The organism is Larkinella sp. VNQ87 (genome assembly GCF_049445795.1).
GTDB lineage: Bacteria > Bacteroidota > Bacteroidia > Cytophagales > Spirosomataceae > Larkinella.
In genome coordinates this window covers 113,362-169,331 of sequence record NZ_JBMSDT010000009.1, presented here as the reverse complement: position 1 = coordinate 169,331, position 55,970 = coordinate 113,362, and the positions used below count along the sequence as shown (strand labels likewise).

The window sequence follows — 55,970 nt, the reverse complement described above, 5'->3', positions numbered from 1 at the left end:
GTGAATAATCCGCTGCTTTGCGCGATGGTACCGGGTTTGGTTCGGTACGAGTATTAAAAAAATGCCCCGGATTTCGCTGACGTATAGGAAAGCCGGGGCATTTTTCCTCAAGGCTTAGGCGGCATGCAGCGTCCGGAGCGTTTTCAGGCTGCGCCAGAGCACATTGTAAAGTGATTGCGAGGAAATCTTCATGATCGTCCGAATCTCCTGGTGCGATTTGGCTTCAAAATAATGTAAGCGCAGGGCTTCCTGCTGCCGGGGACTTAGTTGCCCCATAATCTGATCGACATACGCGGTCCGGAGCCGGGCTTCTTCACCGTTCAGGTAATCTTCTTCCGACGATGGCGCACACAGGGCGTCTTCCTCCGGACCTTCCAGCACAGTTTGTTTCTTTGCCAGACGCCGAACGATCAGGTTCCGCAGCGAATTGGCCAGATAGTATCCCGCCGGGGCCGTAGCGTTCAGCGACTGCCGGGATTGCCAGACCGTCAGAAACAAGTCATGAATAGCGTCTTCGATCAATTCAGAATCCCCGGTCAGGCGCTGAGCATAGCGCTTCAGCGCGGGTTGAAAGCGAAGGTATAGGTGACCAAAAGCCTGTTGATTTCCGGACAGCGTCTGTTGCCAGAGGGCATTGTCGGTGGGAGACGCCTGTAATGAAAAGTTACGTTTCATAAATAATCGGGAAGGGATAGGCTGAATCGAAAACCGCCTTTACATTGGCAGAATCGGAACTCCAAGCACCATTCGGCCGCCACTGAGTCCTGATTCAATCCAATTGTTTAGCAAAAAGAGTCAAAAAAATGGGGCCTTTGTACGACCAGATTGCCCATTTTTTCCTATATTTTGGCAATTTTGCGCTTATCGTGGAAAAAATAACGGTAATATGTAGGCATGAAACCACAACTTCTGAACGTCCTTCGACAGCCTGAGTATTCGTTCAGCGTTCGGCGGGATGTCGTTCTTTATTTCTATAACCGCTGGCACTATCATCCTGATGTTGAGCTGGTTTACATTGAACAAGGCAGTGGGACGCAGTTCATCGGCGATCAGATTCAGCCGTTTTCAGAGGGGGACGTGCTGCTGATTGGCTCCAATTTGCCACATTACTGGCGGTGTCACAATGCCTACTTCGAGCCGGGCAGTACGCTGCGGGCCATTGCAACGGTAGCTCACTTTAACGAAGACTGTCTGGGAACGTCTTTCCTGCAATTACCGGAAAGCCGGGAGATTCGTAACCTGCTGAAAACCGCCCGGTTGGGCATGCGCCTACACGGAAAACTGCGGACGGTGGTGGCGCAGCGACTCCGCCAGATGCTGAATGCCAGCGGGATGGAGCGGATTATTTTGTTGCTCGACACGCTCAACCTGATTGCTAATTCCACTGAAAGTTCCTTTCTAAGTTCCGCTAATCCGTTTCGGACCGTTGATGAAGCCGATACCGACCGCATCAACCGGATATTACAATTTTCACTGGAGAATTACCACCGACCCATTACTCTCCAGGAAATTGCCGAGGTGGCGGCTATGAGCCCACATTCGTTTTGCCGCTATTTTAAAGCCCACAACCGCAAGACATTCAGTCAGTTCCTCACCGAGTTGCGGGTTGGGAAAGCCTGCAGCCTGTTGTTGGAAAGCAATCTGAGTGTGGCGCAGATTTGCTTTGAAAGCGGTTTCAATTCATTTTCCAATTTCAATAAGTATTTCAAATCAGTCATGGGCCTGAGTCCGCTGAAGTACCAGCAGCAGTATATGTCGAAGTAAGGCAGGCGAGTAAAGAACATTGGCATGTTCAGGTACCGATTCAGTCGGTTTGGGGTGTGTTTTTTCCGGTTGGCGCAGGTTGAAAAGGAGCTGACAGAAACGTTTTCTTGCTTTGTAGCGGAATTTCGATTCTTGTATGAAAAAGCTCTTTATCGCTTTCCTGGTAATGGTCAGTCCCGGCTTGTGGGCGCAAACTGTGGTTCGGACCGTACAGGAAGCCATTCAACGGGCCCGGCAACGAAATCCGGACCTGACAATTGCCCGCCAAAATCGGCTGACGCAGGAACAGCAACGGGCCGCTTCGCGGGCGGCTTTACTGCCAACGGCCCGGGCTTACACCAACCTGGATTACAACTACGCGCTGCCCACCCAGTTGATTCCGGCGGAGTTTCTGGGCGGTCCACCCGGCGAATTCAGCTCCATCCAGTTTGGGGTGCCATTCAACCTGACAGCGGGTGTGGAGGTGTCGATGCCGTTGCTGAACCGTCCGAGCCGCCTGGATCTGGGCTTGACGAATCAGAACCTGCGGATCATCGACGACCAGAACCTGGCCTTGCAGGACGAAGTCTCGACGCAGGTGGCCCGCGTCTACCACGCGACATTGCTGACCCGCTCGGCCATCGACATTGCCCGACGGAATGCCGCCAACGCCGATACCATTGCCACCATCGCCCGGCAACGGCTGGATAAAGGCCAGATCGAACCGCTCGAATACAACCGCCTGCAATCCGTTCGGCTGACGGCCGAGGATGTGCTACGACAGAACGAACTGAGCTACGTGCGGAACCTGAACCAGATGAAACTACTGCTCGGTTTGACAGTTAGGGATTCGCTGGTGCTGGAGCAGAATTTTGCAGCAACACGTAACCCCACGGATTGGGCAGTTCCGGGTACCGAAGCCGAACGTCCACAGGTGACGGTTCGGCGGTCGCAACTGGAATTGTACCGGCTGCAACTGAATCGGGAAAATGCCCTGCGCTGGCCGACGCTTTCCGTTTATGCCCGGTATTCGGAGCAGGCGCAACGGCAACGGTTTGACTTTCTGGACTTTAATCAGAAGTGGTTTCCCATCGGCGTGGCGGGTTTGCAATTGAATATTCCGATTTATTCGGGCGGTTTGCGAACGGCTAACCTGAACCGGGCCCGGCTCCGGATTCAGCAGGCCGAAGCGGAAGTGGCGTACGAACAAATCAAGGCCGAAAATGATAATCAGGACATCCGGAATGCGTACAACCAGGCCCTTAACTCGCTGACATTCAATCGACAGAACTACGAGTTGAACGAGCAAAACACGCAAATTGCTCTGATTAAATACCGCGCGGGAATTTTTGCCTACGATCAGTATCTGAATGTGTTCAACGAGTCACTGAACGCGCAGAACCGCTACCTGAATACGTTGTCGACGCTATTTATTAACCAGACGATTTTGCAGCTTAGAAATGGACAATAATTTGAATAGCCCGGTTTCCGGCGGTTTTAGAGCTCCGGGCCGGCTTCGCAACCCATACGCCATTCTTGCGGTTTTGGCCGGTCTATCGCTGGTCGCGGCAGCCTGCAACCGGGGCGACGAAGGCACAAAACCGGTCTACAAAGACCTGACCGAAGCCGTGTATGCTTCGGGGAGTATTTATCCCCGGTACGAATACAAAGTACTGGCCAATGCCGACGGAACCTTGCAACAGAAACTAGTCAGCGAGGGCGATACCGTTCGCAAAAATCAGGTGTTGTTTGTGCTGGAAGGCATCACCCAGGGAGCACGCGAACAGGCGGCTGCCAATATTTACCGGCAATCCCAGGCCAATCTGAGTGACAACTCGCCGGTTTTGGCTGAACTCGAAGCCCAGGTTCGAACGGCCCGGACTAAACTGGCCAACGACTCGGTTAACTATGAGCGCTACCGGGATCTGTACCGGCAGAATGCTACCTCGAAAGCCGAACTGGAACGCGTTCAACTGGCTTATCAGACCTCCCGAAACGACTACGTAGCCCGGCGGGCGGCTTTGCAGCGGACCCGCAACCAGTTGTATGTCGATTTGCAGAACTCCAGGAGCCAGTATGTAGCGACCGGGCAGGAGCAGGGCAACACCCGCGTCCGGAGCTTTGTAGACGGGAAAGTGTACGAAATTTCGAAAGAACCGGGTGAAGTTGTGCGTCGGAATGACTTACTGGCTTTGGTCGGAAGCGGGCGCGACGTGTACGTGCAGTTGGCGGTCGACGAGAGCGATTTTGGCAAACTGCGGACCGGGCAGGAGGTGCTGGTCAAAGCCGATGTATACCCCAACAAGGTGTTTAAGGCACGTGTTCGGAAGATTTATCCAAAGCTGAACAAAGTCGATCAGTCGTTCCGGGTCGATGCGGATTTTGTGGGCGAGCAGCCCGATGCGTATTACGGTCTGACGGTCGAAGCCAACATCGTTATCAGCCAGAACAACCGGGTGCTGACCATTCCGAAGTCGCTGGTGGTGGGGAACGACAGCGTATGGGTGAGTGAGAATGGCGACCGGAAGAAAATCCGGATTGTGAAAGGCGCTGAAAACTTCGACCTGGTGGAGGTGAAAAGCGGGTTGAACGAGCAGTCGGTTGTTGTTAATCCGGAATAAAATAGTTGTTACACAGAGTTAATTAGAGAAAAACCAGAGTTAATCAGGGTGTTTCTCTGATAACCTCTGATACTCTCTGATCAACCCTGTGTAACAACCCATAAACTATGAACCTCAGAATTACTTCCCAAATCGCCAAAACGCACCTGATGGCGAAGAAGCGGCAGACGCTGGTCGCCATGCTGGGCGTTACGTTCGGGATTGCCATGTTTATTACCATGATTTCGTTCATGCAGGGCGTCAACCAGTTTCTGGAGGATTCGGCGCTGGATGCCAGTCCGCATGTTCGAATGTACAACGAGGTGAACACCCAACGTCCCGCGCTGATTGAGCAACTGAACCGCAGGGATTCGGCCTTTACGGTGGTCTACCACCAGAAACCGAAAGAGCAATTGTCGAAACTAAAAAATGGGCTGTTGATCGCCCGGCGCATCGAACGGGACCCGGACGTTCTGGGCGTTTCCCCACAGCTCAGTACGCAGGTGTTCTACAACAATGGCCCGATTCAGATTTCGGGAACCATTGCCGGAGTCGACATCGATCGGGAGAATCGGCTGTATAATTTGAAATCCCGTCTGAAATCCGGATCGCTCAATGCGCTGCGGAGCAATCCGAACGGCCTCATCGTGGGGCATGTGCTGGCCCGCAAGCTAAACGTCCGGGAGGGGGATAAAGTCAGTGTAACAACGCCGACCGGCAACACGATGATTCTGCGGGTCGTCGGAACGTTCGCGTTCGGAATCGGGACGCTTGATAACACCAAAAGCTACGCCAACCTTTCGACGGTGCAGGAAATCTTGCAGAAAGACGGCAGCTACATCACCGATATTCACATTAAAATGCTTGACCCGTTGCAGGCACTGCCGTTTGGCCAAAAACTGCGGTCGACCTACGGCTATTACACGGAAGACTGGGCAACGGCCAACTCGGCGATTCTGGCGGGTGAAAAAATCCGGAACGTCATGACGTTCGTGGTGTCGATGACGTTGCTGGTCGTGGCTGGTTTTGGTATTTACAACATCATGAACATGAACGTCATCAACAAAATCAAAGACATTGCCATTCTGAAAGCGACGGGTTTTGAAGGCCGGGATATTGTGATGATTTTTTTGTTGCAGGCGGTTTTTATCGGTTTTCTGGGCGGCCTGATGGGATTAGGCATTGGTTTTGGCATCAGCTATCTGTTGTCGATTACGCCGTTCAATACCGGTGATTTTCTGAGCCTGAAGACGTTTCCCGTAATTTTTGATCCGAAGTACTATATCATGGGTATTCTGTTCGGACTGATTACGACGGTGTTGGCGGGGTATTTCCCTTCCCGCAAAGCATCCAAAGTTGACCCGGTTTCGATTTTGCGGGGGTAATGAAATGTCTTGAACCCGGATTACCCGGATTAAGGGATTGACTATGATCTAAAAGATTGCGGTAGCCATCCTGGTTAATCTTTTAATCCGGGTAATCCAGGTTTAGAAAAGAGTCTTAGTCTATGGAAAAGGTTTTAAGAGCATCTCATTTTAACAAATACTTCAACGAGCCGGACCGGTTTCAGGTGTTGAAAGACGTGACGTTCGAGGTCACGAAGGGCGAGTTTCTGGCGATTGTCGGGAAGTCAGGTTGCGGCAAATCGACTTTGCTGTACCTGCTCTCGACGATGGATACGGAGTATGAAGGCACGCTGGAGATTAACGGACAAACCCTGACCGGCCGAAGCCAGGATTATCTGTCAAAATTCCGAAACGAACACCTGGGTTTTGTGTTCCAGTTTCACTTTTTGTTGCCGGAATTTACGACCTTACAGAACGTCATGTTACCGGCGTTGAAACTGGGTAAATATTCGGAAAAAGAAGTGGAACACCGGGCCTACGAAAAGCTGAAGATGATTGGGATGGCCGAGCACGCCCTGAAACTGTCGAGCCGGTTGTCGGGTGGGCAGCAGCAGCGCGTGGCCATTGCCCGGGCACTGATCAACGATCCCACCATTGTGATGGGCGACGAACCCACCGGGAATCTTGACAAAACCAATACCGGCATCGTGTTCGATATTTTCCGTGAAATTGCCCGCGAAAACCACCAGACGATCATTGCCGTGACCCACGACCCCGACTTTGCCGCCGGGTGCGACCGGGTCATCGAAATGTCCGATGGGATGATCATTGCCAGTCATGAAAATAAAGTTCAATAAATACGTTGAGATCTTTTTCCTGGTGGTAGCGCTCTGGGGCGTTATTATCCGGCATTGGGTGTTGCCTCAGTTTACGTGGGTTACGCAATGGCTGTTGTTCGCACTTTCCTTTTTTTTGCTTAATGTCATCTGGATCTTCCATTATCTTTACAACGAGTGGCTGAACCGGCGCTTTCCGTTCGAGCGCAACATCCGGTTGCGGGTTGCAGTCCAGATTTTCGGGGGCTGGGGGGTTGTCAAGACCATCATTTTGGTGACGGGTTATCTGATTGTGACTTACCTCCTGCCTGCGGCCAACCAATCGATCGACCCGGAGCTGTTCCCCTGGATGAACGCTTCCGTGAAGTACATTTCCCCGCAAAACCTGACGCCGATCAATCGGTTTACGATTGCCATTGTTACATTCATTACCTTTTTGGCAAATACGGTTATTTGTCTGGGTTTTATCACCACTCATTTTTTGAAAAGGTGGCAGGAAAATGCCGTTCGGGCGGCTGAGTTGGAAAAAGAAAAAGTACAGGTGCAACTCGACAGCCTGAAAAACCAGATTAGCCCGCACTTTCTGTTCAACAGCTTGTCGTCGCTCGACGGTCTGATTCACGAAAACCCGGATCTGGCATCGCAGTTTCTGCACCAGTTGTCGAAGGTGTTCCGGTATGTGATTCAGCACAAAGACAAAGAATTGGTGAGCCTAACTACGGAAGTTGAGTTTATCAATAATTACATCTCACTTTTGAAAACCCGGTTTAACGGCTCGCTCGATATTCGTATTGCTATCCCGCCGGATGTGGCCGAAAAAGCCATTGTGCCGGTAACGTTGCAGATTTTGATCGAAAATGCCATCAAACACAACGTGGCCAATGCCGGACAGCCGCTCGTAATTCAGGTGATTGCCGATGACGCCTACGTAACCGTTGAAAATAACCTGCAAAAGAAACCGCGCGTCGAAACCTCTAATGGGCAGGGACTGACCAATTTAAATGCTTTATACCACTTTTTGAGTGAAAAAGAGGTGAAAGTGAAGGTGCTGGAGGGGCGGTTTCAAGTAAGCGTTCCACTGGTTGATGCAAAATAAACACGAGGAAGTAGTAAGAAATCCTGAATCGTCGTACATTGGTATCGTTCACCAATCACTCGAAAACTATGGCCCAAGCACATAATGCTGACCAATTACTGGACATCACGCTCCGGGAATTGACGACCGATCCGGTTCATTTGCAGCCCATGGCGGGGAGTTTTATCGATCAATGGGTGCGGGCGCTCGGGTCAGGCCATTTGGTCTGGGATGACATTTCTGACGAGCTGGAACAACTCAAAGCCGCTCTGGCAACCGGCAAACAACTCCAAATTGCGGAGTCGCTGCATTCGCTCGCCAAACTGACCCGAAAAAGTCTGGAGAGTGCCAATGACACGACAAAATCGAAGCTTCAGGAACTGGCCGATACGCTCGATGCGGTTTCGGCCGGATTGGGGCGGAAAGGGAAATAGAAAAGAGTGAGATAACGAATACTGAATAACGAATATCGAATAATGAGGTAATGAACAAACTTTCGATATTCAATATTCGCTATTCAGTATTCGTTATTCCATCCTTCTCTACTCGGTGACATCCCGCAACGTCACGATTTGGTCGCGGGTCTGGCGGAGTTCATCGAGTTGGGTATTGAGGGTCTGCCGGATGTATGACGGAATTTCTTCGTCGTCCAGCACTTCTTCATATTCTTCGACGGCGGCATTTTCGCCGAATACGCAGGATTCCAGCACCGAGTTGCGGTCTTTGCCCGTAAACGTCGACTTAATGTCGATCCAGGCGCGGTGAATTTTGCTACCGGTACTGGTTTCGTCGATACCCGGTACCACACCGCCCATCCGAACGATGTCGTCAGCCAGTTGGCTGCGGAATTTGCGGCTTTGCGATGTCAGATTTTTAAACAGGGAAGCCAGTTCCGGGTCTTCGATGTCCTCGGCGGCTTTCTCAAAACCATTGATGCGGTCGTTGTTGATCTTGACCAGTTCGTTGAGCGAATCAACAATTTCGTCGTTTGTCATGATTGGGGTGTGATGATTGATGTGTGTGTATTTAACTCGATCGGCCTGCGATTGTTTGCCAAAAACGCATCAGAATGCCGAAGATATGACAATTTTATTGATTGAAGATGAACCGCTGGTGGCTAAAACGCTGGCAAGGCTGGTCCGTCAACTGAGCCCGGACGCGCAGTTGCTGGGGCCCTTGGAAAGTGTGGAGTCGGCGCTGGCCTGGTTTCGTCAGCAGCAGGCGGCTCATGTGCCGGAGCCGGACCTGATTTTGTCGGATATTCAGCTTTCCGATGGGGTGAGCTTCGACATTTACCGCGAAGTGAACCCGCAATGTCCGATCATTTTTACCACAGCCTACGACGAATACGCCATTCGGGCGTTCAAGCTTAATAGCATCGATTACCTGCTGAAACCCGTCGAACCCGACGAACTGAAGGCGGCTTTTGACAAGTATCACCGCTGGCGGCAGGGGGGAGCCAGTGCCGGTTTTCCCGAGCAGCTTCGGAATCTGCTCACGGACCTCACCGGGCCTGCCCGAAAATACAAGCACCGGTTTATGGCCCATTACCTGCGCAACATTGTGCCGGTGAACGAAGACAACGTTGCGTACTTCTGCCGGGATGAGCTGATTTACCTTTACACAATGGATGGGCAGAAACTGGTCACCGATTACCATTCGCTGGACGAACTGGAGGAGCTAACCGACCCGGCGGTCTTCATCCGGGCCAATCGGCAGTGTCTGGTGCATCAGAACGCCATTGCCGGGTATCAATCGCATTACAGCGGCAAGCTGATCGTCTCGCTCATAAAACCGGCCGGACTCGATCTGACCATCAGCAAGGAAAAAGCCGCTTTCTTTCGCGAGTGGTTTGAGCAGGGGTAAGCCAGATCCGGTTGAAAAGATCTGAAAACGAAAACCGGAGTCAGTCGTCATCTTCCTCCCGGCGCCCCTTGCTGCCGGTTGCAACGGAAAACTTCACCAGATCAATCCGGGCTTCGTTCATCGAGAGAATGGTGAATGTAAAGGGCGGCATCTCAATGACATCGTTTACGTTTGGAATTTCACCATTGACCGATAAAATGAGCCCGCCGAGCGTATCGTAGTCCCCTTCCGGAATCGCCCAGCCGTATTTTTCGTTCAGGTTCTCGATTTCGTGCCGGGCGCTCAGCAGCCAGGTGTTGTCGTCGAGTTGTTTTTCGTCCCAGTCCTCGTTGGTGTCATACTCGTCCTGAATTTCGCCGAAAATTTGCTCCACCAAGTCTTCCACGCTCACCAGGCCCGAGGTTCCGCCGAACTCATCGACCACGAGCGCCAGACTTTTCCGTTCGGCCAGGAATTTTTCCAGCAGCAACCGGGCGGGCATACTGTCCGGAACGACGCGAATGGGGGTCAGGATGCTTTCAATCGTTTGCGGTTTCTGGAACAGTGACAACGCGTGACAATAGCCGATCACATCGTCGATGTTGTCGCGGTAGACCACAATTTTCGAGTGGCCGCTTTCCTGAAAGCACCGTTTCAACTCGTCAATCGGATCATCGACATCCACCGCCGTGATTTCCGTGCGGGGAATCATACAGTCGCGCACCGATACATTCCGGAAATCGATGGCATTATTCAGGATTTCGGTATCGATGTCAATTTCTTCCTCATCGTCACCGTCGATCGTCTGTTTCTGCTGGTTGACCTGCTGGAGGTACTGGTTCAAATCGATCAACCCGAAAACCGGCCGGATTTCGGAATACTGGCTCCCCGGGATGATTTTGACGATGCCTTTCGTGAGCCAGACCATCAGCCGGACAATGGGCGCAATGGCTTTGTAAATGACCCAGATCGGGATGGCTAGCCGTTCCATGAAGGCGTCGGGGTGGATCAGCGCCAGACTTTTCGGCACATAATCGCCAAACGGCATGAAGAAAAACGTTAGAATCAGCGTTTCCATCAGGATCAGCGTGACCGGGTGGGTGAAGCTTTCGGGCAAGTACGCCGACAGCAGCGGGTTCAGCACCGTGACTCCCAGGACGCCGTAGAGCACCAGAAACAGGGTATTCCCCGTCAGCGTCGTCCCGACAAAGAGAATAGGCTGTTTCAGAAAAGCCGACACCAGTTTTTCACCCAGCGGCCCCTGTTTGCTGTGCAGCTCAAAGTACAGCCGGTTGACCGACTGGTAGGCCATCTCGACCGCCGAGAAAAAACCGGCCAGCACCAGCGCGATAAACGCGCCGAGCAGAATGCTGTAGGATTCCATAAAATATCGTCCTGAACTGTCTGAACTGGGATTACGCGGATTCAAAGATTAACTGGGATGGCTACCGCAATCTTTTACATCCTAGTTAATCCTTCAATCTGTGTAAGCCGGGTTCAGATGACTCAGGACTTTTTTTTCTTTCGTTTGGTTGCCTTAACCGGCGTCGGCGGTTTTTGTTCCGGGCGGTTCAGGCGCTGGCCACGAACATACAGAAAAGCCAGCAAAAACGCCAGACACAGCATCAGCAGCCAATAATGCTCCCGGAACGTGCCCGTTCGGCGGAACTCCAGCACCCAAAGAATAAGGCACCCCAGTGACAGGGCGCCCAAAATGGTTTCTTTTATTTTCATGAATCGGTTACCGGGCAGTACTGACCAGCGACGGTTTTTTCTTATCGCGCATCTGGGTAAATTCCCGGTACCGTCGGACAGCCGCCATCGAGAAGCCAATCACCAGCACAAACGTACCGATCCAGAGCAGGTTGATCAGTGGCATTTCCTTCGCCTTCATCACGATGTAATCCCGCTGGGTGGTGTTGGCGGTAAAGGTAAACAGGCCGGTACGCGGGTCGATTTCGTTCAGTTGCAGCCGTAAGCCCAGTTCCTCGTTGGTTTCAGCTTTGCGGCCCACCATGCGGTCTTTGATGATAAAGGCCGGTTTCAGCACGTATTCGCGTTCTTTATCGAGCACCCGGATCACGGCTTTGACAGCGGCATCGTTGGGACCGAGGGGTGTTCCGTCGACTTCGCGGGTTTGCTCGATGTTGTCAAAAACCGCCACGTAATCGTTGACGAAGAACGTGTCGCGGGGCGCAATCCGGTACGTTTCGGTCGGGCTCCAGGTACCTTCACTATTCGGGTCCGGAACCGTCGCTACGTACGTATAAAGGTCTTTGCCGGGCATCCGCCGAATGTCGGGAGAAGGCAGAAAACCGCCTGTTCCCATCTGCTCGTTGATCTGACCACGCGGGAAGAGCGTAAAAACCTTGCCGCCCGGTTCGCGGTACTCGACTTCGTAGTAGGTGTTTTCAGGGTGCAGCGCAACCGTATCGCCTTTTTTGTGATACAGCTTCCCGTTCTGTTCAATATCCCGCAGCGCAATGCCGTGGTAGCTGAGTTCCGGTCCGGCGCCCTCGATCGGTTCGACCCAACTGCGGGGCACGTAATCCGGGACATCCCGGATCTCGATCCGTTGTCCACGATAGGTCAACAGGTAACCGCTCATTTTCTGCGGTTGATTCAGCCACAGAATGACGTTTTCCTTGTTTTCCTTGTTGTCGTTTTTCGTGAAATCCTCACTCTTCGAAATGAGCAAACCGGTGGTGTTCAGCGACACAATTTTGGAGTAACCGGCCGAAAACAGCACGCCGATCAGCATGAGGGCCATCCCAATATGGGCCACGGCCCCGCCCGAAAGCCGGTAATTGCCGCGAAAAACACCCCAAAGAATACTTGAGTTGGCAACAATGGCGAATACAGAGGTCGTCAGCAGCGCCATGAAAGCCGGTTTGGTGATGTTGCCGTAAGCAATCAATCCTCCACTGATAAACAGCGTAATCAAGGCCGGAGTAATGAGCGCGTTCAGGTTGTTTTTGCCCGTTTTACGCCACCAGACGTATTGCCCGATCCCGGTCAGGACGGCCACGGCCGAGAAAAACCAGACCTGGAATTTGTTGAAGTGAGCCACCTGATCGGCGGGCATGGCGATGTTGGGACTGAACCCAAAGGCTTCGCCGATTTTGTTGTAAACCGGAAACGAGGTGGTGTTCAGAATCTGAAAACCGGCCAGGCAGAGGACTACGGTTCCAATGAAAAGCCAGAATTCGCGCGAATAGACGGAGGTTTCTTCCTCGTCTTTCTCGATCCGGTTCCACTTCACGACCATCAGCGCCACCGCCAGCACGACAAACACCAGCATGTAAATCAGCAACTGGCCCGACAGCCCTAAATCGGTAAAAGAGTGAACTGAACCGTTCCCCAAAATACCGCTGCGGGTCAGGAAGGTCGAATACAGAATCAGCAAAAAGCAGGAAACCGACAGGATGATAGCGGTTTTCAAACCGGTCGAGCTTTTTTTGGCAATCAGCATCGCGTGAATGGCACCAATCAGCACCAGCCAGGGCACCAGCACCGAGTTTTCGACCGGGTCCCAGTTCCAGTAACCGCCGAAGTTCAGCGTTTCGTAGGCCCAGTAACCACCCATCAGAATTCCGACGCCCAGCACCATCGCCGAAAACAGGGCCCAGGGCAGGGCCGGGCGCATCCATTCTTTCAGTTCATTTTTCCACAAACCGGCAATGCAGAACGCAAACGGAATCAGCGTCATGGCATAACCCAGGAACAGCGTCGGCGGGTGGATGACCATCCAGTAATTTTGCAGCAGCGGGTTCATACCCTTGCCATCTTCCGGAATGTAACTCGGATTGCTCGTAAAAATGGGCGCATCCGGCATGGCTTCCCGCAGCAGCAGGAACGGCGAACTTCCAATTTTGAACGTGCCGCCAAAGACCACCCCCAGGATCATAGACGCCAGAAAGGCCTGAACCAGCGCAAAAACCGTCATCATCGGAGCTTCCCACTGGTGCGTCGTCTTTCGGCCCGGTCGGTCATCCCGGTTGGTGTAGATCAGTACCACGCCCAGAATGGCATTCCAAAACAGCCAGAGCAGAAAACTTCCTTCCTGACCGTGCCAGAAGCTGGAAAGGACGTACTCGGCAGGCAGCGCCCGCGAGGAATAGCTCCAGGCGTAGTGGTATTCGTAATAGTTGTTGAAGATGATGTAAAACAGGCTACCTACGATGCCCATAATGGCCACCGTGTGGACGTAGAAGGCACCCCGGGCCAGCCAGCGCCATTGGGTAAGCTCGGCCTTGTTCCGGAGCAGTTCGTTGTTCGCCAGGGCTATGCGCAGGTAGGCAAACGTCGATACCAGCGACGTTACAAAGGAAAGAATAACAAAAAAATGCCCGATTTCACCGGCAGTCGTATGAATCATGGTTGAATGGCTTAATGTTCTTGGATGACTCTTGTGCTGTTTCGCGGAGATGAGCGGAGCCTCGGTTTGACTCCGCTCATCTCCGCGAAATAACAGAAGCATCACTCGAACTTAAATACTCGCTTTTTGAGCTTCGTACTCCTTCGTTTCCAGCTTGTTTTCCTGGTATTTCGACGGACATTTCAGCAGGATCTTGTCGGCCCGGAAATGGTCGCCTTCCATGCTGCCGATGACTACCACCTGCTCCGACCGGTCGAAATCCTGGGGTTTGGGCGCGTTGTAGATCACCTTCTGGACCCGGTTTTCATTATCGATCAGCGTAAACTCGAAGTGGTTCGGATCAACCTGCGGCTGGTAGGTCATGTTCAGAATCTGACCCTTCGCGTCTTTGGTAAGTTTACCCACCACATGCACGCCGTCTTTTTCGCCACTTTCGGCCATTTCAGCCGCCTGGGTGAAGGTCACGTAGGAACTGGCGTCACCGGCCGTCGAAATGATGATGCCGATAGCCAGCGCAATAACAATGATGCCGAGAATATGGGTTGTTTTCATTTGTTTTAAGGATAAAGAGACAAGACGAGAGAGGAAAGAAAAAAACGGAAACGCTTTTGTTGCTCTCTGATCGATCGTCTCCTGTCTATTTCATAATTTCCTTTTCCAGCTTACTAATTTTGGTGTCCAGCCGAATGAGGTACAGAATAACCCCCGCGAAGGTGACCAGAAAAACCGCCACCACAACCCATATTTTACCATCGGCCCGAAGCCGGTCAGCCATCTCAATCTCCTGAGCCTGAGTGCTGAACGACAGCAGCAACAGCAAGCAAAGGACGAGGAATCTATGTATCATGTGTAAGAAAAGTATAAGTTAGTAACAAGTTTTCAAGCCTAATCATTCCGCCGTGGTGTGCGCTTTGGGCTGCACATCGTTGACGTTATCCAGCCGGTCGCGGAGTCGCCGGAGCCGCACCCGCAACTGCGTCATCCAGACGCCTATCAGCGTCATTCCGATGACACTGGGGTACAGCACCATCCGCATGCCATTGTCCATGTCATACTGACCGAAAGCCGGGTTGCCGCCGTTTCCGGGGTGTAGCGAGTCGGTCAGCCGGGGCAGCACGAAGATCAGCGGGACAAAAACCGCAAAGGCAAAAATGTTGTAAATCGCCGAAATCCGGGCCCGGCGCAGTTCATCGTCGAACGAATTACGCAGAATCAGGTAGGCAAAATACATCAGCATCCCCACGGCCACGCTGTTCAGTTTGGGGTCGTTCGGCCAGGGATCTCCCCAGGTCACACTGGCCCACAGCGAGCCCGTGGCACAACCCAGCAAACCGTACAGAATGGCGGCATTGGCAAACTCTACTGAGATATGGTCATCGTCCAGACGTCCTTTGCGCAGATACCGGATCGCAAAAATCATGGATGTCAGCATCAGAATCAGCATCGAAAACCAAAGCGGCACGTGAAAATAGACGTTCCGGATGCTCTCGTTCAGGATCGGCTGCCGGGGGACGGTACCGAGCAACCCGACCCAGATCACGTAGGTCATGATCACGACGGCCAGGGCTTTCCACCAGTGTTTTTTCATAGTCAGTTTAACTTCTCCACAAATAGGGAAATAACATTACCGAGAGCGCCAGGACGATGGCATCGATGGCCAGCAAAGTACCGATTTCGTCCAGACTTACGCTACGGTCTAATCCATCAAGTGCATTTTTTGATACCCGAATCAGCATAAGCAGCAGCGGAAGCACCACCGGAAAACTCAGCACCGCCATCAGCGTAGCGCTGTTTTCGGCTTTCGAGGCTATCCCAGCCACCAGCGTCAGCGAAGCAGCAAAGCCGATGGCCCCCAGCAATAAATTAACGATAAATAGGGGCATGTCCATGCCTTCGCCCGGCACACCCATCACCAGGGTATAAATACCGAAGCCCAATCCGGCCAGCACCAGCATCAGCAGGGTGTTGTACACGATTTTAGACAGTATAATTTTCTGCGGACTGATCAGAGTGTAGTAATACAACAGCCGACCCGCACGTTCCTGCACGAAGCTTTTGGCAATGGCGTTGATGGCCGTAAACAACAGAATAATCCAGAACAAGGCGTTCCAGACCATCGGCGTCAACTGGTTCCGGCGCAGGCTGAAACTCAGGAAACAGACAAAAACCGTGCTGACGATGTAGAGCAACATGCCGTTCAGGGCGTAGCGTTGCCGCCACTCCAGCCGAAACTCCTTGCCAATCAGGACACCAATCTGTTGCATGGTACTCGAAATAGGGGACTTAGCCCGTAAATTTTCTGGTACTGCCAAATCCGCCTTGAATTGTTTATACCAGATTTTGCAAAATTACAACACAAACCGCAGTTCCGCTTGATAAAAATACCGGTTTTTTCTTAAATCGGCCCGACCGCTCCGAACCGCCACCCGGTTTTGAAGCCCCGCAGTTTTCAAACTAATTTTGTCGTTTGATTCCTTTGAAAACCGCTGATCCAGAAATTTTGAAAGGTTCGGTTGTAAAAGCGAACAGGAATCGTTTAACTTGCGTTAGTTTGTAATAAATCTAAATAAGCCGGAGTTCATGGCAAACCGTAACGAAGACAAACGTAGTGTAGCCGATTTGAAAATCGGTGAAAAAGCCGTGATTCGGTCGTTCAGCGATCAGTGGCTGTCGCTTAAACTGCTTGAGATGGGGTGTTTACCCGGTACGGAAGTCAGCCTGCACTGCAAAGCGCCGTTGGGTGATCCTATTTGCCTGAACCTCTCCGGATACTGCTTGTCCATGCGGAAGTCAGAAGCCGCCACCATTCTGGTTGATTAATCGTACCGATATAGCCCTATACTGCGGGTCAGTTCGTGGCTATTTTATGTTATTGAATCCTTGAAATCAAAACCTGTCATCGCCCTGGTGGGCAATCCGAATTCCGGCAAATCGTCCCTGTTTAACCAGTTGACCGGTCTTCGTCAGAAAGTAGGGAATTTTCCGGGCGTTACGGTCGACAAAAAGTCGGGCACGGCTTTTCTGAACGATGGTACTGAAATCCTGGTGGTCGATTTGCCCGGCGTGTACAGCATTTATCCCAAATCCGCCGACGAACAGGTCGTTACGGACATCCTCGCCAATCCGACTCATCCGGATTATCCGGATCTGGCCATCGTCGTGGTCGATGCCTCAAATTTAAGCCGCAATCTGTTACTGTTCAGCCAGATTCAGGATTTGGGCGTGCCGGTAATCCTGGCCCTGAACATGCTCGATATTGCCCGGCAACAGCAACTGGACGTCAATGCCGTGCGGTTGTCAATGCAGTTGGGCGTTCCAGTCGTCAAGATAAACGCCCGGACGGGTGAAGGGCTGGATCGGTTGAAACAGGCGATCAGTCAGTTTAGTGGAAAACCGATTCACGGAAACCAGCTTTTTTACGATCCGGAACTGGCTACTACAACCACCGACGTCAAGGGCTTGCTGTCCGACGTTCGCAGAGAATACCAACTGACCAATAAATACCTGGCGCTTCAGTACGTCATTCAGCACGACGGTTTTTCGTTTCTGGGTCAACCAGAGCGCGTCGGGTTGGATCGGCTGATTGAAAAGTATAACTTCAACGAACTTGATTTTCAGGCCAAAGAAACCATCGGGCGTTACGAGCGCATTGTTGAGGTGGTCAGGGAAGTAGTCACGGACAAACGTCCGCTCGATCAGCCCACCTGGAGCCAGCGGATCGACCGGATTCTGCTGCATCCGTTCTGGGGCTACGCCATCTTTGCAACCATTTTGTTGTTGATTTTTCAGGCCATTTTTGCCTGGGCCCAACCCTTCATGGACGGCATCGACGCGGGGGTAGCCTGGTTGAACGGAACCCTGCACGAAAGCCTGCCCGAAGGTCCGCTGACCGATTTGCTGACCGATGGCATCATCGCCGGAATCGGTGGGGTAGTGGTGTTCATTCCGCAGATTGCCTTTCTATTTCTACTGGTTTCGTTGCTTGAAGAATCGGGGTATATGTCGCGCGTCATGGTACTTATGGACCGAATCATGCGGCAGTTTGGCCTGAACGGTCGGAGCGTGGTGCCGTTGATTTCGGGCGTGGCCTGCGCGGTTCCGGCCATCATGGCAACCCGTAGCATCGGTTCCTGGCGCGAGCGACTGATTACCATTCTGGTTACTCCCTTGATGAGTTGTTCGGCCCGGTTGCCGATTTACACCATCCTGATCGCCCTCGTCGTACCCGAGAAAACCGTGCTGGGTTTTCTGAATTTGCAGGGACTCGTGCTGATGGGACTTTATCTGCTCGGGCTGGTGGCGGCCTTGCTGGCTGCGTATGTCTTTAAACGCATTGTCAACGCCCGGGAGCGCGGGCTGTTTGTGATGGAGCTGCCGACCTATAAATGGCCCCGCTGGAACCATGTCGGCATCACGGTCTGGGATAGCGTGACCTCGTTTGTCTGGCAGGCCGGGCGGGTGATTGTTGCCATCTCAATTATACTTTGGGTGCTGGCTTCCTATGGCCCCGGCGATGCGCTGGACCAGGCCGAAAACCGGGTGCGTCAGCAATCCGGCAACCTTCCGGCTGAGGAAGTCGAAAACCGGGTTGCTTCCGAAAAGCTGGAAGCCTCCTATGCCGGGCGGTTCGGGAAGGTGCTGGAGCCGGTGATCAAACCGCTGGGATACGACTGGAAGATCGGGATTGCACTCATCAGCTCGTTTGCCGCCCGGGAGGTATTTGTTGGTACGATCGCGACGATTTATAGCATTGGCAGTGCGGAGGAAGGAAACGACAATACGGTACGGCAAAAGCTGGCGGCTGAAGTGAATCCGGAAACGGGTGGACCCATGTACACACCGGCCGTAGCGTATTCACTGCTGGTTTTTTACGTGTTTGCCATGATGTGCATGAGCACCATTGCGACGGTTTACCGGGAAACCCGGGGCTGGAAATGGCCGCTGATTCAGCTCGGTTACATGAGTGTACTGGCTTATGTCTCCGCCTTTTTAGTTTATCAACTTCTGAAATAAAAAAGATTTCCCGAATTGAAACTTGGCAATTGCCGCTGTTTCGCTTCGGGAAACCCTTCTAATGTTATCAAAGAATGCGTTACCAGAGCAATCCTTTCGAAATGATCGGATAGATGAAGTGGAAAAGAATGTAAGCAAAAATCATGACTGTCAGGACACCGAGTAATGAAATCTGATCGATTTCAAAGCGAGACCGACGGCTGGGACGATTGACTCTCCATTCTTTCTGAACAACATTTCTCATGGTAACTTTCGACTAATGGTGTGGTGTTAATTGATATAGCGGTGTTGGATATAGTTGCAAAGTTCAAAAACTAGCTTGATTCCGGGAAGCGTACAACTACGTAATTTGTAAATCAGGTAGTTTCCGCAACGGAAATTGTTCTTTTTACTTAACTAGGTTTCAAATTCTATTCCAATCCTCATTCAGGCCACTTTCAAGTTTAATGATGATTAGGTAAAGTGTTGGTTAGCAGAATTATTGCACCCAATAAAAGAACATTAAATTTGGTGCCCTATCGTATGTATTGCCTGGTAAAAAGTGAGTAAGTGTGGAGTTTTGTCTACACCACTTGTGAACCTTTTACACACTTAAGACCCGCGTATATCTACGATGGTTGGAGGGGAATTAGATTTCAGGAGAAAAAATTAATCTCTATTCGGGAGGTTCATGCTTAAAAGCAAGAAAGGTACTCAATCCCAGCGAAGTGCCTCAATTAGATCCGAAGCCGTCAAGCCAATCTGCCCGCGCTGACTAGCGGCCCGGTCGCCGGCGCGACCGTGTTCGTATACGCCCAGCACGGCGGCTTCCACGGGGTCGTAGCCCTGGGCCAGCAAAGCCGTCAAAATGCCCGTCAGCACATCGCCGGTTCCCCCGGTGCTCATGCCCGGATTTCCGGTCGAATTGAAGTGGGTAGTTCCGTCGGGGGTAGCAATGGCGGTGTTAGCTCCTTTCAGCACCACAACCAGCCGGTTTCGCTGGGCAAAATCCCGCAGAATGCCCAGCTTGTCATAATCACTCGTCCAGCGCCGGGTCAGCCGTTCAAATTCCTTCGGATGGGGTGTTAGAATGCTGTTTTTCGGAATCTGGTTGATCAGATCACGGTTTTGCGCAATCAGGTTGATGGCATCGGCGTCGAGAACCATCGGTTTTTTTACCTTACTGAGCAAATTCCGCAGCATTGACAGTGTTTCGGGGGCCGTGCCGATCCCCGGTCCGACACCGATGGCGGAATAGGTACTTGGTTCCGGGCTTTCCAGCTCTGACTGGCCGGTCAGAACATGAATATGACCGTCGGGCTGGCACATGGCTTCGGGCACGGCGGTTTGCAGTACTTCATAACCACAACGGGGTGTTTGCACCGACAACAGGCCTACTCCCGACCGCAAACAGGCCCGCGAAGCCAACACACTGGCCCCGATTTTTCCGTAACTCCCCGCCAGCAGCAGCGCGTGCCCAAACGAACCTTTGTGTGAAAACCGGTCGCGCTGACGGAGTAAATGCCGGACTTCCTTATCGGTGGTGTAAAAATAGGTGGTGGGCGTTCGTTCGATGAAAGCCCGGCTGAGGCCAATGTCCACCCACTGCCACTCGCCCACGTACCGGCTCAGTTGTGGTTGCAGAAAAGCGAGTTTAGGGAGTTGGAAGGTAACCGTATGATCGGGTTGTACAATGGTTGAATTCGGACCGTTGGCTGCATCGGCAAACAAACCGCTGGCGATGTCGACGGAGACGACCGTGGCCGGGCTGTGGTTCATGGCGTCGATGACCGACTGGACGATGCCCTCGGTGGTTCGGGACAGGCCAGAGCCGAGAATGGCATCGATCACCACTTCATTTGGCCGAATGACCGGAATATCCCGTTCGTTTTCGATGTAGTTGATGGAAGCAATCAGTTTCAGCCGCCGGTGGTTGTGCATAAAGTCTTCCGACTCGCGGGGCGCGTAGCGGACCACGTACGTTTGCACGGTGTACTCCAATTGAATCAGGAGCCGGGCAATGGCCAGCCCATCACCACCGTTGTTGCCCAATCCGCAGAAGATCCGTATCGGCCGGTTTTTATCAAAGCGAGCCGTGTACCAGTCGGTAAAAGCCTGAGCGGCCCGTTCCATCAGGTTGATCGGGGCAATCGGCTCGTGTTCGATGGTATATTGATCAAGGGCACGGGTTTGTTCGACGGTCAGAATCTTCATACGTTGGGTAGCAGAGGGCCAGCGGACTGCACTGGCGATTTAGGTATTCGACAGACGAAATAGCTAAAAAGCCGCTAACCTTCCAACCGTTCAATTTATTTCAGGCTAACTATTTATAAAACGGAAAATTATGGATACCTTTGCGGCTCAATAAGAATTTTCATACCCCCGAGATATCTACGGTCATGAGTGAGTTAATCAAACTGGTCGAATCTGAGAATGCAGGTCGCCGGGCTAGCTTCCCCGACTTTCAGGCAGGCGATACAGTCAATGTACACGTTAAAATCCGTGAAGGAAACAAAGAGCGGATTCAGGTTTACACCGGTACGGTCATCCAACGCCGGAACCCGAACACCAACGGGGAAACGTTTACGGTACGCAAAATTTCCAACGGTGTTGGGGTAGAACGGATCTTCCCGGTTCTGTCACCGAACATCGATAAAGTTGAGCTGGTTCGTCTGGGTAAGGTTCGTCGTGCCCGCCTTTTCTACCTCCGGGGTCGTCAGGGCAAGGCTGCTCGTATCAGAGAGCGGAAAGCGAAAACCAGACAGCCACAAGCGTAACGGTACTGCCATCAGAACGAGAAGCTGTCTGCAAAGACGGCTTTTTTTGTTTCACAAAAATGAAGAGTTAAGAATGAAGAATGAAGAGTTAGGCTGACGCACATTAACTCATAACTCTTAATTCTTAACTCTTAACTCCATCCATGATTTCTTTCTACAAATACCAGGGAACCGGCAACGATTTTATCCTGATCGACGACCGCGACGAATCGTTTCCGGTCTCGCAGGAACGCATTGCTCACCTCTGCCACCGTCGGTTTGGCGTTGGCGCCGACGGCCTGATTTTGCTCCAAAACCACCCGGAGTACGATTTCCGAATGGTCTACTTCAACGCCGACGGAGCCGAAGGAAGCATGTGCGGCAATGGTGGGCGCTGCATTGTCCGGTTTGCGCACGACTTGGGGCTATTCGAGAAACAAACCCGGTTTCTGGCGGTCGATGGCGAGCACGAAGCGGTGGTCGATGGGGGTGAGGTTTCGTTGAAAATGAACGAAATAGCGGGAATTGAGCAGCATCCTGATTACACCTTCCTGAATACTGGGTCACCCCATTATGTCAAGATTGTCGAGGATGTGGAAGCTATGGATGTAGTGGCCGAAGGACGGCCCGTTCGCTATAGCGAGCGGTTTGCACCCGGCGGTACGAATGCTAATTTCATCGAACCGATTGGCGACAACACGCTGTTTGTCCGAACGTATGAACGGGGCGTGGAAGAAGAAACCTATTCCTGTGGCACAGGCGTAACGGCTTCGGCTCTGGTGGCTCACCGGCAACTCGGCATGCAAAGTCCGGTGTCGATCCAGACGCTGGGCGGTAATTTGCGCGTTTCGTTCAGAACCCGGGATGATGGCAGCTTTACGGATCTCTACCTGATTGGCCCGGCGGTTCGGGTCTACAGCGGAGCCGTCGACGTTTAATCTTCAGCCCCCAGGATACCGCCGTGGAGGTGATAAATGGTTTTTGTCTGCATGTCGGGCTGGCGGCATAAATCCTTGGCTGCCACCCGGCTGCGAACCCCGTTGGTACAGACGACAATCAGTGTATCATACGCGAGCAATTCCTGCCGTTTGTTACGGATATCGGCCAGCGGAATGTTGACGCCACCAATATTGAATTCTTCAAATTCCCATTCATCACGCACATCGACAATCACGGTTTCCGGCTGGGTGACCAGTGACGCCATCTCTTCCGTTGAGATGTCTGTATACGTTTTCGGGTTCACGCGTGACAAAAATAAGGTGTTGCTTACCAAACACGAAAAATTCTGAGCGTGTTTGCCGTTGCGGCAAAAATGTTCACCGATCTTTAGTTGAAATTGAACCAAAGGAGTGGACTACCCGGTCGGGCTGTCAAGTTGTCATAGTCTGGCGCTCTGGAACAGTTGTTGGTAAGCTGTGAACATCGGTTTTATGTGTCAATTTTACTCCACGATTTATCATTATGAGCGCGACTGTTCAGGAAAAAGGTCAGATTTCGATTCATACGGAAAACATTTTTCCGATCATCAAAAAATTTCTCTATTCCGATCACGAGATTTTTCTGCGGGAACTGGTTTCGAATGCCGTCGATGCGTCCCAGAAGCTGAAGAAACTAGCCGGTTTTGGTGAGTTTGGCGGGGAACTAGGCGAGCTGAAAGTGACCGTAACGCTCGATAAAGAGGCTAAAACAATTACGGTCAGCGACCGGGGCATTGGGATGACGGCCGAGGAGATCAAGAAATACATCAACCAGATTGCTTTTTCGGGGGCGTCGGAGTTTCTGGAAAAATACAAAGACAAGCTAGACGAAAAAGGCGCAATTATCGGTCATTTTGGCCTGGGCTTTTATTCGGCATTTATGGTGGCTGAAAAAGTGGAAATCGTCACGAAATCGTACCGGGATGGGGCCGAAGCGGCTCGCTGGATCTGCGACGGTTCAACCGAGTTTGAAATTACGGAAGCCGACCGGGCCGAACGGGGCACGGATATCATTCTGCACATTGCTGCCGATTCCGAAGAGTTTCTGGATCAATACCGCCTGCGGTCGATTCTGGACAAATATGGACGTTTCCTGCCGATTCCGATTGAATTTGACGGCGAAACGATCAACAACACGACACCGATCTGGACCAAATCACCTTCGGAACTGACCGACGAAGATTACCAGAAGTTTTATAAGGAACTTTATCCGATGTCGGAAGAGCCGCTGTTCTGGATTCACCTGAACGTCGACTATCCGTTCAACCTGACCGGGGTGTTGTACTTCCCTCGGGTCAAAAATGACTTCCAGATCCGTCGCGAGAAAATTCAACTCTACAGCCGTCAGGTGTTCATCACGGATGAAGTCAAGGACATTGTGCCCGACTTCCTGATGATGCTCCACGGGGTGATCGACTCGCCGGACATTCCGCTGAACGTGTCGCGGAGCTTCCTGCAGGCCGACAGTAACGTCAAGAAAATCAACGGTTACATCACCCGGAAAGTAGCGGATAAACTGTCCGAACTGTTTCGAAACGACCGTGCCGGTTTTGAGCAAAAGTTCGATGACATCGGTCTGTTTGTCAAATACGGAATTGTCAGCGACGAAAAATTCTACGAAAAGGCGAAGGATTTCTGTCTGGTAAAAAACGTCGACGGCAAGTATTTCACGTTCGAGGAGTTTAGTACCGCGGTGAAGGAAAACCAGACGGACAAAAACGGGACGACGGTCTGGCTGTACAGCAACGACCGCGAGAAGCAGGACGGATTTATTGAATCGGCCAAAAAGCGCGGTTTTGAAGTGTTGCTGTTCGACAGCCTGATCGACAGTCATTTTATCAATACGCTGGAATACAAGCTCGAAAAAACCAGCCTGAAACGCGTCGATTCGGATACGTTCGACAAGCTCATCGACAAGGGCCTGAACAACGAAAGCGTCCTGTCGGAAGACGATCGGACGAAGCTGAAAACGCTGTTTGAAGAAGTGATCGGTACAAAAACCGCAACGGTTTCGGTGGAAGCCATGCCCACCGACGAACTGCCGGTGACGATTACCTTACCCGAGTTTTTCCGCCGGATGAAAGATATGTCGGCGCTGAGTGGTGAGCGGAATATGTTCGGAGCCATGCCGGATAGTTTCAACGTGGCCGTGAACGCCAACCACCCGCTGGCCGACCGGATTCTGAAACTAACTGACGCGGAAGAACAGAAAGTGCTCGTGAAACAAAGCCTCGACCTGGCCAAACTGGCGCAGGGAATGCTCTCGGGAGCCGATTTGACGGCTTTCATTCGCCGGACGGTCGAAACGCTGTAATTCGGTTGCTGGTTTAAAGTTTAGGGTTTGTAGTTGGAACATTTGTGCTAAACAATCCCAACTATAAACCCTAAACTATTTATAACTGTTACTGCACCGGCCGGCCGTATTTGGCTTCGTGCAATTGTTTGGCCTGACCTACCCAGTCTTCGCGTTCGATCCGGTCGGGGAAAAACTCGATGATATCGCTGAGTTTTTCGACATCTTCCGGGGTAAAATTGGCCAACTGCCGGAAGCTGAAAATACCGAGCGTGTGTAGTTTCTTCTCGAAAAAAGGCCCGACTCCTACAATGTCTTTCAAGTCATCGGCATCGCCCAGCGTGGCAACACCGATCCGATTGAAATTAAGTTCGGAAGCCCGGGAAGCAATTTTTCGGAGCAGCAACTCTTCGTCGCTCACCACTTTTTCAACCGGTTTTGGCGCGGGTGGAATCACCACCGACCGAATGGCTCTCTGGTTGCGCTGGCACTCATCCAGGGCGGCTTCTTGTTCGGTCAGAGCGGTCTGAAGCGCATTGATACGGCCTTGGGTAAAGAATCGGGCCAGCAGGTAGCCAACGAAGGCGGCAAAGGCCAGCAGGAGCAGGATTTCGGTAATGGCGACGCCCCGGCTTAAGGGATCAAAATTGAACATCGTTAATGGCGGTTTTAAGTCAATGAATGGTTACGAAAGGCGGTATTTCTGCTGGTAAAGCACGTTGGCCTGGCCTACCCAGTCTTCGCGTTCGATCCGGTCGGGGAAGTACTCCAGAATGTTAGCGATTTGCTCTACATCGGCGGGCGTACAGTTGGCCAGTTGCCGGAAGGTGTAAATGCGCAGGCTGTGCAACTTTTTCTCAAAAAACGGACCTACTCCGTTGATCTCCTTCAAATCGTCGGCTTCGGCGTACGTGGCCAGTCCTATTCGATTGAAATTCAGTTCATTGGCTCGGGCTGAAATGCGTTGCAGCACTACATCTTCCTGCAACACCTGGCTGGCTTTCACGCAGTCTTCCACCTGGTTTTCGGTTTTCGTTAGCAGCGTTTGCAGTTGGCGAATGGTGTTCCGACGAATCACGTACCCGATGATGAACCCGAGAGTTCCGGCGACGAACAGCATAATCCAGAGTTGCAGGGTAGCGTCTGGCAACTGGTGGGGATTCATTTCGAACATAATAGTAACAGTTAGGGATTGCTGACTACGGTTATTGGTTGACGACGATGGCGGTTCGGCGGTTTGCTTTACGGCCTGCTTCGGTCTCATTGGAGGCAATGGGCTGGGTTTCGCCTTTGCCCTGCAACTCAATCTGGCTGGCAGCGATGCCGGCAGCCACAAACTGGCGTTTCACGGCGGCAGCGCGTTTTTTCGAGAGCATCAGGTTCAACGCATCCGAACCGACATTGTCGGTATGGCCGGTCACTACAAGCTTCTGATCCGGGTGTTGGGTCAGGTATTCCTTCGTTTTACGGAGGAAAGCGTTGGTTTCAGCCGTTTGGATGTACTCGATTTTTCCGGTATTGAAGTATAAATCCATCGGTTCGAAGATGGACGCAAATTTTTCCTTCGTTGCCAGCTCTTCCTCAGCAGTCGGTTTTTTCCCTTTGACCAACACCTCATCCAGAAAGGCAAACTGAACAGCGCCGTACAGTGAGTCGCCGGCTGGTGTGAAGACCAGGTCGGTTTTGCTTTCACCACCGGTTTTGAGTTGATGCTCGGGCACGCCGAGGCCTATCAAATACGCCCGAATGTCGTTAGCGCGGGCTACTCCTAAACTTGCTTCGCCAGACAAATTTTGTTCACCAGAATCATAAAAACCGGTCAGTTGAACATGCTTACCCGGATTAGCTTTCAGATAGGTCGCCAGGGAGTCGATAAGCGGCTGCACACCGTTGAGGTTTGCTTTGGAACCGGACTTGGCGAAGGACGCGTTACTGGGTGACTCAAATATCACCGTCGTGCCATCAGAAAAAGACAAACCAGGGACGGTAAAAGCGGGTGCCGTCGGATTGGAAACCGACGCCGTGGGGGCAGGGGAGTTGTCGTCGGGACAGAGCTGTTTGATGCGGCAGACGTGCCAGTAGGTTGATCCGCCCATCCAGAGGAAGAGCAAGACCAGCCAGGGGATTTTGTTGGTGAACATGGAGGAACAGGAAATTTGAAGGTTGTAATCTTTCTTTGAGACTCGAATAAGGCCGAAAAGTAATGCGTATCCTTCATTATTTTTTGCAAACTCCGTCAGTATCACCCGGCTAGACACAAAACCGCCCGACCGTCGTTGTCGACAGCCGGGCGGTTTTGTCTGTGCAGTTCGGAAACACCCGAACCACCGGTTTTATCGATTCATCGAAACCAGGAATTCTTCGTTGTTCCGGGTGCCGCGCATCCGGTCGAGCAGGAAATCCATCGACTCCATGGCGTTCATGTCGGCCATGTGTTTGCGGAGAATCCAGATCCGTTGCAGGGTTTCCTTGTCGAGCAACAAGTCCTCGCGACGGGTGCCCGAAGCCAGCACATCGACTGCCGGATAAACCCGCTTGTTGGCCAGTTTCCGGTCGAGCTGGAGTTCCATGTTACCGGTTCCTTTGAATTCCTCAAAGATCACCTCGTCCATTTTAGAACCTGTATCGATCAGTGCGGTGGCAATAATAGTCAGCGAACCGCCGTGTTCGACGTTCCGGGCGGCTCCGAAAAACCGCTTCGGCTTGTGCAGGGCGTTGGCATCGACCCCACCCGACAGAATCTTGCCCGACGACGGCACGACGGTGTTGTACGCCCGCGCCAGACGCGTGATCGAATCCAGCAGAATCACCACATCATGACCGCATTCGACCATCCGCTTGGCTTTCTCCAACACCATCGAAGCGACTTTAACGTGCCGTTCGGCCTGTTCGTCGAACGTCGAGGAAATCACTTCGGCGTTAACACTCCGGGCCATATCGGTTACCTCTTCCGGGCGTTCATCAATCAGCAGAATGATCAGGTACACCTCGGGGTGGTTTTTCGTAATCCCGTTAGCGATGTCCTTCAGCAATACGGTTTTACCGGTTTTCGGCTGGGCCACGATCATCCCGCGCTGGCCTTTTCCGATGGGCGCAAAGAGGTCCACCACCCGGGTCGAATACTGATCCGGTCGGTAACTCAGCGTCAGTTTTTCTTCCGGAAACAAGGGCGTCAGGTATTCAAACGGAATCCGGTCGCGGATTTCTTCGGTCGTTTTCCCATTCACCGACGACACGCGCAGCAGGGCAAAATATTTTTCACCTTCTTTCGGCGGTCGGATTTGTCCACGCACCGTATCCCCGGTTTTCAGACCGAAAAGCTTGATTTGTGACGGTGATACATATATGTCGTCGGGGCTGGCGAGGTAGTTGTAATCCGCCGACCGTAGGAAACCGTAGCCTCCGTCGGACATAATTTCCAGTACACCTTCGTTTTCAATAATCCCATCAAACTCCCGAACGTGCTGGTTGTATTGCCGACGGATGCGATTGGTATACTCATCCGGACGGGCAACCTCGCGTTGCTGGCGCTCGGGTTGTGGGGCGGATTGGGGTGCCGGAACCTCGGGTTGAGCAGGCTGAGCGGGTTGTTCAGGGGCAACAGGAGCAATCGCCGTTACGTCGCCCTCCGTTTCGGTAGCCGGGGTGAAAAAATCATCGGTATCGGGTTCAATGGCAAAGTCAAGAACCGGTTGCTCGACGTCCCGCTTCCCGTTCCGGAACGGATCATTCCGGCCTGCGCGCTCCTGCCCGGGTTTGCGTTCTACCGGTTTTTCATTGACCGGAGCAATCGGAACCGGAGTCGTTTCCGGCTGGACACCGTCGGTGTCTTTCCGAATTCGCTGGCGCATCCGACGAGGGTCGCTTCCTTCGGGCTGGTCGCCACGGTTCGGCCGGGCCGGGCCGTTTGCTTCCGGTCCGCGCCGGTTTTGCATCCGATTGGCCGGGGCTTCGGGAGTCCGGCCATTTCGTGAACCATTGTCGCGGTTTGGGCGAACGGGGGCGGGCCGGTTTTCTTCGGTTACTTCCGCCGGTGCAGGCGTTGGGGTTTCAGGTTGGATTGGTTCAGCAATGGCGGCCGGGGCTTCCGGGGCCGTCACAACGGTTTCAGCGGCCGGAGTTTCAGTCCGGGTCCGGCGGGTTCGGCGCGGGGCTTCCGCAGCGGTTTTTGCCGGCGCCTTCGAGCCATTTTCCGCAGCGGCCGGAACGGGTTCAGGGAGCAGGGCTTGCTGGTCTAAGATTTTGTAAACCAGGTCCTTTTTATTCAGTTTACTGATGTCGCGAATGCTGAATGATTCCGCAATCGCTTTCAATTCTGATAAGAGTTTCAGATCGAGTTCTTCCTTATTGTACATAAAAGCCAGAGTAAGCAAAGAGGGCTTTACTTGATGAATGTGAGATAATTGTCGATTCGTCAGCTACGGCGAATTGTGGACGAGTGAATCCAAACGGGGAAAAGTAGTGCTAAAAATTTTTCGATTGATTCCAGTCAGATATTTGCTTGACCTATGCACTTGCAGCCACTGTTTCAGTCGGTGACACGATTACGCTGATGCGTGATGCGGTTTTAACGAGGGACAGTTCGTTCAGGTGGATTTGGCTGGCAGCCTCAGATTACACGGATTAGGCAGAATACCCCTGAATCGGGTCGGAAACTATATGACCACAATGTTAAGAGTTTAATCCCGCTTTGTCAACAAGAACGTGCAAAACCCGTAAATGTTTTATTAGCAATCAAAAATAGAGCCAAAAATCATGGCAACTTTTCGAGCGGGGAATCAGTCTGCGTCCGAAGATAGAGCATTCGGGATGGAAATGCAAACTGGCCGCTATGTTTCTCAACAATCGTTAGCAACTGATAGTTCACATTTTCTTTTACCTTGTTAAATTCCCGCCAGTCGCTGGTAGCCACGTAGTACTGAATCAGCACATCGAGGGAGCTTTCACCGAACGTATCGAACTGAATCAGAGCCGGATTCTGGTTAGTCATCGGCTGACTATCGAGGTAATATCGAATGTCTTCAACAATAGCCCGCAGTGTTTCGGGCGGGGTGTCGAGGGCCAGCCGAAGGAAAAATTTAGTTCGGCGCTGGCTGCGTTGCGTCAGGTTGTCGAGCGATTGAGAGATCATCAGCCGGTTCGGAACGGCAATCTGGCTGCCGTCGTCGGTGCGGAGCCGGGTGCTGCGAAAACCAATTCGTTCGACGGTTCCAGTTACCTGATTCGGGCCGGTTCCGGCCGTGACAGTATCCCCGGTGATAAAAGGCTGGTCGAGCAGAATGGCAAACGAGGCAAACAGGTTTTCGAGGGTTTCGCGGGCGGCCAGGGCAATCGCCAGACCGCCGATACCGAGGCTCGTAACGAGAGCAATCACATTTACGTCGAACACCAGGCCGAGCGTAGCAAAAAAAGCGATGGCTGAAACGCCCAGAATGACCAGATCCCGGATGAAGGGGACGAGCTGGTCGTCGAGCTTGGTTTCGGTTTGTTCGGCTCTTTTCTGAAAAATCAGTCCCACGAATTTCACAAACCGGATGGCAATCCAGGTCAGCGCAACCATGATGGTGGTCTGGTAGAGCCGGATGATGATGAGCCGGTACCCAAATTCGGTGCGCGGAACAAGCCCCCACTGGTCAGGAATCGCCAGTCGGTCGAAGGCCAGAAACAGAACGATGAGCAGGATCAGGAATTCGATCGGTTTGCGCATCATACGCAGAAAATCACTGACCGGAATCGACCCCGCATCCGGTTTCATGATCCGAAATAAAAACCGGCTCAATCCCGTCGATAAAACCCGTTTTATCCATAACCCCAACAGAATAATCAGGGCGAACACCACCACATTGCCGATCGAGTTGCCCAGAATCCGTTGTTCAAACCACTCCAGTACTGCTTCCATGCCGCATTTTAAGCATTTTTAACAACCAAAATTGAGGAATCTGCCTGCGATTTGCAATTTTTGCAGAGATGAACATGGCCATTGACTGGGGCAACAGCGCCATTAAAGCTGGTATTTTCGAGGAGGAAACGTTGCTTGAAGCCCATCCTCATTTATCGACGGATAACTTGCGGGCTTTAATTCAGAAATTTGCACCCGATGCCGTCGTTGTATCATCGACAAACCGTCCGGCCGGGCAGTTGCGGGAGGAGCTTTCACTCAAACCGACCGTGTTCTGGCTGGCGTTGGATGGGTATACGCCGGTACCGATGGAGAAACAGTATGACACCCCGCACACCCTCGGTACCGACCGGATCGCGTCGGCGGTGGGCGCGAAGGTGTGTTTCCCGGCCGACGATTGTCTGGTGATCGATCTGGGAACCTGCGTGACGTATGATTATGTCGATGCAAACTCGGTTTTTCACGGTGGGATGATTTCTCCCGGTTTTCGTATGCGATTCCAGGCCATGCATTCGTTTACAGAAAGGCTACCTTTGGTGGAACCGGAGGAATACCGGCCCTCGTTGCTGGGGAAGAATACGCGCCAGGCCATGCAGGCCGGCGTCATCAACGGACTACTGGCCGAATTAAACGGAATCATCGACGCCCATCGCAACGAAAATCCGGCGGTGAAGGTACTGATTTGCGGGGGCGATGCGCCTTTCTTTGAAAGTAGCCTGAAACCCACCATCTTTGTAGTTCCGGAATTGGTACTGATTGGATTGAATCGTATTTTACAACATAATGTCTATCGTTCGTAACGGAGTTTATTCCGTCCTCTTCGCCAGCCTGGGCCTGCTGGGTTTATCTTCGCATTACGTTCAGGCTCAAGGTATTGGTAATTCTCCTTATTCTTCGCTGGGGGTTGGCGAGATTTATGGCAACAACAATATAACCAATTTGGGAATGGGCGGTATGGGTACGGCCTATGCCAATAGCTTCTTCCTGAACAGCGTCAATCCGGCTTTGCTGGTGCGCAACCGCTTTACCATTTTTGAAGTCGGTTTGCTGGGGCAAACGAAGCGGATCTCTGACAATAGGGGCCAGAACCAACAGGATTTTGGCGCTAATTTAAGCTACCTAAACCTGGCTTTCCCGATCACCAAATACTGGACGGCGGGCATTGGGCTGCGGCCCTACAGCTATGTCGATTACCAGACGACGCTTTACCAGCGCGTACCGGGGACGATTTATGAATCTGAATATGTTTACCGGGGGCGGGGTGGTCTAAACCGGGCTACGGTCACCAACGGTTTCAGCCTGACCAAAAGCCTGTTCGTCGGTGTTGAAGCGGCTTTTGTCTTCGGAAATATTACCAATGATTCAGATTCCCGGCTGTTGATTGGTGGGGATGATATTACCGTGAAACGGTCGACGCTCAACAGCTATGGCGATGTGGTCTGGCGGCTGGGTGCAGCCTGGCGCCCCAAACTGGGTAAAGACTGGTTTTTGAACATCGGTGGAACCATTGACCCCATGACGAAGCTGGGCGGTGATGCCGTCGATACCTACCAGCAAATCGATGCCAACGGTACGCAGATTTCAAACCCGGATACCGTTAGCATACGTACCAATGGTTCGCTGACGTTACCGGCCCATTTTCGGGGTGGTATTGTGCTGGAGAAGTTTCAGAATATTGCTTTTGGCGTTGAATTCGGGTACCAACCCTGGTCGAAATTTACGAAGCTTGACGGTAGCTCGGGCAATCTGAATGACAGTTACTCCCTGGCCGCCGGATTGGAATACACCCCGAAAGTGCGCTCAAGCCGCTACCTGGATCTGATCCCGTACCGGCTTGGGTTCAATTATACGAAACTGCCATACACCGTCGGTGGGAAGCAACCGAACGATATGAGTGTGAGTCTGGGTTTCTCGCTGCCGGTGGGCCAGTTTGTCAACTCGATGACCATCTCATTGACAGGGGGGCAGCGCGGATCGATTGCCGACGGCCAAATCCGGGAGCGTTACGGGAAAATCGGTCTGAGCCTTTCCCTCAATCAACAATGGTTCCAGCGCTACAAAATCGACTAATTCCCGATGAACGAATGCCGTTCACACAAGTGGCTGAACCAAGCCCGGCCGGGTTGCGTTGTACGGATTGAAGTGATTGACAACAAAATACGATGACAGGAACGTTTCTCCGCACGCTTGCTCTCATAACAACGGTACTGAGTGTTGGATTGGCGGGTTGCAAAGAAGAACCGGCAGCCCAAAAAACCAAACCGTATACCGGGCCGCTGGAAGAGATTAACAACGTGCAGGTGTTGTACAGCGAGGCCGGGGCACTGAAGGTGAAAATGAACACGCCTTTGCAGTACAAATACCAGTCCAACGACCGGGTGTATCCCAAAACCGTCAACATTGAATTCTACGGCCCAGACCGGCAGGTTGAAACCACTCTGCGGGCTGATTCGGGCCGGTACGTTCACGCCCAGAACTTCTACCGCGTCATGGGAAATGTGGTGGTGATCAACCGTAAAACCAACCAGGAACTCTATACACCCGAGTTAAACTGGAATCCGACGACCAAGAAGGTTTATACGGAAAAAGCGGTCAAGATTCTCAGCAAGAACACCAATGAGCGCCTGGAAGGCGTCGGGTTGGATACTGACCAGACATTCTCGCACTATTTCATTCGGAAGACTTCCGGTATTTTCCGAATAGCCGGGCAATAATCACGGTTGTTTCGACGCCCGTTCGCGCTGCACCCGACAGGTATCCAGCACTTTACTGGCTTCTTTCACCTCAGTAATGACGGTTTCATTGCCCCATTTGTTGTAGATGTAGGTTGTGATTTCGGCAATGTCGATGTCGGTTAACTGGCGGTTTTCGGGCATCGGGCGGTTGTAAGTCCGGCCGTTGACAGTAATTGGCCCCTGTTGCCCGTACCGAATCAGGCAAATCACGGTTTCCTTGTTTTTCAGAAAGTCTGAACCGTTGATGGGTGGATAGAGGGCTTCCAACCCTTTCCCGTCTTCCTGGTGGCAGTTGGCGCAATGCTGCGTATACAACTGATAGCCTTCCACAAAATACTTCTCCTGCTTGAGTTGTTCCTGGCTCTGGCAGCCGATCAGAGCCAGGAACGGCAGTAACGCCAATCCCCTCGTGAATCGTTTCATTTCGTTTGGTATTCGGCCAGCAGTTTTTCCATGTCAGCCATGAGTTTGTCGGCGCCTTCTTCGGTCGTGCCGTCATACATGCCCCGCACATGCTTCTCCTTGTCGACCAGCACAAAATGGCCGCTATGGAGCAGACCACCCGGCGCACCGGCATCTTCTTGGGCCACCACCATGTAGCTTTTGCCGGTTTTGAAAATCTCCGCTCTCGGTCCCGTAGCAAACTGCCATTGGTTACCCGTAATGCCCAGATTGGTGGCAAATTCTTTCAAAACAGCGGGCGTATCGCGCTGGGGGTCAATGGTGTGCGACAGAATCATCACGTCCGGATTGCCCTTGAATTTGTCGTACACCCGCTTCATCTGTGTTTTCATCTTCGGACAAATCGTGGGGCAACTCACAAAGAAGAAATCCGTGACGTAAATCTTCCCGTCGAACATGGTATTGGAAACCGGCAGGCTGTCCTGATTCACAAACTGAAACGGCGGAATTTTGTAGTAAATGGTATCGGTGACGGTTTTACCGTCCACGACTTTGGTAACTGTATCCCGTTCTCCGTAAATCGGCAGGCGGTTTTCCTGTGATGAACAGGCCGCGAGCACCGACGACAGGGCGATCAGGAGGGTACCGGATTTAACAATCGAAAACATACGGTGATAATATCGGACTAGGGCTTCAACATGGAATCGATACTAGATAACTAACACGCTCAATTCCCTAAGAATTTCTTTGCCTGGTCAATTCCGCCGTTTATTTTCTCTTTAATGTCGTTTATTTTCTTCATTTCTTCATCCAAATACGCTCTCGCCTGGGTCTCATCCAGGGCTTTGAGCGTATCGGAGTTATAGTGAGTCATCCAGTGGTGCATCAGGCTGTCGGCTTCGGTCAACGATTTGTTGATTGCCAACCCTTCTTCCTGCCGGTTTTTCAATTCGGGCGTACCCGGCTTTACTTTTGACAGGCTGTCGATCTGCTGGCTGATGGCATCTTTCAGATCGAGCATCTCGGTGTTTCGGGGCATCACTTCATCGTGAATAACCAGCAAGGAATCCTGAATCTGTTGAATATCCTTGGTCTCTCCGCTTTTCTGGCAACTGCTGATGAAACCGGCGAGGGCGAAAACAGGAAGGAGTATTTTTTTCATGGGGTATACGGTGATTACGTTATGGAAGCTGAAACTTTCCTGACAAGCCGGGCGGCCGGGCGGTTGAAAACCCGGTCAGGAAATCCGGTTTACGATGTTACGCTTTCTGCGAAAGCAATTCTTTGGCATTTTTCAACACACTGGCGGATGGATTTTTACCCCCGATCATCTGCGCAATTTCCTGCACCCGCTCAGTAAAGCTGAGTTTTCGCACCCGGCTGACGGTCCGGTTGCCCGAATGGTCTTTGTACACAAAATAATGCGCTTTGCCCTGGGCGGCAATCTGGTGCAGGTGAGTGATCGCAATGATCTGGTGGCTGTGCGCCATATCCCGCATCATGTTGCCCATTTTAATGGCAATCTCGCCCGAAACTCCGGTATCGATTTCGTCAAAAATGATCGTTGGCAACGACCGCTTGCTGGCCAGAATGTATTTGATCGTCATCATCAGGCGCGAAAACTCTCCACCCGACGCGACATTTTTCAACTGCTGCGGTTTTACACCCTTGTTGGCGCTGAATAGAAACGAAATCGTATCGATGCCGCTGGTACTGGGTTTGCCGACTTCCAGGTTGATCTTCAACGACGCGTTGGGCATGCCTAAATCTACCAGCAAACTGTCGATCTGCTTCTCGATTTGCTCCAAAACCGCCCGGCGCGAATCCGACAGCAACTGAGCGCTCACCATCAGTTGGTGAAGGGCGGCTTCGCTTTCGCCCTTCGCCAGCGCGAGTTCTTCGTCCGAATTCAAAATCTTGCTGACTTTCTTTTCCAGCATAGCCTGAATGTCGAGCAGTTCGGTGATGGTTTTAACGGCGTGTTTGGTCTGCAACTGGTAAATCAGGTTGAGCCGTTCCCGGATGGTTTCCGCCCGGCTGTCGTTGGTTTCGATGTTGTCCTGCTCGGTACTGATTTCCCCAGCCAGATCACGTAGTTCGATCAATGCACTTTGCGCCCGGTCGCGGATGGCGCCAAACCGTTCGGCCAGGCGGGTAACGTAGTTCAGGTTGTTGACAACATTTTTCAAATAAACAACCACCGACTGTTCGGCATTGTCGAGGTAATCCCACGACAGTTGCAGCCGTTCCTTGATGTCTTCGGCGTTTTCCAGAATTGTCAGTTCCTGCTCAAGCTGTTCCTGCTCGTCGGCTTGCAGACTAAGTCGTTGAAGTTCCTCATACAGGAAATTGTTGTAGTCGAACTCCTTTTTCATCGTAGCCGTTTCGTTCAACAGTTGCTCGTAGGCTTCCTGTTTGAGCCGAAACTGACGGTAATCGGTCCGGTATTGCCGCAACAGCGCATCGTTCTGGGCGTAGGTATCGACAATTTCCAGTTGGTATTCATTCGAGCCCAGCAGAATCGAATCGTGCTGGGAATGGATGTCCATCAAATGGCTGGTCACCCGGCGCAGAATATCGAGCGTTACAGGCGTGTCGTTGACAAAGGCGCGGGATTTGCCGCTGGGGCTGATTTCCCGGCGAACGAAGCAGGTGGTGTCGTAGTCGAGGTTTTCTTCGTCAAATAAATTCTCAATGATGTACCCCGACACGGCGAAGACCCCTTCAATGACGCATTTCTCGTCGGGGTTATAGAGCGTTTTGGTATCAGCCCGGTTGCCCATCAAGAGGCCAATGGCCCCGAGCATGATGGATTTTCCCGCTCCCGTTTCGCCCGTGATGATGTTCAGCGAGGAATCGGGGTCCATTTCCAGGTGTTCAATCAGCGCGTAATTTTTTATCAGTAAATGCGAGAGCATAGTAAAGTCTAAAAGGGAGCTTTTTCGTCCAGAATAACTTCCTCAAGGGTTTGAATGGGGACAGTATGCGTGTGGTCCCGGTGGTCCCGCATGAATAGCTGAGTTCCTTGTTTATCAAATAGCCGACCATGCAAGGTACGTCCGTCGGTCAAAACCAAATGAACGTCGGTTTGCAGAAGCCGGGCCGCCGTTTGTTCCGACCAGTTCAACACGTCCGTTGCCCGAATGCGAAGTAAGCGTTTCCCCATGAATTATCGGAGTAACTTTCGGTAAACTTCGGTTTTGGCCGGGTCCAGGGCCGACAGGAGCGTAAACGCCTGTTGCCGTTCCTCGCGGGAGCCTTCGTTCATGATGTTGAAGAGTTCTTCTCCTTTGGCATCGAAAAACGTATTGATCACCACCGAATTAGGCCGTAGCTGGCTGACCTGCCGAATCGTCGACAACACCTCCAGGGTTTGCTGACGCGCGATGGCCGGGTTTGCCGTGAAATTGTCCAGTACCTGTCGGTGGTAAGTATACAGCGCATCGTGGTAAGGAACAAACTGCTGGCTTTGCAGATTTTCAATCAGCCAATACCGATTCCGAATGTCCCCCTGCGCTCCCCAGGCTCCTCCGCCCGCGCTCTGGTTGGCCAGCGACATCACATTGTAAGCCCGCTGAAAGAAGAGTTTGCCACCCTGTTTCCCGAACGAATCATAATCGACGCCCAGCATGATGAGCGCGTGAAACGCCAGTAGGGAGGTAAGCTCGTTTTCTGGCGCATAGGTGTTTTCATTGAAAAACATTGGGTTGTTCGGCCGGAACGGGAAGTTGAATGAATTGTCGATGTACCGCAGCGTAACCGTCTCGTAATTGCTGCCGTACACTGGCCGCAACACAATGACCTGAGCACGGCCCTCGTAATAGTTCTGAGAAGGAACCTTCAGAATATCGATCACCAGTTTACAGTTGATGCGTTCTTCAGGATTAAAAGCGTCGGTGGTCCACCGGCGGTTGTTCATAAAGTCGGTGATGAACGCCTGCATCTGGGGAAAAATCTGACGGTCGGTCACCTGCGACGAATTCGCCTGGTTGAAGTTGACTGTGACCTGACAATTCAGTTCCTGCGCCTGGCTGCTTCTGGCGACAAGACCCAGGATAACCGTCAAAAGCCCAATAATGGCTGGTAATTTCATACGATTTAAAGCTTTTCCTCAACGAGATTCAGCAAATCTTCGGCCACTTTATCTTTTGATTTCAGGTCGAATTCATAAACCCGTTCGTCTCTGTCAATAACGGTAATTTTGTTGGTATCGTGCCCAAAACCGGCTCCCGAATCGCGCAACGAATTGAGAACAATAAAATCAAAGTTCTTTGCACGAAGTTTGGTCAACGCGTTGGCCTGCTCGTCCTGCGTTTCCAGGGCAAAACCGACAATGAGCTGATCCGGCCGTTTTTGCCCGCCCAGGGTGGCGGCAATATCGACGGTTTTTTTCATCGCCAGATCAAACGTGGCTTCTTTCTTCTTGATCTTCTGATCGGCAGGGTGAAGCGGGGTATAGTCGGCTACGGCTGCAGCCAGAATCACCACTTGAGCGGTCGGAAAGGCTTCTGCGGTGGCTTCATACATTTCCTGCGCCGAACGGACAGCAATCCGCCGAATCGTCGGGTCGGGAAAGGGCAAGGATGTCGGGCCGCTGACGAGTGTAACCTCCGCACCTGCCTGCGCAAACGCGCGGGCGATGGCATAGCCCATCTTCCCGCTGGAGTGGTTGCTGATAAACCGGACCGGATCAATCGGTTCCTGCGTTGGCCCGGCCGTAATCAGCACCTTTTTATGCCGGAACAGCGGGCGATGGGCCAGATGCCGTTCGAGGTCGGCCAGAATGTGTTCCGGTTCAGCCAGTCGCCCTTCGCCTACCAGCCCACTGGCTAACTCGCCGTGTTCAGCCTGAATCAGGTGATTTCCGAACGAATCGAGTCGCCGGAGATTATCGAGTGTGGTCGGATGACGGTACATATCCAGATCCATCGCCGGGGCTAGAAAAACCGGGCATTTCGCCGACAGATACACGGCCGACAGCAGATCGTCGCAGAAGCCGTGGGCGAACTTGGCCAGCGTGTGGGCCGATGCCGGGGCTACCACGATCAAATCCGCCCAGAGAGCCAGTTCCACATGGTTGTTCCACTGGCCGTCGCCGGAAGCCTGGTTGACGAACTCCGACAGCACCGGACGTTTGGAGAGCGTTGCCAGCGTCAGTGGGGTAATGAATTCCTTCGCCGAGGGAGTCATCACGACCTGGACTTCGGCACCAGTTTTAACCAGTAGCCGGACCAGCAACGCCGATTTGTAGGCGGCAATGCTCCCGGTCACGCCCAGCAAGATTTTTTTTCCGGTCAGAGTAGACATAGCACAAAAGTACAAACCAAAAATAAACCGGGGAAGGTCAGAACCCACACAGAAAAACCGCCATCGCGTTTTTTCCTGGGCTTTCTGCGCTTCCCCGGCTGTTGGGTATCAGACTAGAAATCAGAGGTTGCCGGTCGGCTCTTCGTCGACGGTGCGCCACTGCAATTTACCTTCCAGAAATTCGTCGGTGGCCACGGTGGTCGGTTTCGGGAGCCGCTCGTAGTATTTCGAAATCTCGATCTGCTCGCGGTTTTCAAACACTTCTTCGAGGTTATCGACGGCCGAAGCGAATTCCGAAAGTTTATTGCTCAACTCTTCTTTCATTTTGCTTGAAATCTGCCGGGCCCGTTTTGAAATGATTGAAACGGATTCGTACAGATTGCCCGTTGCAGCCGCGATTTTGTCGGTATCCCGGGTGATGATCGAAGGATTACTTGCCATAATGTTGTCTTTCAATTGGTTGATAGTGAGCCGGTTCATGAAAACCGGTTATTGAGCGGTGGCCGTTACTTTGGCCGGTTTTTGCTGCTGGTTTAACTTCTCTTTCTCCTGGGTGGCAATCGTCTCCAGTTCCTTACGGCTGTCTTCATACATCCGCTCGGCTTTTTTCAGATCCGGGCTTTTCGGGTACTTATCCACCAGGGCCAGGTAATAGGTAACAACGTCCTGGTGACGTTCTTTCAATTTATCCGAAAAGCTGTTTTTCGCCAGGTGATACTGGGCATCGACCCGGAGGTACGCCAGTTCTTCGTTAAATTTCGAATCCGGATACTCGCGCAGGAAATTACTGATCGAGACGACCGACGAGCGGTAGTTGGCGATGTTGGCGGCACTGGTTTTATAATACAGCTTGGCTTTTTCATACGCCTTCAGTTCCAGTTTGTCACGCAGCACCTTGATGTAATCGGTACATTCCTGCCGGAACGGGCTTTGCGGATTGGCATTGATAAAATCCTGCAAAGCGGCCATCGCCGTCAGGGTGTTGGATTGATCAAGGTTGTAATTCGGTGAATCCTTGAACAGCGACAGGGCGTAGAAATACATCGCTTCGTGGGCGTAATCACTCCGGGCAAAGGTTTCGTAGAACTGCTTGAAGTGAAAGGCCGACAACTGGTAATTCTGTTGCTGGTATTCGCAATGGGCCCGGTAAAACTGCGCCATTTCCGACTCCGTACTCCCTTTCAGGATTGGAATCAATTCTTCAAACAACAGTCCGGCTTTGTAGAATTCGCCTTTCTTAAAGTAAGCAACGGCGGCCTGGTACTTCTCGTCGTCCGTACCCTTTTTCTGTAATTTCTGAAAGGGGCTGCATGATGTAAAAAGTATCATCAAAACAACCGCCAGCGTACCTGCTTTCCAACAATGCTGCATAGAATGCAAAATTAATAAAATTCTCTGTAACAGTAACGATTGCACGGTTTAAATAGTGCGGAAGCGGTGGCTGGATGCCCTTAAAAAAAGGAGCAGTAAACAGCTTACTGTTTACTGCTCGTCTCTGAAGATTAATAGTTATTGATGGCTGACCATCAGTTTCTTCGTCGCAATTGTCTTTCCGTCAAGCGACAGTTGGTAGAAGTACATGCCTGAATTTAGTTCACTGGTCGTAATCCGGATTTTCCGTGCATTCTTGTCCAGAACGTATTCGGCAACCTGAGCACCCAGAACATTCAGAAAAGACAGTTTAGCGTCTTTCACATTGCCTGAAATATGGTAATCGATTTCCGCGTATTCGTTGGCCGGGTTGGGGTAGATGTTGGAAACCGTAATTCGGTCACTGGCGTACATGGTATCATCGGCTTTCCGGGCTTCTTCCGCCGATTGTCGGTTTTCCAGCGCTACCGGGTTGCTGGTTTCGGTGCTGGCCGTCCGAACGGGGGTTTTGGTCGACGATGCGTTCAGCAGTTGATTCCGGTAATATTGGTTAATAGCCGCATTTTTCTGAACCGTCACACCCCGGTCAAGGCTGGCAACGGTTGGGTGTTTCAAAAAAGGAAAGTTGCGGGAATGGATGACACGGCTGGTTGGAGCAGGCTTTTGCCCCAATTCCAACCGGCTTTTGGGCTTGCTGCTATCGGTCTGAGCCATCAGGCTCTGCGATAGCAAAAGCGCCAGGCCAGTCAACCAGGCATATAGACGTACAGATTGTTTCATAAAGATTCATTCATTCAAGAATTGGGTGGATATACTAGCCCACCACAAACATATTTAAAAAAACGAGAAAGTCAACGACCTCTTCCTCGAAATATTGCTATTGGCTTACTTTTTTTCCTTAGAACCTAAAATCTCTTGAAAGGTTTAAATGGAATCCGATGTTTTTACCAAAAAATCTTGCCAACTCGTTTAATTGCCTGTCTTTCGGACCGGTTTTCTGTTTAGTTCCTTTTCCAGATCACTCTCCTCTGTAACTGTCGGTGTGGTCGTCTGGACCGGCTTCGCGTTTACAGTGCCCGGTTTCAGCGTGCTCGCACTATCGGCCCGGGCAGTTTTGGCGGGTGTCGAAACAATTGACTTCGGTTCGACAACTGGTTTTATAGTCTCCTGATTGCCGGGAGCTTTCTTGATCAGCTTCTTAAGCCCTGCTTCAGTCCCCGGGATCTCTCGTTTGATCGTTGCCGATGCCTCGGCTGGGGCCATCGCCGACGGTTTGGAGCCGGGTGTCGTGCCGGAAATAACTGTCGGCGATACAGCCGGGTCCACGTAGCCCGTTACCTTAGCCTTGGTAGGTCGTTCAGCGATGCGCCAGTTAAAGCCCTCGAGTCGTTTATCGCTGTCTTTCAGTTCTTTCGGTGGCACCAACTTCGAGTCTGGCTGGCCATAGAAACTGATTTTGCTTACCTTTCGGTCGGCAAACCGGATGGTCATTTTACTACACAGCACCCGATTCATGCCAATCATTTTATTCGCATCATCGACCGCAAAATAGAGGCTCTCCCCGTTGCCTTCGACCACCACATGATCGATATCGGAGCGGTCTTTCTTTCGGTCGTACCCAAAAAATGCGGTCAGGGTTCGGCCCTTCACCTGATTGAAATTTTGCAGGGTATCCTGTGATATGACGAAAGAATGGCCCCGGAGTAACATTTTGTTGATCCGGTTATTTTTCATCAATGCCGTAATCGAATCGCCTTCCATCTGATAATTCGTACTCCAGACGATCGGATCGCCAAAGAAATAGATGGTCGAGTCGGCGGTTTCGTACACGATCGAATCACACTTGCTCTGCAGATCATTCTTGAAAACCAGGACGTTTTTCTGCCCGATCAGCCTGCGGTACGTCGAGTCGACTTTGGTAACGCCTTTCCGCCATTTCGGATTCGGCAGTTCAAACGACCAGAGTGTATCGGCCCGCATGAACAGGGTATCCGAACTGGTAACACTCTTAACCAACGCGTGACCAATCATCCGGGCAACCCCGACTTTTCGATTGTATCGCCCGAAATCGCCCGTCAGGATGGTTTTATCGTTCTTTGCAAACAGGACGACATTGCCGCGAGCTGTGTAAAAATCACTGGCATTATTGCCCAGCAGCGTGTCGCCGGTCAGCGTATATTTTTCGGTTTCTATGGTTGCCCGCCGTTGGAAATTCGAAAACCGGGTGACGGTATTGTAATCCCCATCTTTGGCAATCAGCGTCCCTTCCTTGCTGGTAATCCGGGTTGGTCCCTGAAAGGTCGCTACTTTACTCAGCGAATTGTACAGCAGCGAGTCCGCCGTCAGGGTATATTTCGGATTGACCAGCCGCACATCGTCCCGAAACGTGAATACTTTGGTTCGCGTGTTGTAATAACCTTCATTACTGGTCAGGATGTTCTCCCGATCCACAATCCGGCCTTTCTGCGGGTAATGGGCAATGCCGTTCGCCATATCATAGTCCAGCCGCCGGGTGGTCAACGTCATTTTCCGGTCTTTCAGAATTACTGTCCGACCCGTTACGTTGGCCTGCCGGGACGCTCCGTAATAAAAAAGTGTATCTCCTCTGACACTGAGGGTATCACCCTGAATCATTCGGACGTTTCCGTAGGCTTCAATGACGTTGGTCGTCAGATTCTGGATGGCCCGGTCGCAGAACATCTCCATATTTTTATGCTGAAGATGCACATTGCCGGTCAGCTTCCGAATCTCCTCGGTCCCCGATTGCAAACCTTCCAGTTGGTCAGAACGCTTCAGTATGACCAACTCGCCGGGTCCGCCTGCCGGTGATGTACCAATCTGGGCACTTACTGGCCCCGATAGTATAATCAGCAGCAAAACCAGCAGCCTGTTTATCATTCTGTTATCAAAGACGCACGTTTTAGTCAAAGGGTTGCGATGCATGAGAAAAAAATGTCAGAACCGGGATTCCACGGATTCAGGGATTAACTCGGATATAAAAGATTGAACTGCGGTAGCCAATCTTAGTAAATCCCATAATCCGTGGAATCCGGGTTCAGACGGTTTTGTGCAAAATTAGCGCTTTCGTCGAAACCGGTTTTTTGAAAGCTTCTTTTTAAGTTTAATTAACAATAAACTCGGGTGATTAATTTGAAAAAGATAAAAAAACAACCTTACCAGCCTCTTGGTATCATCGTCCCGTCGCGTAGGAAGACAAAAATGACTTTTGCCAGCGGTAGTTGGTCCCGTCGAGAGTTATGTGAAAAATCAAACAAATTTCGCCGGGTGTTTCATCGGCTGTTCATTTCCAACCCCCGTACTTGACTAACCCGGACCCGACGGTTTCCGGGTTTTATTGTTGGACCATTTGCTTACTATTCGCTTCTGTCGCCGGCTTCTGTTTCGTTGCGGGTGTTGCATAAAACAGACACAGCCTGTATTTCCAGGCTTGCTATTTTTTCACTAGCCCAGGTTACTATGAAAGATATCCTGAAAGCGGTTATTCCGGTTGCCATTGGCCTCTTTATCTACCATTATCTGGCTAATGAAGGGGTGTTTAAAGGGCCAGACTGGCTTATTCTGTTGGTACACATCGCAACACTCAGCATAGTCGTTTACGCTGTTATACGATTATTTCGTCGGAAAAAACTTCCCAAATCATGATTTTGAATTGGGCTCGTTCTGAAATAGCCTCAATTGTTTCAAGATCGAAGAAAAAGACACCTGTTGACCGACCGACCACTACCCTGATTGATTAGGTTTTTGCTGGCGTACTTTCGACGGTTTCGATAAAAAATGCCGACGACCCGATGCAGCCGGTGGGGTGGGCTTGTCAATAATGGGATTGACTAATCGGAAACGAAACGTTGTAAAAATCGTCGGGTTTTACCCAGTCATTCCTGGAACCGGCGTTGCTTCTTATTTTTTAATCGATTCTTCGGCTGAAACCTGTTAAAAATAGTTGTAATTACAGAACAGCAATCTGGAATCAATTATGAAAAAGCTACTGATGGCTCTAATGGCTTTTGTGTTATTGGGCTGCGATCCGCTTGACAAAAAATACGATCAGGAAAAGCATGAACAAGTTATGGCCGATCATGCCGATTCGGCCAGCCGGGTGGCTTTTCGACGGGCGATGGTGGAGAATGAGGTCAACGATGTTCGGAACGAAGAGTTTACGTATCAGGAGTTGATCGACCAGGGCAAGGCGCTGGAGCGCAAAAATCCCGCAGTCCGGAGCGGTGCCCGCTAAAAATACGGCTCATACAGTTCATCCAAAAATCCGACTTACCTTTATGGTGATCGACGAGTTCAAGCCGTAATTTGCTGAGCCGGATGTTAAATGCCTTCACCCATTTTATTGCCCACGAGCAACTGTTCCAACCGACCGACCAAATGCTGCTGGCCGTGAGCGGTGGTTTGGATTCGGTTGTGCTGGCCGACCTGTTTCGGCTGGCGGGCTTTTCATACGGCATTGCCCATGTGAACTTTCAGCTTCGGGGAGCCGAATCGGAAGAGGAAGCAATGTTCGTGCGGGCACTGGCCGGGCGTCATCGGGTCCGGTTCCATATGGTCAGAATGCCAAAGGGACAGCAGGCCGAAAAGTCCGGGATTTCGACGCAGATGGCGGCCCGGCAATTCCGGTATGCGTGGTTCGAGCAGCTTGCCGACGAGGCCGGTTACACCCGTATTGTGACAGCTCACCACCAGGACGATGTACTCGAAACGGTTTTGCTGAATCTGGTGCGGGGAACGGGCCTGACGGGCCTGACGGGAATTCCGATCCGGCAGGGGCGTGTGATTCGGCCGCTCTGGTTTGCCGACCGGGCGAGCCTTGAGCAGTATGCCCGGGAAAACGCACTGACCTGGCGCGAGGACAGCTCTAATCAGTCTGACAAATACCGCCGAAATCAACTCCGGCATCAGGTCGTTCCGGTGCTAAAACAACTGAATCCGAATCTGCTGCAAACACTCCAAACTACCCTTGTCCGGTTAAAAGCGGCTGATGCATTACTTCATCAGGAGCTGCGCCGGACGTGGGAAGAGGTCGTAGAAGTGCATCCAGACGGTTTCCAGCTAGCCCTTCAAAAGTTGATTATGTTTCCCGAATGGGAGTACCGATTGTCTGAATGGTTGAAACCGTTTGGTTTCCAGTACGTGCAAATCTCTTCAGTTGGTGAAGCCGTTCGCTCGTCGCAGTTCGGGCAGGTATTTTATTCAACAACCCATCGGATCATCCGTGACCGCGATTCCTTGCTTATCGAGCCGTTGAAGTGGGTTGAAAAGAAATCCATTGTATTAGCATCTATTCCGGATCAAACTATTTGGGTTTCTCCGAGCTTCGGGTTGACGGTTGAATTAATCGACCGGACCGCCAACTTTACACTTCCCACCAACCCGACGATTGCCTGTCTGGATGCCGACCGGATTCAATGGCCGCTGACCGTGCGTCCCTGGCAACCTGGCGACCGCTTCCGGCCATTGGGATTGTCTGGTAGCCAGTCGGTTGGCGATTTTTTTACGAACCGGAAAATTAGTCTCACAGAGCGGCAGTCGGCCTGGGTGCTGGAATCGGGCGGTCAAATCGCCTGGCTGATCGGCTATCGTCTGGACGACCGGTTTCGCATCACGGATCAAACCCGTAATTTCCTGATTATTAAAAAACTGGCTAGGAACACGGATTGAACAGGTGCAACGGATTTTAACGGATAAATCTGTTTTGATCCGTTCAATCAGTTGAATCCGTGTTCCTAGCCAGTTTTTGCGATGTACAAGCAATTTTGGCATTGGTTTTGATTAAAGTTGGCTGGTAACCCTTTCATGCCATGGTGAAATTTGTACGGTTTTTTCTGCTGAATATTCTTTTCTGTGCTCTGACCGTGGCCGTTCAGGCGCAAAGTGCGCGGTTGAAAGCTGCTGATAAACAGTTTGAAAACCTGGCCTATGCTAACGCGGCCAGGGCTTATGAAGACTTTTTAAAAGCAGATAAAGGAAAAGACCCCGCCGAGACCCAGGAAGCCTACACCAAACTGGCTTATAGCTATCGGGCCTTGCAGGATACCCGAAATGCCGAGCGCGTGTACGCCGACTTACTGCGCGAGTTTCCGGAAGCCGACTCCAAAAATTACCTCTACTACGCCCAGGCGCTGGCTGCCAATGGCAATTACCGCGAGTCGCAAAAGATGTACAGCAAATACGGTGAGAAGCAGCAGACGGATTTGAGGGGGCAAAAGTTTACGGTGTCATACATGGACATGAGCCGGTTTTTTGAGGATTCCTCCTCGTATAAAGTGGATTTTTTACCCGTCAATTCCCGACAAGCCGACTTTAGCCCGATGTATTACCGGAATGGGCTGGCCTTTGTTTCCGCGCGCGATGAAACCGGCCCCGTAAAACGGGTTTTCGGCTGGAATCAGACGCCCTTCCTGGATTTGTATTTCTACCCCGACACGGCTGATTTTCGGATCAACGCCGGTATAGCCGCTCAAATGGCTTCACTGGGAGGCAGCGGTACGACGACCGAAACCGCCGATAGAAAACCCGTAGAGGAAAAACCGCTTTCCAAAACCGAGCTCTTCAGCCGAACCCTGAACACCAAATACCACGAAGGACCGATGACGTTTTTCAAGGACCAGAAACGGATCATTTTTACCCGGAACAACGTCAGCAAGGGGAAGAACGGCAAAAGCGCCGATGGCATCCGGAAACTGAAACTGTATCTGGCCGAAGAGGTCAATGGAAGCTGGCAGAAGGTGGAAGAACTGCCTTTTTGCAGCAATGATTATTCGGTTGGTCACCCCGCTTTATCACCGGATGATAGCAAATTATACTTCGTATCCGATATGCCCGGCGGTTTTGGCGGAACCGACATATACGTGGTGGAATACAAAGACGGGCAATGGTCGACGCCCGTCAATATGGGTAAGGAGGTCAATACGGAAGGCAACGAGATGTTTCCGTTTATCGATGAAAACGGAAATCTGTATTTTTCGTCGGACGGGCACGAGGGGCTGGGTGGTCTGGACTTGTTTTATGCCGAACTGCGGGAAGGAATCGCATTTAAAGGCGTGCAGAATATCGGATATCCCATTAATTCCGAAAAAGACGATTTTGGCCTGATTACGACCCAAAATCGGGCTTCTGGCTATTTCAGCAGTAACCGGAAAGCGGGGGCCAGTGACGACAACATTTACAGGTTTCGGCGGACCTGTAAACAACTGAACATTTTCGTATATGATGCCAAAACCAACGAGCCGATTCCGGTGGCCGATGTGCGGGTCATCAAAGCCGGGGTGAATCAGGATCTGCGGTTTACCGATGCCAGTGGAAAAACCGGCTTCTGTGTCGACGCCAACATCGATTATGAATTCAAGGCCATAAAAGAGGGCTATTCGACCAACAGCATCCGTTTTTCAACCATGACCCAATCCGAAAAACCGGTCATGACGGTGTCGATCTACCTGGAGAAAAGCGAAAATACGCTGGTGAAAGGCGTGGTGAAAACGGAAGTAAACCAGCAACCCGCGCCGGGTGTAACCGTTACACTGCGCAATGACAAGGATCAATCGGAGCAGCGCGTCGTGACCGGAGCCGACGGCAAGTACGAGTTTGAAATGAAGCCGGGTGCGCCATATACGCTCACCACGCAGAAAAACCGATATACGGCTAACCGGGAGCAACTTCCGAAAATGAAAGCCGGGAAAAACCCAAAATTGATTCAGAAACAACAGGGGATATACGGCGAGGGCGATGTGTTTGAACTGAAAAATATTTACTATGATTACAACAAATTTTTTATCCGGCCGGATGCGGCCCGCGAACTCGATCATCTGGCGAGTTTACTGCGTAAATACCCGGACATGAGGATCGAACTGCGCTCGCATACCGACAGCCGGGCCAATGATGCCTACAACATGCAACTTTCGACCTACCGGGCGCGGGCAACCGTCGATTACCTGGTCAACCGGGGAATTGATCCGGCGCGGTTGTCGGCCCAGGGTTACGGTGAATCCGAAATCCTGAATGGTTGCACCGACGACGTGGCCTGTCCTGAAAGCAAACATCAGCAAAATCGCCGGACGGAATTCAAAATCATTACGGTTCAGTAAGTGAATCATCCCGCTCCGAACGTTTGAACAGGGACGGAGCGCTAACACAGTCTGGCCCAATGAAGACCGGTAGGCAACGTTCCCAACCGCTCAACCTAATTTTGGTGGCTTCCTGCTAGTTTGCCTTTATCTTTTCCTGTTCTGCTCAGACGGTTAGCGGATCTGCTACCGTCCGTACATTCCATTGCTTAGATCCCGGCCATCCAACTACTGGTCACTAAGTCCGGGCTGTGCAATGGGTATACAAGAGAATTGTCTATTTTCGTTGCTACAAAATAGGAGAATCATCCCAACCGCTTAATCATGCACCACCCCACCACTGATTTACCTCCTTTCGTACCCTCATGGCGCCGGCTTTACCTGATCGTCATGGGGAGTCTGCTGGTTGAAATTCTGTTGTTCTACGGATTGATGCACTATTTTTCATGAGCAGTCTCGATTGGCTGGTTTTAGCCGGAACGCTGGCTGTGATCATTATCTACGGAGTGATTCGGAGTCGGGGTAGTCGGAATATGGACGATTACCTGTTGGCCGATCAGTCATTGCCCTGGTACCACGTTTGCTTGTCGGTGATGGCTACGCAAGCCAGCGCCATTACGTTTCTCTCGACGCCCGGTCAGGCGTTTACGGACGGCATGCGGTTCGTGCAGTTTTATTTCGGACTGCCATTTGCGATGGTGGTACTGTCCATTACGTTCGTCCCCATTTTCCATAAACTGAAGGTTTTCACGGCGTACGAGTACCTCGAATCGCGGTTCGACGTCCGGGTTCGGGTATTTACCGCTTTGCTCTTTTTGTTGCAGCGGGGTTTATCAACGGGGCTTTCTATCTACGCGCCCTCCATCATTTTATCGACGATCCTGGGCTGGAATATCTTCTGGACCAATATCATTATGGGCGGCATTGTACTGGTATATACCGTTACGGGTGGCACAAAAGCCATTTCGTATACCCATTTGCAGCAAATGTTGATCGTAACCATCGCGATGTTCATTGCTGGTTGGATGACGGTTCATTTGTTACCAGCCGATGTCGGCTTCACAGACGCGCTGCAAATAGCCGGAAAATCCGGGCGGATGAACCTGGTCGATCTGAAATTCGATCCGGATAGCCGATACAACTTGTGGTCAGGGCTCATCGGGGGTTTTTTTCTGCAACTTTCCTATTTCGGCACTGATCAGTCGCAGGTGGGGCGATACCTGACCGGGCAATCGGTGGGGCAGAGCCGCCTGGGTTTGCTGGCGAACGGGATGCTGAAGGTGCCGATGCAGTTTTTGATTCTGCTGGCCGGGGTGCTCGTGTTTGTGTTTTACCAGTTTAATCCGTCACCGGTTTTTTTCAACAAAGTAGAAACCGATCAGTTGCTGAAAAGTCCGTATGCCACCGAATACCGGCAACTCGAAGCCGAACACCTAAGCATCGCGGCCCGGCGTCAACAAGCGGTTATGTCCTTAAACAAAGCGTTGGATGAAGAGAATCCCAACGCTGTCGAACAGACAAGAGCGTTAATCAGTAAGGCCGATGAAGAGGCCAAAGCCGTTAAAAGCCAAGTCGTTGATCTGATCAAGAAGAACAATCCGGTGGGGGATACCAGCGATGTGAATTACATCTTCCTTCGCTTTGTGCTCGATTACCTGCCGCATGGATTGATTGGCTTACTGATTGCGGTTATTTTCAGCGCGTCGATGGGATCGGTGGCGGCTGCGTACAGTTCGCTGGCATCGACCACTGTTGTCGATATCTATCGTCGTCTGTTCCAAACAAATAATACCGACGGGCATTATTTGAAAGCCTCGAGGGCGTCGACGGTACTTTGGGGGCTGTTCTGTATTGTTGTCGCGCAGTACGCCAGCAAACTAGGGAGTATGATTGAAGCCGTAAATATCCTGGGCTCGCTGTTCTATGGGGTTATTCTCGGAATTTTCCTGGTCGCGTTTTACTTCAAATCGATCGGTGGCAAGGCCACCTTCTGGGCTGCGATCCTGACCGAAGCGTTAGTGATCGTCTGTTGGCAATTTGAACTAACGGCATTTCTCTGGCTGAACGTAATCGGATGCGTGCTGTTGATTGCCATTGCCTGGGTGCTGGAGAAAATCATGCCGTCAACGCCAGCCACCGAGCCGGTTTCGGAAACTATCGAATAAAACACAGAATCATAGGCGCTCCCGCAGGTAAGCAAGCAGCATATCGAGGGTTTGCTGAACCTGTTTCTGCCCCGTCTTCAAACCCGAAACGTCGGATTTGATACCGGCAACGTCGGTTTTTAGGATTGCAACATCGGTCTTAAGTTCAGTTACATTGGTTTCCAGTTTGTCCAAGCGGGTGTTAACTTGGGCAAATTCCTGGTGAACCTGGGCAAATTCCTGGTTGACACGGGCAAATCCCTGTTGAACATCAACGGTCAGGTTAGCCAGGCCACGGGCCACACTTTCAATGGCCTGGCCTTGCTCGGTGGCCAGTGTTTCGAGTTGTTGAATACGTTCGCGATCTGATGGCATGCTCGAATTGCGAAAAGTTTTTGGCTTGTATGTAAAACTAAAGGCCTCGCTGACTGGGTCGGGTCAGCGAGGCTTGTGACCATGCAGTGGAGATTAAACTTTCTTTTTCTTTCCTTTTACGGCTTTAACCGGCAGGGCTGCTACCTGTGCCTGGTACTCGGTGACCCCTTTCTGAATACCTTCTTTGAAAAACTTGAAAATCGGGTCATTCGACGCTTCACCCAGGGTTAGAGCTTTCTGGGCCAGGGGAAGCGCTTCGGTTACTTTGCCCATCTTTGCCAGAATCTGGGCCTTCGTCCAAACGTTCGAATACGTTTCTTTTAGGCCAATTGACTTATCGACCCACGCCAGCGCCTGATCCAAATTCCGGTTTTTCGACAGATTCCAGTTGGCGGCTGCCTGCAACACACCCGCATCTTCGGGCTTATCGGCCACAGCTTTTTCAACATTGGCCTGTGCATTGGTGACAACATCCACTTTCAGATTGGCCATCGCACGTGCTTCGGCCCATTCAAAGTTCAGTTTGGCGGTGCTATCGGTCAAATCACTGAAGCTAATGGCAAACGTCTGAACCGGTCGACTCGTTTTTTCGGTTTTAATCTGGACACGCAGCGCGTCCTGCTCCTTTTTGTAACCATTTGGTGCACTTTCGTCCGAAGAAGCCGTGGCATCTTTGTTGAAAATCAGCGTCCATTCAGTTTCGGCCGGAATGGTAAAAACCGAGTATGTACCCGCCGGAAGCTTTTGACCTTCCACCATCACATCCGTGGTCGCTTTGAAACTGGTGGCACCGTTTGCTCCGGTTCGCCAGAGCTGTCCGTAAGGTGCCAGCGGAGTCTGGTTGCCCAGCGCTGCCCGTCCTTTCAAACTTGGGCGTGAATAGGTTACGGTCATGTCGGTGGTTCCGACCGTTTGCATAATCATAGCACCCGGACTGGCTTGCGGGAGTTTGATCTGGGCAAACGCTACCTGTGCAGCGACGGTTAACGAAGCGGTCAGAACGAATAATTTTTTCATGGTTTTAGTTAATTGTATGTCGTAGTAAAATCAAGGCGAAATTGCGTTTTTTTGCCTTGAATGCCAACTGTCTTGTCAAAATATGCACCGTCGAAAATTGTTGAATTTGTTGCGAGCTTACCAGACCACGGACCCCGAAGAGCAGATGATGCTGGCGAAAACCATTCACTTTGTTGAAAATCAACCCCGTTGCTTTGAACGGACGTTGGAGATCGGCCATGTGACGGGTTCTGCCTGGATTGTTTCGCCTGACCGGAAGCGGGCAGTTTTGTTGCACCACACCAAACTGGATCGCTGGTTGCAGCCCGGTGGTCATGCCGATGGCGACCCGGATGTTCTGCGTGTGGCTTTCCGGGAAGCCGAGGAAGAAACCGGCCTGGCCAGTCTGAAAGTCATCAGCTCGGCAATTTTTGATCTGGATGTGCATCCGATTCCTGCGCGGGGAAATGAGCCTGAGCACCTCCATTACGATATCCGGTTTTTGCTGGAAGCTGATCCTTTCGAACCGTTCGTTCAAACTCCGGAAGCAAAGGAGGTCCGTTGGTTCACTTTTGACGAAATAGCTAAACTAACCTCAGAAAAGTCGGTTCTTCGGATGATGGATAAAGAAAAAGCCAATAACTATTGAACTAGTTATTGTTTGGGCCGTTATCTTGGTAGCGAAAACAGAAATTCTGTTTTCCAGAGTGCAACAAAACCACGACATACCATGAAGACCATATTGAAGACCTTTCTGGGTCTGGCAGCGATAGCTTTGGCTGTCACAGCCGTTGCCCAGGATAAGCCGGATAAATTAAAACGGGATCCGACGTATTCAACGTCGAACTACAAACACCCAAACAAAGCTGCTGCGGCTCGTCAGTGGGAACCTGAAGCCGGCATCGAATTCCGGAAGCGGAAACGGCGCCAGCCTATGAATATTGCCACGTATCGGGAACAGCAACGTCGGGGTGGGATCGGCGACCCGGCGATTGCTATCCCAGCCGCGCCGAGCATGGCGAACCGGAATTACAAACAGCAGAACCAGATGATTAATACGCAGCAGCCCAAAAAAGAAGAGGTTGCCACCCGGGTTGAAACCGATGAAAGCATCGGTAATTAAAAAGTAAAGCAGCCGCAGTAGAAGCCACTCTTTTTTCATAAATGGCTTCTACTGCGGCAAGTATTTGGCAGGTCCACCCGCCGAATCAGGTCGGGTGGTTTTCGATGATTTTATTGTGTTTCTCCAGACAGACGGGTGTAGACATCCCGGAAAAAACGAAGCATTCCGCTGGTGTCTACCTCAACGGTCTGGATTTGAACAACGACCTGGACGGGTTGAGGAAGGGGAACGGTTTGGGCGGTTTTCCAAGCAGTAAATCGGCAAGCTCGACCGGTTTGGCAACCCGCACGCAGCCGTGGCCCCCAAAGCGGTTGGCCTAGACGAACAGTTCTCGGAGGTTGTGTCGTGCAGGTAAATCGTCAAACGGGCTGTTGAGGTCAAATTTCATGAAACCTATAGTCGCAACCCGGAAGTGACAACTTTTCAGGTACCATGATGGGTTGTTCAGTCGTTCAATAGTTAACGGCCACCGTGACAAATCGGTACGGAAGGCGCGTTTTGGGTTGTGTCTGGAACGTACGAAAACAACCCCCGACCGATGAGCAACAGGGCCAGAACGATCGTCAGGACCGGAAAGGCCCGGCTAAACCGCTGGCGGAGCGATACCGGAAACAGATCAGGAATGAACCGAATTCCCAGTAGGGCCGGGAGCGTGCCCAAACCAAACAAAACCATGTAACTACCTCCTTCGACGGCCGAGGATTGAGCCAGTGCTCCGGCCAGGGCTACATACACAAAACCGCACGGCAGCAAGCCATTGAAAAAACCGGCTACACCAAAATTCATAAACGAAGGCTGACGGAGCAGGTGCGTCAATGGGCTGGTGAGCCGTTTCAGAAAACTGGATGCGGGCAGCAGGCTGTGTTTCTGGTTGGTCAGCGGCCAGATTAACAGAAGGACACCACAGGCAATGGAAATCGGGCGTTGTAGCCCCGCCAGCAGCAGTCCCTGCCCGGTCAGGCCCACCACCAGTCCCAGCAAACCGTAGGCACTGACCCGGCCCGCGTGGTACAACAAAACCGCCGGAAACCGCTGGTAAACCGTAAGCCGCCCGACCGGTAGCGCCATCGCCAGCGGTCCACACATGCCGACGCAGTGCAGGCTACCGGCCAATCCGGCCAGGAGTGCGGTGAAATACCAGCCGTTCATGGGGGTGAAGAGTTAATAATGAATAACGAATAACGAATATTGAATAGCGAATAATGAAAGGGGGATGGGACGCTACTGAATCGTAAGCGGTTGTTCGGAGAAATAATCCTGCTGACCGTCGGACCAGGTGAGCTGTACTTTCCAGTAGCCTTTGGCAAGCTTCGCGGTCGGAATGGTTTGACGGTGTTCGCCGTTTGGTTGCAGCCGGACAACCGCGTCCTGTTTGCGGTCGGAGGGACGATACAATTTGGCTTCGCCGGTTTTGAGTGATACGGGCAGGGTTAGCAACAACTGCTGCTGATCGGGCTGGTACTGGATGGCGAAGGCATTTCCCAGTTTTGCCGTGCGCGACACCCGGTCGATGTGTTGCTGATACGCAACTTCATTCTGGTAATAATCCTCCCGAACAAGATCGACCTGCTGGCGACTCATCAGAAAAACCAGTGTGCCGATAAATCCGGCAAAAAGAACAAAAACAACGACAATACTTTTTCCCCAGTTCATGATTTGTAGGATTATGAGTTATGAATTATGAGTTGGCGTTGCCGAGAGGCTAGTATTCATGCAGAGCTAACCACCGGGCGGCCCCGTCATAACTCTTAATTCATAACTCATAATTAATTTAGTTTGGTCCTAAGAAGGTGGTTTTGGCGCGGTCGACGACCTGGTTGCCAGATAAAATCTCAATTTCGAGCAGAATGCTGTTGCTATGGATGGATTTTTCCGGCAACCTGATGAAAAAAACTCCCTTAGCCAATGCATCCGATGGAACCTGCGTAATGGGCTGAACCAGCCGAAGTTGTCCATTCGGGTGCTTAATCCGGAACGAAACCGGCAGCGTTTGAAATGTTTTATTGACAATTTCAATGGTATAAAGATTGGAAATATAACCATCCGCTTCCCGCTGGAACAATTGACCCGGCGCGCGCAAAACCGTCGTCTCCATTGCCGGTCGACTCACCAACAGGTACAACAGCACGCCGATCAGCGCTACCAGCACGGCGGTATACGCTTTCATGCGACCCGTAAACCGCAGCGGTTTTTTCTGCTCAATGCCTTCCTGCGAATCGATTCGGATCAGTCCCCGGGGCCGGTTAATTTTGTCCATTACATTGTTACAGGCGTCGATGCAGGCGGTACAGTTAATGCATTCCAACTGCGAACCATTCCGAATGTCGATACCCATCGGACACACCTGCACGCACAACGCGCAATCGACACAATCCCCTTTTGGGGAGTTAAGAGTGATGAGTTTAGACGGGGCCGCCCGGCGGTTAAGAGTTGGCCGCCCGGCAGTTGGTTGACGATCTAAATTCTTAACTCTCTTCCCCCTTGGTTCTCCCCGGATGTAGTCATAAGCGACCACCAGGGAGGCTTTGTCGAGCAAAACACCCTGCAAGCGGCCATAGGGGCAGATGGTGGTGCAGACGATTTCGCGCAGTTTGGCGAAGACGAGGTAAAATACGCCCGTAAATAGCAGGATTGAAGCCAAACCGCCCAGGTGTTCGGTTACATCGTCGGTCACGATTTGGAACAGTTCG

At 51.7% G+C, this 55,970-nt stretch carries 57 protein-coding genes (2 of these 57 only partly in view); 25 read left to right on the top strand and 32 right to left on the bottom strand.

Going from position 1 to position 55,970, the window contains the following annotated elements:
- Positions 1–57: the 3' portion of a hypothetical protein gene (locus tag ACO2Q8_RS17135; protein ID WP_423346065.1), read on the top strand. Its footprint begins 717 nt before the window's first position; 57 of the gene's 774 nt are visible here — the last part of the coding sequence; the start codon falls outside the window, past its left edge; it ends in the stop codon at positions 55–57.
- Between the two features lie 57 nt (positions 58–114).
- On the opposite strand, the gene ACO2Q8_RS17130 is transcribed toward ACO2Q8_RS17135, so the two are convergent.
- Positions 115–675, bottom strand: coding sequence for an RNA polymerase sigma factor (locus ACO2Q8_RS17130; RefSeq protein WP_423346064.1), 561 nt, complete (start codon positions 673–675; stop codon positions 115–117).
- Positions 676–894: 219 nt separating this feature from the next.
- Between ACO2Q8_RS17130 and ACO2Q8_RS17125 the strand changes: the two genes are divergently transcribed.
- The 7 genes from ACO2Q8_RS17125 to ACO2Q8_RS17095 all read left to right on the top strand — a co-directional run bounded on the left by ACO2Q8_RS17125 (position 895) and on the right by ACO2Q8_RS17095 (position 8,034).
- A complete protein-coding gene (locus ACO2Q8_RS17125; protein ID WP_423346063.1) occupies positions 895–1,764 on the top strand; it encodes a helix-turn-helix domain-containing protein in 870 nt (289 codons plus the stop codon).
- A gap of 136 nt (positions 1,765–1,900) precedes the next feature.
- Positions 1,901–3,214, top strand: coding sequence for a TolC family protein (locus tag ACO2Q8_RS17120; RefSeq protein WP_423346062.1), 1,314 nt, complete (start codon positions 1,901–1,903; stop codon positions 3,212–3,214).
- Positions 3,204–4,364, top strand: a complete 1,161-nt coding sequence (locus ACO2Q8_RS17115) for an efflux RND transporter periplasmic adaptor subunit (protein WP_423346061.1) — start codon at positions 3,204–3,206, stop codon at positions 4,362–4,364. The genes ACO2Q8_RS17120 and ACO2Q8_RS17115 overlap by 11 nt, the downstream gene beginning before the upstream one ends.
- A gap of 107 nt (positions 4,365–4,471) precedes the next feature.
- The gene (locus ACO2Q8_RS17110; RefSeq protein ID WP_423346060.1) at positions 4,472–5,728 is read left to right on the top strand and encodes an ABC transporter permease; all 1,257 of its coding nucleotides are present in this window, start codon (positions 4,472–4,474) and stop codon (positions 5,726–5,728) included.
- A gap of 122 nt (positions 5,729–5,850) precedes the next feature.
- Positions 5,851–6,546, top strand: coding sequence for an ABC transporter ATP-binding protein (locus tag ACO2Q8_RS17105; protein ID WP_423346059.1), 696 nt, complete (start codon positions 5,851–5,853; stop codon positions 6,544–6,546).
- The gene (locus ACO2Q8_RS17100; protein WP_423346058.1) at positions 6,527–7,621 is read left to right on the top strand and encodes a sensor histidine kinase; all 1,095 of its coding nucleotides are present in this window, start codon (positions 6,527–6,529) and stop codon (positions 7,619–7,621) included. Before ACO2Q8_RS17105 ends, ACO2Q8_RS17100 begins: the two co-directional genes overlap by 20 nt.
- A 68-nt stretch (positions 7,622–7,689) precedes the next feature.
- Positions 7,690–8,034 carry a hypothetical protein gene (locus ACO2Q8_RS17095; protein ID WP_423346057.1) on the top strand — a complete coding sequence of 115 codons (345 nt, stop codon included), beginning with the start codon at positions 7,690–7,692 and terminating at the stop codon, positions 8,032–8,034.
- Between the two features lie 108 nt (positions 8,035–8,142).
- On the opposite strand, the gene ACO2Q8_RS17090 is transcribed toward ACO2Q8_RS17095, so the two are convergent.
- Complete coding sequence (locus tag ACO2Q8_RS17090) at positions 8,143–8,595, bottom strand: ferritin-like domain-containing protein (protein WP_423346056.1); 453 nt, start codon at positions 8,593–8,595, stop codon at positions 8,143–8,145.
- A gap of 85 nt (positions 8,596–8,680) precedes the next feature.
- On the opposite strand from ACO2Q8_RS17090, the gene ACO2Q8_RS17085 reads away from it, so the two are divergent.
- Positions 8,681–9,466 carry a LytR/AlgR family response regulator transcription factor gene (locus tag ACO2Q8_RS17085; RefSeq protein WP_423346055.1) on the top strand — a complete coding sequence of 262 codons (786 nt, stop codon included), beginning with the start codon at positions 8,681–8,683 and terminating at the stop codon, positions 9,464–9,466.
- Positions 9,467–9,506: 40 nt separating this feature from the next.
- Here ACO2Q8_RS17085 and ACO2Q8_RS17080 read toward each other — a convergent pair whose 3' ends face one another.
- The 7 genes from ACO2Q8_RS17080 to ACO2Q8_RS17050 all read right to left on the bottom strand — a co-directional run bounded on the left by ACO2Q8_RS17080 (position 9,507) and on the right by ACO2Q8_RS17050 (position 16,087).
- Positions 9,507–10,829 (bottom strand): hemolysin family protein, encoded by a 1,323-nt coding sequence (locus ACO2Q8_RS17080; RefSeq protein WP_423346054.1) that lies wholly within the window; start codon positions 10,827–10,829, stop codon positions 9,507–9,509.
- A gap of 122 nt (positions 10,830–10,951) precedes the next feature.
- Entirely contained in the window at positions 10,952–11,179 is a 228-nt protein-coding gene (locus ACO2Q8_RS17075; RefSeq protein ID WP_423346053.1) for a hypothetical protein, read from the bottom strand.
- Between the two features lie 7 nt (positions 11,180–11,186).
- Positions 11,187–13,823 carry a cytochrome c biogenesis protein CcsA gene (ccsA, locus tag ACO2Q8_RS17070; protein WP_423346052.1) on the bottom strand — a complete coding sequence of 879 codons (2,637 nt, stop codon included), beginning with the start codon at positions 13,821–13,823 and terminating at the stop codon, positions 11,187–11,189.
- A 111-nt stretch (positions 13,824–13,934) separates the two neighbouring features.
- Positions 13,935–14,375, bottom strand: a complete 441-nt coding sequence (locus ACO2Q8_RS17065; RefSeq protein WP_423346051.1) for a cytochrome c maturation protein CcmE — start codon at positions 14,373–14,375, stop codon at positions 13,935–13,937.
- An 85-nt stretch (positions 14,376–14,460) separates the two neighbouring features.
- Positions 14,461–14,670, bottom strand: a complete 210-nt coding sequence (locus ACO2Q8_RS17060) for a CcmD family protein (protein WP_423346050.1) — start codon at positions 14,668–14,670, stop codon at positions 14,461–14,463.
- A gap of 42 nt (positions 14,671–14,712) precedes the next feature.
- Positions 14,713–15,411: a cytochrome c biogenesis protein CcsA gene (ccsA, locus tag ACO2Q8_RS17055; RefSeq protein ID WP_423346049.1), complete on the bottom strand. Its 699-nt coding sequence runs from the start codon at positions 15,409–15,411 to the stop codon at positions 14,713–14,715.
- Between the two features lie 7 nt (positions 15,412–15,418).
- The gene (locus ACO2Q8_RS17050; protein WP_423346048.1) at positions 15,419–16,087 is read right to left on the bottom strand and encodes a heme exporter protein CcmB; all 669 of its coding nucleotides are present in this window, start codon (positions 16,085–16,087) and stop codon (positions 15,419–15,421) included.
- A gap of 316 nt (positions 16,088–16,403) precedes the next feature.
- On the opposite strand from ACO2Q8_RS17050, the gene ACO2Q8_RS17045 reads away from it, so the two are divergent.
- Together ACO2Q8_RS17045 and feoB are read left to right on the top strand one after the other, a co-directional pair.
- Positions 16,404–16,643: a FeoA family protein gene (locus ACO2Q8_RS17045; RefSeq protein WP_423346047.1), complete on the top strand. Its 240-nt coding sequence runs from the start codon at positions 16,404–16,406 to the stop codon at positions 16,641–16,643.
- Between the two features lie 60 nt (positions 16,644–16,703).
- A complete protein-coding gene (gene feoB / locus ACO2Q8_RS17040) occupies positions 16,704–18,836 on the top strand; it encodes a ferrous iron transport protein B (RefSeq protein WP_423346046.1) in 2,133 nt (710 codons plus the stop codon).
- A gap of 693 nt (positions 18,837–19,529) precedes the next feature.
- Here the strand turns inward: feoB and ACO2Q8_RS17035 are convergent.
- Positions 19,530–21,029, bottom strand: a complete 1,500-nt coding sequence (locus tag ACO2Q8_RS17035) for an NAD(P)H-hydrate dehydratase (protein ID WP_423346045.1) — start codon at positions 21,027–21,029, stop codon at positions 19,530–19,532.
- 185 nt (positions 21,030–21,214) lie between these two features.
- Here ACO2Q8_RS17035 and rplS point away from each other — a divergent pair, with 185 nt between their 5' ends.
- A complete protein-coding gene (rplS, locus tag ACO2Q8_RS17030; RefSeq protein ID WP_423346044.1) occupies positions 21,215–21,592 on the top strand; it encodes a 50S ribosomal protein L19 in 378 nt (125 codons plus the stop codon).
- 146 nt (positions 21,593–21,738) lie between these two features.
- Complete coding sequence (gene dapF, locus ACO2Q8_RS17025) at positions 21,739–22,509, top strand: diaminopimelate epimerase (RefSeq protein ID WP_423346221.1); 771 nt, start codon at positions 21,739–21,741, stop codon at positions 22,507–22,509.
- Here the strand turns inward: dapF and ACO2Q8_RS17020 are convergent.
- On the bottom strand, positions 22,506–22,814 hold the full coding sequence (locus ACO2Q8_RS17020) for a rhodanese-like domain-containing protein (protein ID WP_423346043.1): 309 nt from the start codon (positions 22,812–22,814) through the stop codon (positions 22,506–22,508). The two genes, dapF and ACO2Q8_RS17020, sit on opposite strands and share 4 nt — an antisense overlap.
- Before the next feature lie 218 nt (positions 22,815–23,032).
- Here ACO2Q8_RS17020 and htpG point away from each other — a divergent pair, with 218 nt between their 5' ends.
- Positions 23,033–24,862, top strand: coding sequence for a molecular chaperone HtpG (gene htpG, locus ACO2Q8_RS17015; protein ID WP_423346042.1), 1,830 nt, complete (start codon positions 23,033–23,035; stop codon positions 24,860–24,862).
- Positions 24,863–24,950: 88 nt separating this feature from the next.
- Here htpG and ACO2Q8_RS17010 read toward each other — a convergent pair whose 3' ends face one another.
- From ACO2Q8_RS17010 to ACO2Q8_RS16990, 5 genes are all read right to left on the bottom strand, one after another.
- Positions 24,951–25,496, bottom strand: coding sequence for a hypothetical protein (locus ACO2Q8_RS17010; protein WP_423346041.1), 546 nt, complete (start codon positions 25,494–25,496; stop codon positions 24,951–24,953).
- Positions 25,497–25,526: 30 nt separating this feature from the next.
- Positions 25,527–26,015 (bottom strand): hypothetical protein, encoded by a 489-nt coding sequence (locus tag ACO2Q8_RS17005; protein WP_423346040.1) that lies wholly within the window; start codon positions 26,013–26,015, stop codon positions 25,527–25,529.
- Positions 26,016–26,046: 31 nt separating this feature from the next.
- Positions 26,047–26,982 (bottom strand): OmpA family protein, encoded by a 936-nt coding sequence (locus ACO2Q8_RS17000; RefSeq protein ID WP_423346039.1) that lies wholly within the window; start codon positions 26,980–26,982, stop codon positions 26,047–26,049.
- A 192-nt stretch (positions 26,983–27,174) separates the two neighbouring features.
- A complete protein-coding gene (gene rho / locus ACO2Q8_RS16995; RefSeq protein WP_423346038.1) occupies positions 27,175–29,196 on the bottom strand; it encodes a transcription termination factor Rho in 2,022 nt (673 codons plus the stop codon).
- A gap of 398 nt (positions 29,197–29,594) precedes the next feature.
- Positions 29,595–30,740: a mechanosensitive ion channel family protein gene (locus ACO2Q8_RS16990; RefSeq protein WP_423346037.1), complete on the bottom strand. Its 1,146-nt coding sequence runs from the start codon at positions 30,738–30,740 to the stop codon at positions 29,595–29,597.
- Positions 30,741–30,808: 68 nt separating this feature from the next.
- Here ACO2Q8_RS16990 and ACO2Q8_RS16985 point away from each other — a divergent pair, with 68 nt between their 5' ends.
- The 3 genes from ACO2Q8_RS16985 (at position 30,809) to lptC (ending at position 33,454) form a co-directional block, all read left to right on the top strand.
- Positions 30,809–31,540, top strand: coding sequence for a type III pantothenate kinase (locus ACO2Q8_RS16985; protein WP_423346036.1), 732 nt, complete (start codon positions 30,809–30,811; stop codon positions 31,538–31,540).
- Positions 31,524–32,810 carry a hypothetical protein gene (locus ACO2Q8_RS16980; RefSeq protein WP_423346035.1) on the top strand — a complete coding sequence of 429 codons (1,287 nt, stop codon included), beginning with the start codon at positions 31,524–31,526 and terminating at the stop codon, positions 32,808–32,810. The genes ACO2Q8_RS16985 and ACO2Q8_RS16980 overlap by 17 nt, the downstream gene beginning before the upstream one ends.
- Positions 32,811–32,902: 92 nt before the next feature.
- Complete coding sequence (gene lptC / locus ACO2Q8_RS16975; RefSeq protein ID WP_423346034.1) at positions 32,903–33,454, top strand: LPS export ABC transporter periplasmic protein LptC; 552 nt, start codon at positions 32,903–32,905, stop codon at positions 33,452–33,454.
- On the opposite strand, the gene ACO2Q8_RS16970 is transcribed toward lptC, so the two are convergent.
- The 11 genes from ACO2Q8_RS16970 to ACO2Q8_RS16920 form a co-directional block, all read right to left on the bottom strand.
- The gene (locus tag ACO2Q8_RS16970) at positions 33,455–33,898 is read right to left on the bottom strand and encodes a c-type cytochrome (RefSeq protein ID WP_423346033.1); all 444 of its coding nucleotides are present in this window, start codon (positions 33,896–33,898) and stop codon (positions 33,455–33,457) included.
- Positions 33,895–34,545, bottom strand: a complete 651-nt coding sequence (locus tag ACO2Q8_RS16965; RefSeq protein ID WP_423346032.1) for an SCO family protein — start codon at positions 34,543–34,545, stop codon at positions 33,895–33,897. Before ACO2Q8_RS16965 ends, ACO2Q8_RS16970 begins: the two co-directional genes overlap by 4 nt.
- 59 nt (positions 34,546–34,604) lie before the next feature.
- Positions 34,605–35,039, bottom strand: a complete 435-nt coding sequence (locus ACO2Q8_RS16960) for a hypothetical protein (RefSeq protein WP_423346031.1) — start codon at positions 35,037–35,039, stop codon at positions 34,605–34,607.
- Positions 35,040–35,136: 97 nt separating this feature from the next.
- Positions 35,137–36,795 carry a DNA repair protein RecN gene (gene recN, locus ACO2Q8_RS16955; protein ID WP_423346030.1) on the bottom strand — a complete coding sequence of 553 codons (1,659 nt, stop codon included), beginning with the start codon at positions 36,793–36,795 and terminating at the stop codon, positions 35,137–35,139.
- Between the two features lie 8 nt (positions 36,796–36,803).
- Positions 36,804–37,043 carry a hypothetical protein gene (locus ACO2Q8_RS16950; RefSeq protein WP_423346029.1) on the bottom strand — a complete coding sequence of 80 codons (240 nt, stop codon included), beginning with the start codon at positions 37,041–37,043 and terminating at the stop codon, positions 36,804–36,806.
- 3 nt (positions 37,044–37,046) lie between these two features.
- Positions 37,047–37,970 (bottom strand): DUF4835 family protein, encoded by a 924-nt coding sequence (locus tag ACO2Q8_RS16945; protein WP_423346028.1) that lies wholly within the window; start codon positions 37,968–37,970, stop codon positions 37,047–37,049.
- A gap of 5 nt (positions 37,971–37,975) precedes the next feature.
- Positions 37,976–39,184, bottom strand: coding sequence for a bifunctional phosphopantothenoylcysteine decarboxylase/phosphopantothenate--cysteine ligase CoaBC (gene coaBC, locus ACO2Q8_RS16940; RefSeq protein WP_423346027.1), 1,209 nt, complete (start codon positions 39,182–39,184; stop codon positions 37,976–37,978).
- A 120-nt stretch (positions 39,185–39,304) separates the two neighbouring features.
- Entirely contained in the window at positions 39,305–39,625 is a 321-nt protein-coding gene (locus ACO2Q8_RS16935) for a DNA-directed RNA polymerase subunit omega (protein ID WP_423346220.1), read from the bottom strand.
- Positions 39,626–39,673: 48 nt separating this feature from the next.
- Complete coding sequence (locus tag ACO2Q8_RS16930) at positions 39,674–40,555, bottom strand: outer membrane protein assembly factor BamD (protein WP_423346026.1); 882 nt, start codon at positions 40,553–40,555, stop codon at positions 39,674–39,676.
- 138 nt (positions 40,556–40,693) lie between these two features.
- A complete protein-coding gene (locus tag ACO2Q8_RS16925) occupies positions 40,694–41,335 on the bottom strand; it encodes a T9SS type A sorting domain-containing protein (RefSeq protein WP_423346025.1) in 642 nt (213 codons plus the stop codon).
- A 189-nt stretch (positions 41,336–41,524) separates the two neighbouring features.
- Positions 41,525–43,453 (bottom strand): OstA-like protein, encoded by a 1,929-nt coding sequence (locus tag ACO2Q8_RS16920; RefSeq protein ID WP_423346024.1) that lies wholly within the window; start codon positions 43,451–43,453, stop codon positions 41,525–41,527.
- 579 nt (positions 43,454–44,032) lie between these two features.
- Between ACO2Q8_RS16920 and ACO2Q8_RS16915 the strand changes: the two genes are divergently transcribed.
- The 5 genes from ACO2Q8_RS16915 to ACO2Q8_RS16895 all read left to right on the top strand — a co-directional run bounded on the left by ACO2Q8_RS16915 (position 44,033) and on the right by ACO2Q8_RS16895 (position 50,807).
- Positions 44,033–44,218 carry a hypothetical protein gene (locus ACO2Q8_RS16915; protein WP_423346023.1) on the top strand — a complete coding sequence of 62 codons (186 nt, stop codon included), beginning with the start codon at positions 44,033–44,035 and terminating at the stop codon, positions 44,216–44,218.
- A gap of 331 nt (positions 44,219–44,549) precedes the next feature.
- Positions 44,550–44,807: a hypothetical protein gene (locus ACO2Q8_RS16910; RefSeq protein WP_423346022.1), complete on the top strand. Its 258-nt coding sequence runs from the start codon at positions 44,550–44,552 to the stop codon at positions 44,805–44,807.
- An 83-nt stretch (positions 44,808–44,890) separates the two neighbouring features.
- Entirely contained in the window at positions 44,891–46,240 is a 1,350-nt protein-coding gene (tilS, locus tag ACO2Q8_RS16905) for a tRNA lysidine(34) synthetase TilS (RefSeq protein ID WP_423346021.1), read from the top strand.
- A gap of 140 nt (positions 46,241–46,380) precedes the next feature.
- On the top strand, positions 46,381–48,663 hold the full coding sequence (locus ACO2Q8_RS16900; protein WP_423346020.1) for an OmpA family protein: 2,283 nt from the start codon (positions 46,381–46,383) through the stop codon (positions 48,661–48,663).
- A gap of 425 nt (positions 48,664–49,088) precedes the next feature.
- Positions 49,089–50,807, top strand: coding sequence for a sodium:solute symporter (locus ACO2Q8_RS16895; RefSeq protein ID WP_423346019.1), 1,719 nt, complete (start codon positions 49,089–49,091; stop codon positions 50,805–50,807).
- Between the two features lie 9 nt (positions 50,808–50,816).
- Here the strand turns inward: ACO2Q8_RS16895 and ACO2Q8_RS16890 are convergent, their stop codons facing one another.
- Both ACO2Q8_RS16890 and ACO2Q8_RS16885 read right to left on the bottom strand, forming a co-directional pair.
- Complete coding sequence (locus ACO2Q8_RS16890) at positions 50,817–51,161, bottom strand: DUF2730 family protein (RefSeq protein WP_423346018.1); 345 nt, start codon at positions 51,159–51,161, stop codon at positions 50,817–50,819.
- A 93-nt stretch (positions 51,162–51,254) separates the two neighbouring features.
- Positions 51,255–52,178, bottom strand: a complete 924-nt coding sequence (locus ACO2Q8_RS16885; RefSeq protein ID WP_423346017.1) for a DUF2911 domain-containing protein — start codon at positions 52,176–52,178, stop codon at positions 51,255–51,257.
- Positions 52,179–52,260: 82 nt separating this feature from the next.
- Here ACO2Q8_RS16885 and ACO2Q8_RS16880 point away from each other — a divergent pair, with 82 nt between their 5' ends.
- The 3 genes from ACO2Q8_RS16880 (at position 52,261) to ACO2Q8_RS16870 (ending at position 53,600) form a co-directional block, all read left to right on the top strand.
- Positions 52,261–52,806, top strand: a complete 546-nt coding sequence (locus ACO2Q8_RS16880) for an NUDIX hydrolase (RefSeq protein WP_423346016.1) — start codon at positions 52,261–52,263, stop codon at positions 52,804–52,806.
- Between the two features lie 81 nt (positions 52,807–52,887).
- Positions 52,888–53,280 (top strand): hypothetical protein, encoded by a 393-nt coding sequence (locus ACO2Q8_RS16875; protein WP_423346015.1) that lies wholly within the window; start codon positions 52,888–52,890, stop codon positions 53,278–53,280.
- Positions 53,281–53,321: 41 nt separating this feature from the next.
- Positions 53,322–53,600, top strand: a complete 279-nt coding sequence (locus ACO2Q8_RS16870) for a hypothetical protein (RefSeq protein ID WP_423346014.1) — start codon at positions 53,322–53,324, stop codon at positions 53,598–53,600.
- Positions 53,601–53,739: 139 nt separating this feature from the next.
- On the opposite strand, the gene ACO2Q8_RS16865 is transcribed toward ACO2Q8_RS16870, so the two are convergent.
- The 3 genes from ACO2Q8_RS16865 to ccoG all read right to left on the bottom strand — a co-directional run.
- Complete coding sequence (locus ACO2Q8_RS16865; protein WP_423346013.1) at positions 53,740–54,429, bottom strand: sulfite exporter TauE/SafE family protein; 690 nt, start codon at positions 54,427–54,429, stop codon at positions 53,740–53,742.
- A 72-nt stretch (positions 54,430–54,501) separates the two neighbouring features.
- Positions 54,502–54,933: a FixH family protein gene (locus tag ACO2Q8_RS16860; RefSeq protein WP_423346012.1), complete on the bottom strand. Its 432-nt coding sequence runs from the start codon at positions 54,931–54,933 to the stop codon at positions 54,502–54,504.
- Between the two features lie 118 nt (positions 54,934–55,051).
- Positions 55,052–55,970, bottom strand: partial view of a cytochrome c oxidase accessory protein CcoG gene (gene ccoG / locus ACO2Q8_RS16855; RefSeq protein ID WP_423346011.1) — the 3' portion only. It continues 545 nt past the right edge of the window; the window shows 919 of its 1,464 coding nt (coding positions 546–1,464); its start codon lies off the right edge, out of view; its stop codon occupies positions 55,052–55,054.

What these genes read in the sequence shown, in the direction of transcription:
- ACO2Q8_RS16985 (WP_423346036.1), top strand. Translation starts at nt 30,809, where the DNA reads ATGAACATGGCCATTGACTGGGGCAACAGCGCCATTAAAGCTGGTATT.
- ACO2Q8_RS17115 (WP_423346061.1), top strand. Translation starts at nt 3,204, where the DNA reads ATGGACAATAATTTGAATAGCCCGGTTTCCGGCGGTTTTAGAGCTCCG.
- rho (WP_423346038.1), bottom strand. Translation starts at nt 29,196, where the DNA reads ATGTACAATAAGGAAGAACTCGATCTGAAACTCTTATCAGAATTGAAA.
- ACO2Q8_RS16935 (WP_423346220.1), bottom strand. Translation starts at nt 39,625, where the DNA reads ATGGCAAGTAATCCTTCGATCATCACCCGGGATACCGACAAAATCGCG.
- recN (WP_423346030.1), bottom strand. Translation starts at nt 36,795, where the DNA reads ATGCTCTCGCATTTACTGATAAAAAATTACGCGCTGATTGAACACCTG.
- ACO2Q8_RS16900 (WP_423346020.1), top strand. Translation starts at nt 46,381, where the DNA reads ATGGTGAAATTTGTACGGTTTTTTCTGCTGAATATTCTTTTCTGTGCT.
- ACO2Q8_RS16920 (WP_423346024.1), bottom strand. Translation starts at nt 43,453, where the DNA reads ATGATAAACAGGCTGCTGGTTTTGCTGCTGATTATACTATCGGGGCCA.
- ACO2Q8_RS17060 (WP_423346050.1), bottom strand. Translation starts at nt 14,670, where the DNA reads ATGATACATAGATTCCTCGTCCTTTGCTTGCTGTTGCTGCTGTCGTTC.
- tilS (WP_423346021.1), top strand. Translation starts at nt 44,891, where the DNA reads ATGTTAAATGCCTTCACCCATTTTATTGCCCACGAGCAACTGTTCCAA.
- ACO2Q8_RS16885 (WP_423346017.1), bottom strand. Translation starts at nt 52,178, where the DNA reads ATGAAAAAATTATTCGTTCTGACCGCTTCGTTAACCGTCGCTGCACAG.
- ACO2Q8_RS16890 (WP_423346018.1), bottom strand. Translation starts at nt 51,161, where the DNA reads ATGCCATCAGATCGCGAACGTATTCAACAACTCGAAACACTGGCCACC.
- ACO2Q8_RS16950 (WP_423346029.1), bottom strand. Translation starts at nt 37,043, where the DNA reads ATGGGGAAACGCTTACTTCGCATTCGGGCAACGGACGTGTTGAACTGG.
- lptC (WP_423346034.1), top strand. Translation starts at nt 32,903, where the DNA reads ATGACAGGAACGTTTCTCCGCACGCTTGCTCTCATAACAACGGTACTG.
- ACO2Q8_RS17005 (WP_423346040.1), bottom strand. Translation starts at nt 26,015, where the DNA reads ATGTTCGAAATGAATCCCCACCAGTTGCCAGACGCTACCCTGCAACTC.
- ACO2Q8_RS17095 (WP_423346057.1), top strand. Translation starts at nt 7,690, where the DNA reads ATGGCCCAAGCACATAATGCTGACCAATTACTGGACATCACGCTCCGG.
- ACO2Q8_RS16865 (WP_423346013.1), bottom strand. Translation starts at nt 54,429, where the DNA reads ATGAACGGCTGGTATTTCACCGCACTCCTGGCCGGATTGGCCGGTAGC.
- ACO2Q8_RS16860 (WP_423346012.1), bottom strand. Translation starts at nt 54,933, where the DNA reads ATGAACTGGGGAAAAAGTATTGTCGTTGTTTTTGTTCTTTTTGCCGGA.
- rplS (WP_423346044.1), top strand. Translation starts at nt 21,215, where the DNA reads ATGAGTGAGTTAATCAAACTGGTCGAATCTGAGAATGCAGGTCGCCGG.
- ccsA (WP_423346052.1), bottom strand. Translation starts at nt 13,823, where the DNA reads ATGATTCATACGACTGCCGGTGAAATCGGGCATTTTTTTGTTATTCTT.
- ACO2Q8_RS17100 (WP_423346058.1), top strand. Translation starts at nt 6,527, where the DNA reads ATGAAAATAAAGTTCAATAAATACGTTGAGATCTTTTTCCTGGTGGTA.
- ACO2Q8_RS16870 (WP_423346014.1), top strand. Translation starts at nt 53,322, where the DNA reads ATGGCTTCTACTGCGGCAAGTATTTGGCAGGTCCACCCGCCGAATCAG.
- ACO2Q8_RS17045 (WP_423346047.1), top strand. Translation starts at nt 16,404, where the DNA reads ATGGCAAACCGTAACGAAGACAAACGTAGTGTAGCCGATTTGAAAATC.
- ACO2Q8_RS16960 (WP_423346031.1), bottom strand. Translation starts at nt 35,039, where the DNA reads ATGAAAAAAATACTCCTTCCTGTTTTCGCCCTCGCCGGTTTCATCAGC.
- ACO2Q8_RS16930 (WP_423346026.1), bottom strand. Translation starts at nt 40,555, where the DNA reads ATGCAGCATTGTTGGAAAGCAGGTACGCTGGCGGTTGTTTTGATGATA.
- ACO2Q8_RS16895 (WP_423346019.1), top strand. Translation starts at nt 49,089, where the DNA reads ATGAGCAGTCTCGATTGGCTGGTTTTAGCCGGAACGCTGGCTGTGATC.
- htpG (WP_423346042.1), top strand. Translation starts at nt 23,033, where the DNA reads ATGAGCGCGACTGTTCAGGAAAAAGGTCAGATTTCGATTCATACGGAA.
- ACO2Q8_RS16970 (WP_423346033.1), bottom strand. Translation starts at nt 33,898, where the DNA reads ATGAAACGATTCACGAGGGGATTGGCGTTACTGCCGTTCCTGGCTCTG.
- ACO2Q8_RS17130 (WP_423346064.1), bottom strand. Translation starts at nt 675, where the DNA reads ATGAAACGTAACTTTTCATTACAGGCGTCTCCCACCGACAATGCCCTC.
- ACO2Q8_RS17000 (WP_423346039.1), bottom strand. Translation starts at nt 26,982, where the DNA reads ATGTTCACCAACAAAATCCCCTGGCTGGTCTTGCTCTTCCTCTGGATG.
- ccsA (WP_423346049.1), bottom strand. Translation starts at nt 15,411, where the DNA reads ATGAAAAAACACTGGTGGAAAGCCCTGGCCGTCGTGATCATGACCTAC.
- ACO2Q8_RS16990 (WP_423346037.1), bottom strand. Translation starts at nt 30,740, where the DNA reads ATGGAAGCAGTACTGGAGTGGTTTGAACAACGGATTCTGGGCAACTCG.
- ACO2Q8_RS17035 (WP_423346045.1), bottom strand. Translation starts at nt 21,029, where the DNA reads ATGAAGATTCTGACCGTCGAACAAACCCGTGCCCTTGATCAATATACC.
- ACO2Q8_RS16965 (WP_423346032.1), bottom strand. Translation starts at nt 34,545, where the DNA reads ATGTTTTCGATTGTTAAATCCGGTACCCTCCTGATCGCCCTGTCGTCG.
- ACO2Q8_RS16880 (WP_423346016.1), top strand. Translation starts at nt 52,261, where the DNA reads ATGCACCGTCGAAAATTGTTGAATTTGTTGCGAGCTTACCAGACCACG.
- ACO2Q8_RS17080 (WP_423346054.1), bottom strand. Translation starts at nt 10,829, where the DNA reads ATGGAATCCTACAGCATTCTGCTCGGCGCGTTTATCGCGCTGGTGCTG.
- ACO2Q8_RS16910 (WP_423346022.1), top strand. Translation starts at nt 44,550, where the DNA reads ATGAAAAAGCTACTGATGGCTCTAATGGCTTTTGTGTTATTGGGCTGC.
- ACO2Q8_RS16875 (WP_423346015.1), top strand. Translation starts at nt 52,888, where the DNA reads ATGAAGACCATATTGAAGACCTTTCTGGGTCTGGCAGCGATAGCTTTG.
- ACO2Q8_RS16980 (WP_423346035.1), top strand. Translation starts at nt 31,524, where the DNA reads ATGTCTATCGTTCGTAACGGAGTTTATTCCGTCCTCTTCGCCAGCCTG.
- ACO2Q8_RS17120 (WP_423346062.1), top strand. Translation starts at nt 1,901, where the DNA reads ATGAAAAAGCTCTTTATCGCTTTCCTGGTAATGGTCAGTCCCGGCTTG.
- ACO2Q8_RS17050 (WP_423346048.1), bottom strand. Translation starts at nt 16,087, where the DNA reads ATGCAACAGATTGGTGTCCTGATTGGCAAGGAGTTTCGGCTGGAGTGG.
- ACO2Q8_RS17085 (WP_423346055.1), top strand. Translation starts at nt 8,681, where the DNA reads ATGACAATTTTATTGATTGAAGATGAACCGCTGGTGGCTAAAACGCTG.
- ACO2Q8_RS16945 (WP_423346028.1), bottom strand. Translation starts at nt 37,970, where the DNA reads ATGAAATTACCAGCCATTATTGGGCTTTTGACGGTTATCCTGGGTCTT.
- coaBC (WP_423346027.1), bottom strand. Translation starts at nt 39,184, where the DNA reads ATGTCTACTCTGACCGGAAAAAAAATCTTGCTGGGCGTGACCGGGAGC.
- ACO2Q8_RS17105 (WP_423346059.1), top strand. Translation starts at nt 5,851, where the DNA reads ATGGAAAAGGTTTTAAGAGCATCTCATTTTAACAAATACTTCAACGAG.
- ACO2Q8_RS17125 (WP_423346063.1), top strand. Translation starts at nt 895, where the DNA reads ATGAAACCACAACTTCTGAACGTCCTTCGACAGCCTGAGTATTCGTTC.
- ACO2Q8_RS16915 (WP_423346023.1), top strand. Translation starts at nt 44,033, where the DNA reads ATGAAAGATATCCTGAAAGCGGTTATTCCGGTTGCCATTGGCCTCTTT.
- ACO2Q8_RS17090 (WP_423346056.1), bottom strand. Translation starts at nt 8,595, where the DNA reads ATGACAAACGACGAAATTGTTGATTCGCTCAACGAACTGGTCAAGATC.
- ACO2Q8_RS17065 (WP_423346051.1), bottom strand. Translation starts at nt 14,375, where the DNA reads ATGAAAACAACCCATATTCTCGGCATCATTGTTATTGCGCTGGCTATC.
- ACO2Q8_RS17075 (WP_423346053.1), bottom strand. Translation starts at nt 11,179, where the DNA reads ATGAAAATAAAAGAAACCATTTTGGGCGCCCTGTCACTGGGGTGCCTT.
- ACO2Q8_RS17010 (WP_423346041.1), bottom strand. Translation starts at nt 25,496, where the DNA reads ATGTTCAATTTTGATCCCTTAAGCCGGGGCGTCGCCATTACCGAAATC.
- ACO2Q8_RS16925 (WP_423346025.1), bottom strand. Translation starts at nt 41,335, where the DNA reads ATGAAACAATCTGTACGTCTATATGCCTGGTTGACTGGCCTGGCGCTT.
- ACO2Q8_RS17110 (WP_423346060.1), top strand. Translation starts at nt 4,472, where the DNA reads ATGAACCTCAGAATTACTTCCCAAATCGCCAAAACGCACCTGATGGCG.